The 57,671-nt window shown below is 62.5% G+C and carries 43 protein-coding genes and 5 tRNA genes (1 of these 48 running past the window's edge); 41 read left to right on the top strand and 7 right to left on the bottom strand.

Annotated features, from left to right (window positions below; translation table 11 throughout):
* The 21 genes from hemW to pyrE form a co-directional block, all read left to right on the top strand.
* Nucleotides 1-59, top strand: the 3' end of a protein-coding gene (hemW, locus tag B2994_RS05920; protein ID WP_291527442.1) for a radical SAM family heme chaperone HemW. The gene continues 1,132 nt to the left of window position 1, outside the view; 59 of the gene's 1,191 nt are visible here — the last part of the coding sequence; the start codon falls outside the window, past its left edge; it ends in the stop codon at nucleotides 57-59.
* A 159-nt stretch (nucleotides 60-218) separates the two neighbouring features.
* Nucleotides 219-4,790: a glutamate synthase large subunit gene (gene gltB / locus B2994_RS05915; protein ID WP_291527441.1), complete on the top strand. Its 4,572-nt coding sequence runs from the start codon at nucleotides 219-221 to the stop codon at nucleotides 4,788-4,790.
* A 1-nt stretch (nucleotide 4,791) separates the two neighbouring features.
* Nucleotides 4,792-6,324, top strand: coding sequence for a glutamate synthase subunit beta (locus B2994_RS05910; protein ID WP_291527440.1), 1,533 nt, complete (start codon nucleotides 4,792-4,794; stop codon nucleotides 6,322-6,324).
* A gap of 122 nt (nucleotides 6,325-6,446) precedes the next feature.
* On the top strand, nucleotides 6,447-6,920 hold the full coding sequence (locus B2994_RS05905) for a tripartite tricarboxylate transporter TctB family protein (RefSeq protein WP_291527439.1): 474 nt from the start codon (nucleotides 6,447-6,449) through the stop codon (nucleotides 6,918-6,920).
* 86 nt (nucleotides 6,921-7,006) lie between these two features.
* Nucleotides 7,007-8,254: a glycogen synthase gene (glgA, locus tag B2994_RS05900; protein ID WP_291527438.1), complete on the top strand. Its 1,248-nt coding sequence runs from the start codon at nucleotides 7,007-7,009 to the stop codon at nucleotides 8,252-8,254.
* Entirely contained in the window at nucleotides 8,241-9,101 is an 861-nt protein-coding gene (locus B2994_RS05895) for an ABC transporter ATP-binding protein (protein WP_414630651.1), read from the top strand. Before glgA ends, B2994_RS05895 begins: the two co-directional genes overlap by 14 nt.
* 224 nt (nucleotides 9,102-9,325) lie before the next feature.
* A complete protein-coding gene (locus tag B2994_RS05890) occupies nucleotides 9,326-9,901 on the top strand; it encodes a TetR/AcrR family transcriptional regulator (RefSeq protein WP_291527436.1) in 576 nt (191 codons plus the stop codon).
* A gap of 80 nt (nucleotides 9,902-9,981) precedes the next feature.
* The gene (locus B2994_RS05885; protein WP_291527435.1) at nucleotides 9,982-11,733 is read left to right on the top strand and encodes an ABC transporter ATP-binding protein; all 1,752 of its coding nucleotides are present in this window, start codon (nucleotides 9,982-9,984) and stop codon (nucleotides 11,731-11,733) included.
* Entirely contained in the window at nucleotides 11,733-13,649 is a 1,917-nt protein-coding gene (locus tag B2994_RS05880; protein ID WP_291527434.1) for an ABC transporter ATP-binding protein, read from the top strand. Before B2994_RS05885 ends, B2994_RS05880 begins: the two co-directional genes overlap by 1 nt.
* A 131-nt stretch (nucleotides 13,650-13,780) precedes the next feature.
* Nucleotides 13,781-14,857: a tRNA (adenine-N1)-methyltransferase gene (locus B2994_RS05875; RefSeq protein WP_414630654.1), complete on the top strand. Its 1,077-nt coding sequence runs from the start codon at nucleotides 13,781-13,783 to the stop codon at nucleotides 14,855-14,857.
* Between the two features lie 109 nt (nucleotides 14,858-14,966).
* The gene (locus tag B2994_RS05870) at nucleotides 14,967-15,524 is read left to right on the top strand and encodes a SixA phosphatase family protein (RefSeq protein ID WP_291527433.1); all 558 of its coding nucleotides are present in this window, start codon (nucleotides 14,967-14,969) and stop codon (nucleotides 15,522-15,524) included.
* Between the two features lie 146 nt (nucleotides 15,525-15,670).
* Complete coding sequence (gene metE / locus B2994_RS05865) at nucleotides 15,671-17,971, top strand: 5-methyltetrahydropteroyltriglutamate--homocysteine S-methyltransferase (protein WP_291527432.1); 2,301 nt, start codon at nucleotides 15,671-15,673, stop codon at nucleotides 17,969-17,971.
* Between the two features lie 114 nt (nucleotides 17,972-18,085).
* The gene (metF, locus tag B2994_RS05860; RefSeq protein WP_291527431.1) at nucleotides 18,086-18,925 is read left to right on the top strand and encodes a methylenetetrahydrofolate reductase [NAD(P)H]; all 840 of its coding nucleotides are present in this window, start codon (nucleotides 18,086-18,088) and stop codon (nucleotides 18,923-18,925) included.
* A gap of 26 nt (nucleotides 18,926-18,951) precedes the next feature.
* The gene (locus B2994_RS05855; RefSeq protein ID WP_291527430.1) at nucleotides 18,952-22,134 is read left to right on the top strand and encodes a bifunctional [glutamine synthetase] adenylyltransferase/[glutamine synthetase]-adenylyl-L-tyrosine phosphorylase; all 3,183 of its coding nucleotides are present in this window, start codon (nucleotides 18,952-18,954) and stop codon (nucleotides 22,132-22,134) included.
* 158 nt (nucleotides 22,135-22,292) lie between these two features.
* Nucleotides 22,293-23,279, top strand: a complete 987-nt coding sequence (pyrB, locus tag B2994_RS05850; protein WP_291527429.1) for an aspartate carbamoyltransferase — start codon at nucleotides 22,293-22,295, stop codon at nucleotides 23,277-23,279.
* Nucleotides 23,279-23,701: an aspartate carbamoyltransferase regulatory subunit gene (locus B2994_RS05845; RefSeq protein WP_291527428.1), complete on the top strand. Its 423-nt coding sequence runs from the start codon at nucleotides 23,279-23,281 to the stop codon at nucleotides 23,699-23,701. The genes pyrB and B2994_RS05845 overlap by 1 nt, the downstream gene beginning before the upstream one ends.
* A 46-nt stretch (nucleotides 23,702-23,747) precedes the next feature.
* Nucleotides 23,748-25,223, top strand: coding sequence for a dihydroorotase (locus B2994_RS05840; protein WP_291527427.1), 1,476 nt, complete (start codon nucleotides 23,748-23,750; stop codon nucleotides 25,221-25,223).
* An 81-nt stretch (nucleotides 25,224-25,304) separates the two neighbouring features.
* Nucleotides 25,305-26,270, top strand: coding sequence for an orotidine-5'-phosphate decarboxylase (gene pyrF / locus B2994_RS05835; protein WP_291527426.1), 966 nt, complete (start codon nucleotides 25,305-25,307; stop codon nucleotides 26,268-26,270).
* Between the two features lie 73 nt (nucleotides 26,271-26,343).
* Nucleotides 26,344-27,159, top strand: coding sequence for a dihydroorotate dehydrogenase electron transfer subunit (locus B2994_RS05830; RefSeq protein ID WP_291527425.1), 816 nt, complete (start codon nucleotides 26,344-26,346; stop codon nucleotides 27,157-27,159).
* Nucleotide 27,160: 1 nt separating this feature from the next.
* The gene (locus B2994_RS05825; protein ID WP_291527424.1) at nucleotides 27,161-28,141 is read left to right on the top strand and encodes a dihydroorotate dehydrogenase; all 981 of its coding nucleotides are present in this window, start codon (nucleotides 27,161-27,163) and stop codon (nucleotides 28,139-28,141) included.
* 64 nt (nucleotides 28,142-28,205) lie between these two features.
* Nucleotides 28,206-28,901: an orotate phosphoribosyltransferase gene (gene pyrE, locus B2994_RS05820; protein WP_291527423.1), complete on the top strand. Its 696-nt coding sequence runs from the start codon at nucleotides 28,206-28,208 to the stop codon at nucleotides 28,899-28,901.
* Between the two features lie 144 nt (nucleotides 28,902-29,045).
* On the opposite strand, the gene B2994_RS05815 is transcribed toward pyrE, so the two are convergent.
* Together B2994_RS05815 and B2994_RS05810 are read right to left on the bottom strand one after the other, a co-directional pair.
* Nucleotides 29,046-29,969 carry a LysR family transcriptional regulator gene (locus B2994_RS05815; RefSeq protein ID WP_291527422.1) on the bottom strand — a complete coding sequence of 308 codons (924 nt, stop codon included), beginning with the start codon at nucleotides 29,967-29,969 and terminating at the stop codon, nucleotides 29,046-29,048.
* Nucleotides 29,970-30,011: 42 nt separating this feature from the next.
* Nucleotides 30,012-30,617 carry a TetR/AcrR family transcriptional regulator gene (locus B2994_RS05810; RefSeq protein WP_291527421.1) on the bottom strand — a complete coding sequence of 202 codons (606 nt, stop codon included), beginning with the start codon at nucleotides 30,615-30,617 and terminating at the stop codon, nucleotides 30,012-30,014.
* A 172-nt stretch (nucleotides 30,618-30,789) separates the two neighbouring features.
* Here B2994_RS05810 and B2994_RS05805 point away from each other — a divergent pair, with 172 nt between their 5' ends.
* Both B2994_RS05805 and B2994_RS05800 read left to right on the top strand, forming a co-directional pair.
* The gene (locus B2994_RS05805) at nucleotides 30,790-31,539 is read left to right on the top strand and encodes a carboxymuconolactone decarboxylase family protein (protein WP_291527420.1); all 750 of its coding nucleotides are present in this window, start codon (nucleotides 30,790-30,792) and stop codon (nucleotides 31,537-31,539) included.
* Between the two features lie 139 nt (nucleotides 31,540-31,678).
* Nucleotides 31,679-33,280 carry an ABC-F family ATP-binding cassette domain-containing protein gene (locus B2994_RS05800; protein WP_291527419.1) on the top strand — a complete coding sequence of 534 codons (1,602 nt, stop codon included), beginning with the start codon at nucleotides 31,679-31,681 and terminating at the stop codon, nucleotides 33,278-33,280.
* Between the two features lie 3 nt (nucleotides 33,281-33,283).
* Here B2994_RS05800 and B2994_RS05795 read toward each other — a convergent pair whose 3' ends face one another.
* Nucleotides 33,284-34,225, bottom strand: coding sequence for an alpha/beta hydrolase (locus tag B2994_RS05795; RefSeq protein ID WP_291527418.1), 942 nt, complete (start codon nucleotides 34,223-34,225; stop codon nucleotides 33,284-33,286).
* A 197-nt stretch (nucleotides 34,226-34,422) separates the two neighbouring features.
* On the opposite strand from B2994_RS05795, the gene uvrA reads away from it, so the two are divergent.
* From uvrA to B2994_RS05745, 10 genes are all read left to right on the top strand, one after another.
* Complete coding sequence (uvrA, locus tag B2994_RS05790) at nucleotides 34,423-37,386, top strand: excinuclease ABC subunit UvrA (RefSeq protein ID WP_291527489.1); 2,964 nt, start codon at nucleotides 34,423-34,425, stop codon at nucleotides 37,384-37,386.
* Entirely contained in the window at nucleotides 37,386-39,692 is a 2,307-nt protein-coding gene (uvrC, locus tag B2994_RS05785; RefSeq protein ID WP_414630650.1) for an excinuclease ABC subunit UvrC, read from the top strand. The genes uvrA and uvrC overlap by 1 nt, the downstream gene beginning before the upstream one ends.
* Before the next feature lie 25 nt (nucleotides 39,693-39,717).
* Nucleotides 39,718-40,689, top strand: a complete 972-nt coding sequence (locus tag B2994_RS05780; RefSeq protein WP_291527416.1) for a shikimate dehydrogenase family protein — start codon at nucleotides 39,718-39,720, stop codon at nucleotides 40,687-40,689.
* Between the two features lie 14 nt (nucleotides 40,690-40,703).
* The gene (rapZ, locus tag B2994_RS05775) at nucleotides 40,704-41,651 is read left to right on the top strand and encodes an RNase adapter RapZ (protein WP_291527488.1); all 948 of its coding nucleotides are present in this window, start codon (nucleotides 40,704-40,706) and stop codon (nucleotides 41,649-41,651) included.
* A gap of 121 nt (nucleotides 41,652-41,772) precedes the next feature.
* Nucleotides 41,773-42,720, top strand: a complete 948-nt coding sequence (whiA, locus tag B2994_RS05770) for a DNA-binding protein WhiA (RefSeq protein WP_291527415.1) — start codon at nucleotides 41,773-41,775, stop codon at nucleotides 42,718-42,720.
* Between the two features lie 122 nt (nucleotides 42,721-42,842).
* A complete protein-coding gene (locus B2994_RS05765) occupies nucleotides 42,843-44,048 on the top strand; it encodes a phosphoglycerate kinase (RefSeq protein ID WP_291527414.1) in 1,206 nt (401 codons plus the stop codon).
* Nucleotides 44,049-44,178: 130 nt separating this feature from the next.
* On the top strand, nucleotides 44,179-44,973 hold the full coding sequence (gene tpiA, locus B2994_RS05760) for a triose-phosphate isomerase (protein WP_291527413.1): 795 nt from the start codon (nucleotides 44,179-44,181) through the stop codon (nucleotides 44,971-44,973).
* A gap of 87 nt (nucleotides 44,974-45,060) precedes the next feature.
* The gene (gene secG / locus B2994_RS05755) at nucleotides 45,061-45,309 is read left to right on the top strand and encodes a preprotein translocase subunit SecG (protein ID WP_291527412.1); all 249 of its coding nucleotides are present in this window, start codon (nucleotides 45,061-45,063) and stop codon (nucleotides 45,307-45,309) included.
* A gap of 112 nt (nucleotides 45,310-45,421) precedes the next feature.
* Entirely contained in the window at nucleotides 45,422-46,282 is an 861-nt protein-coding gene (locus B2994_RS05750; RefSeq protein ID WP_291527411.1) for an HAD family hydrolase, read from the top strand.
* 115 nt (nucleotides 46,283-46,397) lie between these two features.
* Complete coding sequence (locus B2994_RS05745; protein ID WP_414630649.1) at nucleotides 46,398-47,870, top strand: aminotransferase class I/II-fold pyridoxal phosphate-dependent enzyme; 1,473 nt, start codon at nucleotides 46,398-46,400, stop codon at nucleotides 47,868-47,870.
* A gap of 197 nt (nucleotides 47,871-48,067) precedes the next feature.
* Here the strand turns inward: B2994_RS05745 and tal are convergent, their stop codons facing one another.
* Nucleotides 48,068-49,171: a transaldolase gene (gene tal, locus B2994_RS05740; RefSeq protein WP_291527409.1), complete on the bottom strand. Its 1,104-nt coding sequence runs from the start codon at nucleotides 49,169-49,171 to the stop codon at nucleotides 48,068-48,070.
* Nucleotides 49,172-49,268: 97 nt separating this feature from the next.
* Nucleotides 49,269-51,377 (bottom strand): transketolase, encoded by a 2,109-nt coding sequence (tkt, locus tag B2994_RS05735; RefSeq protein ID WP_291527408.1) that lies wholly within the window; start codon nucleotides 51,375-51,377, stop codon nucleotides 49,269-49,271.
* 306 nt (nucleotides 51,378-51,683) lie between these two features.
* On the opposite strand from tkt, the gene hrcA reads away from it, so the two are divergent.
* Entirely contained in the window at nucleotides 51,684-52,799 is a 1,116-nt protein-coding gene (gene hrcA, locus B2994_RS05730; protein ID WP_291527407.1) for a heat-inducible transcriptional repressor HrcA, read from the top strand.
* A gap of 50 nt (nucleotides 52,800-52,849) precedes the next feature.
* Complete coding sequence (dnaJ, locus tag B2994_RS05725; protein ID WP_291527406.1) at nucleotides 52,850-53,995, top strand: molecular chaperone DnaJ; 1,146 nt, start codon at nucleotides 52,850-52,852, stop codon at nucleotides 53,993-53,995.
* Between the two features lie 41 nt (nucleotides 53,996-54,036).
* Here the strand turns inward: dnaJ and B2994_RS05720 are convergent, their stop codons facing one another.
* Nucleotides 54,037-54,831: a fructosamine kinase family protein gene (locus B2994_RS05720; protein WP_291527405.1), complete on the bottom strand. Its 795-nt coding sequence runs from the start codon at nucleotides 54,829-54,831 to the stop codon at nucleotides 54,037-54,039.
* A gap of 188 nt (nucleotides 54,832-55,019) precedes the next feature.
* Between B2994_RS05720 and B2994_RS05715 the strand changes: the two genes are divergently transcribed.
* Nucleotides 55,020-55,943 (top strand): undecaprenyl-diphosphate phosphatase, encoded by a 924-nt coding sequence (locus tag B2994_RS05715; RefSeq protein ID WP_291527404.1) that lies wholly within the window; start codon nucleotides 55,020-55,022, stop codon nucleotides 55,941-55,943.
* Nucleotides 55,944-56,072: 129 nt separating this feature from the next.
* On the opposite strand, the gene B2994_RS05710 is transcribed toward B2994_RS05715, so the two are convergent.
* A complete protein-coding gene (locus B2994_RS05710) occupies nucleotides 56,073-56,855 on the bottom strand; it encodes a PAC2 family protein (RefSeq protein ID WP_291527487.1) in 783 nt (260 codons plus the stop codon).
* 204 nt (nucleotides 56,856-57,059) lie between these two features.
* On the opposite strand from B2994_RS05710, the gene B2994_RS05705 reads away from it, so the two are divergent.
* From B2994_RS05705 to B2994_RS05685, 5 genes are all read left to right on the top strand, one after another.
* Nucleotides 57,060-57,132: transfer RNA gene (locus B2994_RS05705), tRNA-Gly, on the top strand.
* 28 nt (nucleotides 57,133-57,160) lie between these two features.
* Nucleotides 57,161-57,231, top strand: a tRNA-Cys gene (locus B2994_RS05700).
* A 42-nt stretch (nucleotides 57,232-57,273) separates the two neighbouring features.
* A tRNA-Val gene (locus B2994_RS05695) sits at nucleotides 57,274-57,345 on the top strand.
* A gap of 48 nt (nucleotides 57,346-57,393) precedes the next feature.
* Nucleotides 57,394-57,466: transfer RNA gene (locus B2994_RS05690), tRNA-Val, on the top strand.
* A gap of 33 nt (nucleotides 57,467-57,499) precedes the next feature.
* Nucleotides 57,500-57,575, top strand: a tRNA-Gly gene (locus B2994_RS05685).
* The last annotated feature ends 96 nt before the right edge of the window (nucleotides 57,576-57,671 follow it).

Below are 57,671 nucleotides of genomic sequence, written 5' to 3'. Positions count from 1 at the left end.
GGGGGCGTCTGCTGAACGATCTGGTGATTGAGCGGATATTCGATGCCTTGGGCCTGTGAGCCGCACTTCCCGCGGTAAAAACCGGTCTTGACTTTTGGGGTTATTCGGTATATGGACAGTGAAACAAAGCTGACATGCGCCGGCGCTACCCTAAGAAAGCTTTTACCAAAGAACCGCAAGGCCAACCGGCCTCGCCAAAACAGCTGAAGGTGGTTTCGGTGACTTTCCACGCCCCGCTTGATCTGACGATCCACGATTCCCAAGGGTTGTATAACTCAACCAGTGAACACGACGCCTGTGGCGTCGGTATGGTCACTACGTTGAACAAGCGGCCCGAACGCAGAATCATCGACAATGCCATCGAGGTGCTGGTCAACCTGAACCATCGAGGCGCAGTCGGAGCCGAGGAGAACACCGGCGACGGCGCCGGCATTCTGATGAGCATGCCCGATGAGTTCATGCGGGCCGTCATCGATGCGGAGCTGCCACCGGCGGGGCACTACGCGGCAGGCATCGCATTCCTTGATCGCGACATTGCCGCTTCCGGCCGCCAGGAGCAGGCCATTGCTAATATCGTGCGCGAGGAGGGGCTTGAGGTCCTTGCCTGGCGCGTGGTACCCACCAACCCCGATGGGCTGGGCTTGCAGGCCTTGGCCACCATGCCGAGCTTCAAGACCTTGGTGGTCGCGTCCCCCGACGGCGAGCTGGCCGGCGTGGATCTGGACCGCAAGACCTTCCGCATCCGCAAGCGCGTCGAGCATGAAGTCGGCGTGTATTTCGCCTCGCTGTCGGCCCGTACCATCACCTACAAGGGCATGCTGACCACCATGCAGCTCACGCCGTTCTTCAAGGATCTGAGCGATGAGCGCATGAAAACCGTCATCGCCATCGTGCATTCCCGCTTCTCCACCAACACCTTCCCGAGCTGGCCGCTGGCCCAGCCGTTCCGCCTGCTGGCCCATAACGGTGAGATCAACACCATTCAGGGCAACCGTAATTGGCTGTCGGCCCGCGAGGGCCGGTTGAGCTCCAAGCTGCTTGGCGAATTCAAGTCGCTGCTGCCCATCACCACGCCGGGATATTCGGATTCCGGAACCTTCGACGAATGTCTCGAGCTGCTGCATCTGGCCGGTCGCTCGCTGCCCCACGCCATCTGCATGATGCTGCCCCCCGCATGGGAGAAGAACACGTCCCTCGATCCCGATGTCAGGGCGTTCTACGAGTACAACAACACCCTGATCGAGCCGTGGGACGGCCCCGCCGACATCATCTTCACCGACGGCACCCAGGTCGGCGCGCTGCTGGACCGCAACGGCTTCCGTCCCGGCCGCTGGCAGCTCGACTCCGACGGATACCTGGTGCTGGCCTCCGAAGCCGGCGTGCTGCCGAAGATCGAGCAGAGGAACATCGTAGCCAAAGGCCGTCTGGAGCCGGGCAAGATGTTTCTGGTCGACACCGCCGAAGGTCGCGTGATCCCCGACGACGAGATCAAGCACCAGCTGGCGTCCCAGCATCCGTATCGCCAGTGGGTCGAAGGCAACTCCGTCGAGCTGTCCGACCTGCCGCAGCGCGAGCATGTGAGTCATTCCGGGCAATCGGTGCAGCGTCGCCAGCGTGCGTTCGGCTACACCGAAGAGGATCTGAAGATGCTGCTCGCACCGATGGCCAATACCGGCAAGGAACCGCTCGGTTCCATGGGCAACGACAACCCGCTGCCGGTGCTTTCCAAGCGCAGCCGCATGCTCTTCGACTACTTCCATCAGAAGTTCGCGCAGGTCACCAATCCTCCGCTGGACTGGGAGCGCGAGGAAATCGTCACCTCCCTGGAATCCGCGATCGGCCCGGAGCCGAACCTCCTCGAGGACACCGAACTGCACGCCAAGAAGATCCTCATTCCGCAGCCCGTCATCAACTCCGATGAAATGGCACAGCTCAAGCGGCTCGACAAGGCGAAGGTGCTTGGCGGCTATTACAAGTCGTACGTCGTCAAGGGTCTGTATCAGGTGGCCGGTGGCGGCAAGGCGCTGGAGGCCCGCCTCGAGGAGATCTTCGGCGAAATCGACGAGGCCATCGCCAACGGCAGCAACTTCATCGTGCTGTCCGACCGTGAGTCCAACCACACCTGGGGGCCGATCCCCTCGCTGCTGCTGACCTCCGCGGTGCAGCACCACCTGCTGCGTCGCCATACGCGCACGCAGATCTCCATGGCCGTCGAGGCCGGCGATGTGCGCGAGGTCCACCATGTCGCCCTGCTGATCGCCTACGGCGCCGCCTGCGTGAACCCGTACCTCGCCTTCGAGTCGGTCGAGGATCTGGCCCGTACCGGATATCTCAAGGTCGATGCGCCCACCGCCGTGAAGAACCTCACCAAGGCCCTGTCGATCGGCGTGCTCAAGATCATGTCGAAGATGGGCGTCTCCACGATTATGAGCTACCGTGGCGCGCAGCTCTTCGAGGCCGTCGGACTGAACAAGCAGATCGTCGACAAGTACTTCACCGGCACCGTCTCCCAGGTTGGCGGCGTGGGATTGGACGAGCTCGCCGAAGAGGTGGCGATCCGTCACCGTGTGGCGTATCCGAACCAGTGGACCGCCACCCCGCATATGAACCTCGAAACCGGCGGCGAATACAAGTGGCGGCGCACCGGTGAGGACCATCTCAACGATCCCGAGGCGATTTTCCTGCTGCAGCAGTCGACCCAACGCGGTGACTACCAGATGTTCAAGAAGTACTCGCACCACATCAACGACACCTCGAACCGTCTGATGACTCTGCGTGGCCTGATGAAGTTCAAGCATGACCGCAAGCCGATCGACATCAGCGAGGTCGAGCCGGCCAGCGAGATCGTCAAGAGCTTCTCCACCGGTGCCATGAGCTATGGCTCCATCTCCCGAGAGGCGCATGAGACGCTTGCCATCGCCATGAACACGCTGGGCGCGCGTTCCAACTCCGGCGAAGGCGGCGAGGAGGACGATCGCATCAACGACCCGCTGCGTTACAGTCGTATCAAGCAGATCGCCTCCGCCCGTTTCGGCGTCACCTCCAATTATCTGGTCCATGCCACGGATCTGCAGATCAAGCTCGCCCAGGGCGCCAAGCCCGGTGAGGGAGGCCATCTGCCCGGTGCCAAGGTGCCGCCGTGGATCGCCAAGGTCCGTCACGCCACTCCGGGCGTGGAGCTCATTTCCCCGCCGCCGCATCACGACATCTATTCGATCGAGGATCTCAAGCAGCTGATCAACGATGCGAAGATGGCGAATCCGAAGGCCCGGGTGCATGTCAAGCTGGTCTCTGAGTTCGGCGTCGGAACGATCGCGGCGGGTGTGGCCAAGTGCCATGCCGACGTGGTGCTGATCTCCGGCTATGATGGCGGCACCGGCGCTGCGCCGTTGAACGCCATTCGTCACGCCGGCACCCCATGGGAGATCGGTTTGGCGGAAACTCAGCAGACCTTGATTCTCAACGGTTTGCGTTCCCGCATCGTCGTGCAGTGCGATGGCGAGCTCAAGACGGGCCGTGACGTGGTGATCGCCGCGCTGCTTGGCGCCGAGGAATTCGGCTTCGCCACTGCCGCGCTGATCGTCGAAGGCTGTGTGATGATGCGCGCGTGCCAGAAGAACACCTGTCCGCAGGGCATCGCCACCCAGGACCCCGAGCTGCGCGCACGCTTCAAGGGCAAGCCCGAATATGTGATCAACTTCTTCATGTACATCGCGGAGGAGGTTCGCGAGATCCTCGCCGAGCTCGGCTTCCGCACGCTGAAGGAGGCCGTGGGCCATGTCGAGTGTCTCGACCAGGACGAGGCGATCAAGCGCTGGAAGGCCGACGGCGTCGATCTGACCAACGTGCTGATGCAGCCAGGTCCGATCCCCGGGACCATCCTGCACAACACCGAGACCCAGGACCACGAGCTCGGCAAGGCGTTGGACAACGACATCATCAAGATGGCCCAACCCGCGCTTGAGCGCAAGGAGCCGGTGCTCATCGAGCTGCCGATCCGAAATGTGAACCGCACGGTCGGCACGATGGTCGGCTATGAGATCACCCGCCGCTATGGTGAGGAGGGTCTGCCGGACAACACCATCGACATGACGCTTCACGGCTCCGGAGGCCAGTCCATCGGTGCGTTCATCCCCAAGGGCGAAACCATGCGCATTTACGGTGAAGTCAACGACTATGCAGGCAAGGGGCTGTCCGGTGGCCGCATCATCGTCCGCGCGGAGGACGGTGTGAGCTTCGACCCGCATGAGAACGTCATCGCGGGCAACGTCACCGGTTTCGGCGCGACATCCGGAGAGATGTTCGTGGCCGGACGTTCCGGCGAACGCTTTGCGGTGCGCAATTCCGGTGCCACGTTTGTGGTGGAGGGCGTCGGCGATCACGGTTGCGAATACATGACCGGCGGCACCGTGGTGGTGCTTGGCTCGACCGGCCGCAACTTCGGCGCGGGCTTCTCCGGCGGCAACGCCTATGTGCTCGATCTGGACATGAACAAGGTCAACCCCGCCGCCGCGCATGACGGCTCTCTGCTGTTCAAGCCGCTTGAGGGCGAGGACGAGCAGCTGGTTCATGAACTGGTCAAGAGGCATGCCGAGGAGACCGGTTCGGCCTTTGCCAAGGAGCTTCTGGGCGACTGGGCCGATGCCGTCACACGCTTCACCCATGTGGTGCCAGCGCATTATGTCGCCATGCTGAACGCCATGGCGCAGGCCGAAGCCAACAACATCGACTTCTCCGCGCCCGGCGTGTGGGAGAAGACGTACGAACAAGTCATGGAAGGAGCCCACTGAAATGGGAGATCCCAGAGGATTCCTGAAGGTCCGCACCCGTCACGAGCTTGCCGAGCGGCCGGTATCCGAGCGCATTAAGGACTGGTTCGACGTTCATGCCGAGTCAGGCCTGCAGCCTTGGACCACCGAGCAAGCCGCCCGCTGCATGGATTGCGGCACCCCGTTCTGCATGTCCGGCTGTCCGCTGGGCAACCTGATCCCCGAATTCAATGATCTGGTTCGTCAGGAGAAGTGGGAGGACGCTTACAATCGCCTGTCCACCACGTCGAACTTTCCGGAGTTCACCGGGCGTATCTGCCCGGCGCTGTGCGAGGCCTCCTGCGTGCTCGGCATTCACCAGCCACCGACCATGATCAAGAACGATGAGGTGACCATCATCGACCAGGCGTGGGAGCTCGGCTACGTCAAGCCTCTGCCACCGCAGCGCCTCACCGACCAGACCGTGGCCGTGGTTGGTTCCGGACCTTCCGGCTTGGCCTGCGCCCAGCAGCTCACCCGCGCCGGGCATACCGTGGTGGTCTACGAACGCGATGACGCCATCGGCGGCCTGATGCGCTACGGCATTCCGAACTTCAAACTCGACAAGCACCTGATCGATCGCCGCATTGAGCAGATGGAGGCCGAGGGCACCCGGTTCCGCACCGGTGTCGAAATCGGCAAGGACATCAGCTGGGATGATTTGCGAGATCGGTATGACGCCGTGGTCGTGGCCATCGGCTCGACCGTGCCGCGCGATATGAAGATCCCCGGCCGCGACTTGAAGGGCATTCACTTCGCCATGGAGTTCCTGCCCGACGCCACGCGTCGCGTCTACGGCGTCAAGCCGGTGCATGACATCACCGCCAAGGATAAGCACGTCATCGTGATCGGTGGAGGCGACACCGGCTCCGACTGCCTGGGCACCGCGATCCGTCAGGGGGCCAAGGACGTCACCGTGCTGCAGATCATGCCGAAGGAGCCGACGTCCCGTCCGGACAACGCTCCCTGGCCGACCTTCGCCCGCCTGTACCAGAAGACCTCGTCGATGGCCGAGGGCGGCGAATACCTGTACAGCACCGATTCGGTCAACTTTGTCGGTTCCGAGGAGGAACGGGCCCGCGTCCACGTTGAGAACTCCACGGCCTCCGAAGGGTTCGTCGCCGACGAAACCGGCCATGTCACCGGCCTGAAGGTCGTGTCGGTGGCTCCCGGCGAGGATGGCCCGTTCACCCGTCAGCCGGGCACCGAGCGTGTGCTGCCCGCCGATCTGGTGCTGATTTCCGTGGGCTTCCTGCATCCGGACACCACGACGCTGGTCGATCAGCTGCCCGTCGATCTCGATCGTCGCGGCAATGTGGCTCGTGATGACGAGTTCGCCACGTCGCAGGAGGGGGTTTTCGTCTGCGGCGACGCCGGACGAGGCCAGAGCCTGGTGGTGTGGGCCATTTCGGAGGGACGTTCCTGCGCGGCCGCCGTGGACAAGTTCCTCACCGGTGCCACCGAGCTTCCCGCCCCGATCGCGGCGTCCGACCGGCCGATGATGCTGCCTCGCTGAACGGCTGCCGAATTGGATCGCCATTGAGACCCGGACAGGGGTTCGGGTCAATGGCGCCGTTGGATCCTGCGGTATCATCGACCGCAGGATCCATTGTTTATGCCTAGCCGAAGGGAGCAACTATGGCTAACCGCGCTGAACGACGTGCCCAGGCGAAACGCAGCCGCCGCGGCATCCCGTCCCAATACGATCAGACTCGTGGACGCGGCCGTTCCGGCATGATTGACGAATACCAGCTTCAGGAGAAGTCGCGGCGCCTGCAGGAGGGCGTGGACGATTCCGGTCCCTGGAAGCCCACGGCCCATGTGGAGGACATCGCGACGGAAACCGCGTACAACACCAACCCGAACTATCGCAATCCCTCGAAGGGCTTCACCGCGCCGCACGGGGCGAAGGGATGGGCCCGTCTGGTCAGCTGGGTGCTCATCACCGTTTCGATCATCGGGTTCTTCGTGGTGATGTGGTTGCCGGAGCATCCGCTGTGGCTGATCATCACGGTGTCGGCGGTGTTCGTCGTCGGCACGCTCAGCCTGTTCTTCACCGCGGGTGATTCGAAGCGCAATCCGAATCTCGACGCCAACGGCACGGCCGTCTGACCCGTGTTCCCCGTTGCCGTGTCGGTGGAGGCGCAGCCGGTATATTGGTAGGTGGTTGAGAGTCAAACCGGTTCGAAGGAGACGCTATGAAGGTTGACGTGGTGACCAGGGAATATCCGCCGCATGTGTACGGGGGCGCGGGGGTGCACGCCGAGGAATTGTCGAAGGTGCTGGCCGAGCGGATCGACGTGACCGTGCGCGCCTTTGACGGCAGGCGCACTTCGGACGATGTTCCCGTGATCCCCAATGCCGATCGGGCGAAGGGCAGCCTCAAGCTTGTCGGCTATGACGTTCCGGCGGAGCTGTCCGACGCCAATGCCGCCCTGAAGACCTTTGGCGTGGACCTGCAGATCGCCAATGACGTGGATGCCGATTTGGTGCATGCTCATACGTGGTACGCCTGTCTGGCCGGCCGTCTCGCCCAGCAGCTGCACGACATTCCGCTGGTTATCACCGCGCACAGCCTTGAGCCCTTCCGCCCGTGGAAACGCGAGCAGCTCGGCGGCGGCTACAACCTGTCGTCCTGGGCCGAGCGCGATGCGTATGAGCACGCCGACCGCATCATCGCGGTTTCCGGAGGCATGCGAGAGGATATTCTCGCCGCTTATCCGAATGTGGATCCGGCGAAGGTGGTGGTGGTGCACAATGGCATCACCATGAGCGATTTTGACACGCCCGCGCCTGATGACGAGGGGTGGGGGGTGTTCGATCGCTATCACATCGACCGCGACAAGCCCACGCTGCTGTTCGTCGGCCGTATCACCCGCCAGAAGGGCCTGCCGTATCTGCTGAAGGCCCTGCATCTCATCGACAAGGGCATCCAGGTCGTGCTGTGCGCCGGCGCGCCGGACACCCCGGAGATCGCCGAGGAGGTCAAAACCGCATTCGCCCGCCTGGATGCGGAGCGGGGCAATATCATCTGGATCGAGGAGATGCTGCCGCGTCCGGAACTGAACGCGCTTGAACATGGCTGCGACGCCTTCATCTGCCCGAGCATCTACGAGCCGCTGGGCATCGTCAACCTCGAGGCCATGGCGTGCGGTCTGCCCGTGGTGGCGTCGGCGACGGGCGGCATTCCCGAAGTGGTGGTGGATGGCGAAACCGGCTATCTGGTCCCAATCGACCAGCTGCATGACGGCACCGGCACCCCCACGGATCCCGATAAGTTCGTGCACGACATGGCTGCGGCCATCGACAAGGTGTTTGAGGATCCCGACCGTGCCAAGCGCATGGGCCATGCGGGTTACGAGCGTGCCCGCGACCATTTCAGCTGGGAGTCCATCGCCGATCGCACCGTCGCCGTGTATCAGTCCGTGCTGGATGAGCGGAAGTGATATGGCCGAATCTGCATTAGTGCTTCGCGGCGTGGAGTTCCGCCGTCAGCGTCGCGTGATCCTCACCGACGTCAATCTGGATGTCAAGCGCGGGGAGAAATGGATCCTCTTCGGACCCAACGGCATCGGCAAATCCTCGTTGGTGCGGATGATGGCCACTCGCGGGCATCCTTCCGAGGGCAGCGTCGAGATCCTCGGCAATCGGTTGGGCAAGGTGAACGTCTTTTCGTATCGCCAGCGCATCGGACTGAGCTCGGCAGAACTCGCCCGTGCGTTTCCGGGGGACGAGGATCCGCTCGACGCGGTGGTCACCGCCACCAAGGCGGTGACCGGGCGCTGGAAGGACACGTATAGCGCCGAGGAATACGCCAGGGCGCGCGCGTTGATGGCGCAGTTCGGCATTGGTTACCTTGAGGGCAAGCAGATGTTCAAGCTCTCCGAGGGCGAGCGGACCCGGGTGCTGATTTGCCGGGCCCTGATGGCCGATCCCGATCTGCTGATCCTGGATGAACCCACCACGGGGCTTGATCTCGGCGGGCGGGAGCTCGCGCTGCGGGCGCTGAGTGAGATAGGGGAGCGGGATGCCGGGCGCACGGTGATTCTCGTCACCCATCGTCTGGAAGAGATCCCCCCGGGCTTTGACCATGTGGCCATCATGGGCCGTGTCAGCGGCAATGAGGCGGATGCGTATGCCGATAACGTGGCCGGTCATGATCCGGCGCCGGGCACGATCGTCTATGCCGGTGATTTGGAGCACGGCTTTACCTCCGAACGGCTCAGCGCCATTTTCGGGCTCGATCTGACGGTGGCGCATGATGGGGGACGTTGGATGGCGTTCGCGGGGTAGGTGCCATGCCGCCCAGGCGTGCGTCGTCCCCGGGGGAGAATCGGGTGGATGTGTGATGCGGTGCTGAGCCGTCACACATCCCTTTTTTCTTTCGGAGTAAATGAGTGAGTACTCACTCATTTGTGGTATGGTGATGCGCCGTGACCAATGAATCCGCGAAGGCAAGAAAACCGAGAGCCCGGGCAATGTCGAGCGACCGGCGTCGCGAAGCCATATTGGAAGCGGTGAGCCGGCAAGTGGTCGACAGCGAGATGACCATGACCACCAAGGAGCTTGCCCAGGCGGCCGGTGTGGCGGAAGGCACCTTGTTCAGGGTGTTCGATTCCAAGGAGGAGCTGCTGATCGCGGCGTTCTCGCATCGGCTCGAACAAATGGCACGCAATGACGACGCCGACGGCCGGCTGGCGGCCCTTCATGAACTGCCGAGCCTGCGGGAGCGCCTTGACGTCTATATCGCGCTGGCCACCGACCTCATATCGTCCTGGGTCCACATGATGGTCATCTTCAGACGTTTTCTGCGCGGATCGGAGGGTCAGCGCGCCAAGGGCGCGGTCGAAGCGCATAAGTCGGAGATCACACGCGTCAAAAACACCTACCAGGAACGACTGTCGTACCTGACGCGATGTTGCCATGACCTGATCGGTCCCGACGCCGACCAGTTGCGCATGCCGGTTGACACCGTGGTGGCCTTTGTGCAGAGCGTGGTGATGTCCATGGCGATGGCCCGCGAATTCCACGATTTCGGTATCACGGCCGATGACGCCTCAAGCATCGTCATGGATGGCGTGCTGCGCCACTAGGCCGTCATCGTCGGATTCGCCGTCGATGCATATCGAGATGCATATCACAGAAAGGAGTATGGAATCGGATGTTTCGGATTATGAAAGAATATCTGCGCCCGTACAAGGGCGAGGTCGCGGCTCTGGTCGTCTTCCAGATCGTCCAGGCGCTGCTGAGCCTGTATCTGCCGAATTTGAACGCCGACATCATCAACAAGGGCGTCGCGTCCGGCAACCGCGATGAGATCTACCGTTACGGGGCCGCCATGCTGGGCCTCTCGGCGCTCCAGGTTGCGGCCGCCGTCGTGGCGGCGTATTTTTCGGCGCGGCTTGCCATGCGCATCGGGTACGAAGTGCGACGTGACTACTTCGCGGCAGTCGAGGGCTTCTCCCTGCAGGAGGTGGAGCGGTTCTCCGCAGGATCGCTGATCACCCGCGCGACCAACGACGTCCAGCAGATCCAGATGATGTTCTTCCAGGGCTTCATGATCATCTTGCAGGCGCCGATCACGTTTCTCGGGGGCATTGTGCTCGCGCTGAAGCAGGATGTGCCGCTCACCGGCTCGCTGGTCGTCATTCTTCCGGTGATCGCCGTGGTGGCGGGTCTGCTCATGAGCCGTATGGGACCGCTGTTCAGCCAGTTGCAGAAGCGGCTCGACAATCTCAACCGCATCGTGCGCGAGCAGATAACCGGCGTGCGCGTCGTGAGGGCGTTCAACCGCGAACACACCGAAGCCGAGCGGTTCAAGGACGGCAACGACAAGCTCTACGCCACCATGCTGGGCGTCGGTCGTCTGATGAGCTTGATGATGCCGCTGATGATGTTCGTCATCAACCTGTCGAATATCGCGATCATGTGGTTCGGCGGCAAGCGCATCGATTCGGGCGGCATGGAGATCGGCTCGCTGCAGGCGTTCATCCAGTACCTCATGATGATTCTCATCGCGCTGATGATGGCGGCCATGATGTCCGTCATGATGCCGCGCGCGTCGGTGTCCGCCGAACGCGTCAACGAAGTGCGCGACACCGTGCCCTCGATCGTCGCGCCGGAACATCCGTATGAACCGTCCGACGCACACGGCGAGATCAGTTTCGACCATGTCAGCTTCCGCTATCCGGGCGCAGACGATCCGGTGCTGGACGACGTGAGTTTCACCGTCAAACCCGGTCAGACCACCGCCATCATCGGCGCCACCGGATCTGGCAAATCCACCGTCATCCGTTTGGCGCAGCGCATGTTCGACGTCACCGAAGGGCACGTGCTGGTGGACGGTCACGACGTGAGGGAATACGATCCGCACCGTCTGGCAGAACTGTTCGGCACGGTCCCGCAGAAGGCGCTGCTGTTCAGCGGCACCGTGGCCGGCAACCTCCGATTCGGCAATGGCGACGCCACCGAGGAGCACATGTGGAAGGCCCTGGCAATAGCGCAATCCGACGGATTCATCCGTGAGAATCCCAAGGGGCTTGACGCCGAAGTGGCGCAGGGCGGCACGAACTTCTCGGGTGGCCAGCGCCAGCGTCTGTGCATCGCGAGGGCCGTTATGCGGTCGCCGAAGATCTTCACCTTCGACGACTCCTTCTCGGCGCTTGACTTTGCCACCGATCGCCGGCTGCGCGACGCCCTGAAGCCGATCACCCGCCACTCGTCGGTGATCATCGTGGCCCAGCGCATCTCCACGGTGATGGACGCCGACCAGATTCTCGTCATGGACAACGGCAGGATCGTGGGCAAGGGAACGCACGAGGAACTGATGCGCACGTGCCCGATTTATCAAAACATCGCGGATTCGCAATTGAGGCAAGCCGACGCGGCCATTGCGCAATCCGATGCGAGGAAGGAGGAGGACTGATGCCCAAGGGAGGACAACCGTCATCCGCTCCGATGACCAACAAGCCGAGGGGGCATACCATGCGTCGTCTGGTTGCCTATGTGGTTCGGGACAGGATTCGCACGGCCGTGGTGCTTGTCGCCGCGACGCTGGCGACCATGACGATGGTGCTTGGACCGAAGATCATGGGACAGGCCACGAATGTGTTGTTCGAAGGCGTGATCTCCAAAATGCTGCCGGCGGGGATGACCAAGGAACAGGCCATCACGATGATGAAGACGAACGGCATGGGCTCCATGGTGGACATGGTCTCCACCATGGACATCCATCCGGGATCCGGGGTCGACTTCCCGAAAGTCGCCATGATCCTCGGCATCACCGCTTGCGTGTTCGTCTGCACGGTGCTGCTGCGCTGGCTGCAGGGGTGGACCATGACCCGGCTGGTCACCAACGCCGTGTACCGCATGCGCAGGCAGATCGAGGAGAAAATCGACCGTCTGCCGCTGAACTATTTCGATCGTGTACCCCGCGGCGAGATCATGAGCCGTACCACCAATGACGTGGACAATATCGGCCAGACGCTGCAGCAGGTGCTCGGAGAATTCGTCTTCGCCGTGTTCTCCATCATCGGGACCATCATCATGATGCTCACCATCTCGCCGCTGCTGACGCTGGTGTCACTGATCGTCGTTCCGCTGATGGTGCTGTGCGCCTATGCGATCATCAGGAAGTCCCAGCCGTATTTCTTCCGCCAATGGAGCGCCACCGGCGCGGTGAACAGCCAGGTCGAGGAGATGTTCACCGGCCATCTGGTGATCCGCGCCTTCGGACAGGAGCGCAATGCGACGGAGGAGTTCAATCGTCGCAACAGGGACCTGTACGACTCGTCGTTCAAGGCCCAGTTCCTGGCCGAACTGAACCAGCCCGTCGCCATGTTCTTCAGCAACCTCAATTTTGTCGTCGTTGTGGTGGTGGGCGGTCTGAAGGTGCTGTCCGGCACCATGAGCCTGGGCGACCTGCAGGCCTTCAGCCAGTATTCGCGCCAGTTGTCGCAGCCGATCGGGGAGCTCAGCTCGATGGCCACCATGCTGCAAAGCTCGCTGGCTTCGGCCGAGCGCATCTTCGAATTCCTGGACGCCGAGGAGGAGGAGCCGGACGCCGAGAACGGCGCCGACGTCGAAGACATGCGCGGATTGGTGAAATTCGATCATGTGAAGTTCTCCTACGATCCGGCCGACCCGTTGATCGAGGACCTGTCCCTGACGGCCGAGCCGGGCCAAACCGTCGCCATCGTGGGACCGACCGGCGCCGGCAAGACCACACTGGTCAATCTGCTCATGCGCTTCTACGAGATCCAGGGCGGAACGATCACGATCGACGGCGTGGACACCCGCACCATGTCCCGCCATGATCTGCGCAGCCATTTCGGCATGGTGCTGCAGGACACATGGCTGTTCGACGGCACGATTCGCGACAATCTGCTGTACGGCGTGCGCGAGGGGCGGCAGCTTTCGGACGATCGGATGATCGCCGGCGCCCGCGCCACGCATGTGGATGAATTCGTTCGCCGCCTGCCCAGGGGCTACGACACCGAACTCAGGGACGAATCCTCTGAACTGAGCCAGGGCGAACGCCAGCTGATGACCATCTGCCGCGCGTTCCTGTCGGATCCGGACATCCTGATTCTCGACGAGGCGACCTCATCGGTGGACACGAGAACCGAAGTGCTGGTCCAGCAGGCCATGAATCAGCTGCGCAAGGGCCGCACCAGCTTCGTGATCGCACACCGTCTGTCGACCATCCGCGACGCGGATCTGATTCTGGTGGTCAATCACGGAACAATCGTCGAACAGGGCACCCATGACGAGCTGCTGGCCAGGAACGGCGCATACGCCGATCTGTACAACAGCCAGTTCTCGCAGGGCGATGAGGAATAGGCGGGCGGCCGGACGGTCCGCCTGATATCGGGCGGCCGGTGCGCACCCCGTGCCGGGGATCGCGCCGGCCGCTACACTGGTTGATGTTTTCGGCAAGATACCGACCATTCGAGCAAGGAGCAGTGATAGACATGCGACGCGGGCCGTTATGCGCAGGGGAGAAGGTCCAGTTCACGGATCGCCGGGGGAACATGATCACCGACCAGCTGGTCGCGGGCGGCTCCACGCAAACCGCGCACGGTCTGATCCTGCATGACGACGTGATCGGGCGCACGGAGGGCGTGGTCGTGACCACGGTGCACGCCAAGCGCGAGGCGCAGATCAATGCGGCGAATCCGGGCAGGGACGCCGGCAAGCCATGGAAGTCCGCCCGGGCGATCGGCGGCTGGGATTATGCCGTGATGCGCCCGCGCCTGGCCGACTATGTGCTGTCCATGCCTCGGGGCGCGCAGATCATGTACCCCAAGGACATCGCCCAGGTCCTGTCGCTTGGCGACATTCGCCGCGACATGCGCGTGCTTGAATCCGGCGCCGGATCGGGGGCCATGAGCCTGCATCTGCTGGATGCCGTGGGGCCTCGGGGGAATCTCACCACCATCGAGCTGCGCCCGCGGTTCGCCCATGTCGCCGAAGCCAACGTCACCGTGTATTTCGGAGAGCGACCCGCGTGGTGGGATCTGAAAACCGGTGATTTCGACTCGGTGGCCGCCGCCCTGCCCGCCCATTGGTACGATCGCGTCATGCTCGACATGCTCGACCCGTGGAACCGTCTTCCCGAGACTCATCGCGTGCTGGCTCCCGGCGGCGTGCTCGTCGCCTATGTGACCACCACCACGCAGCTGAGCCGCCTCGCCGAGGCGCTGCGGGACGCCGACCAGTGGACCGAACCCCAGGTGAGCGAGCTGCTGGAACGCGCGTGGAAGGTGCAGGGGCTCGCCGTGCGCCCCGATCACACGATGGTGGGGCACACCGGGTTCCTGTTGACGTCCCGCGCCATGGCCGACGGGGTGGCGCCGCTGCGCAAGCGTGAGCGCGCCACCAAAGACACCTATACGGATGTCGATTCCGCCGACGCCGAGTCCCGGGATCTGGCCGAACTGGAGTTGCGCGACATTTCGGACCGCAAGCTCGGCAAGGTGATTCGCGACCTGGATCGTCAGGTGGGCAATCTCGCCCCGCCCTCCGGCCGTGAGGAGGGTGTTGCCTGACCGCTGTCCGGGAACGCCGTTCGTCGTCGGGAGGGTCGTTCGGCCTCGGAGGCCCGATGACGAGTACAATTGCCAGAAAGCATTGCGTTGTCCGGCGAAGGGGTTTGCCATGAGCGTCAACTTCAAGAAATTGGCCAAGAAAATCGCGCGAGGCAAATACGTTCTCATTGTGATGCGGCATGCCAAGGCGGAGCCGTACGACGCCGGCAACGACCGTAATCGGAAGCTCACCGACAAAGGGGCCAAGCAGGCGAAAATCGTGGGCCGTGGACTCACCGAGCTGGGACTGGTCCCGGATGTCGCGTCGGTGTCCGGCGCCGTCCGCGCGCAGCAGACCATGGAGCGGTTGCTCAAGTCCTTCGGCGACAAGCCGACCATCAACAACCGGCAGAGTCTGTATGACGGCGGCGTGCAGTCGGTGCTGGACGAGTTGGCGCATACGCACGGGAAAACACATGTGCTCATGATCCTCGGGCATGAACCCACGTTGTCGATCAGCTGCCAGTGGCTGGCGTCGTCGAATTCCGATCCCGGATTGCTCGATCTGCTGTCACTGGGTCTGTCAACCGCTTCCGTGGCGATTTTCACCTGCGACAAGCCCTTCGACGAGTGGCAGGTCCACTGCGCCGAGCTGGTGGCGGTGCTCGGGGTCAAGGATTTCGACTAGCACGGGTTCCGGCGGAAGCGTCGCAGCGGCGGCTGCCGCATGGTTATAAGCTTGATCTATAGCGACATCTTAACTGGCCTGATGGCTTGATATTCAGGCATTTTGATAGGCTGTTCAGGTTAAGACCGTGTGTTTCTGGAGGATTCATGTCTGCATTGACGTCCGTTTCCGGCTTTCCGCGTATTGGGCAGAACCGTGAACTGAAGAAGATCATCGAAGGCTACTGGAAGGGCGCGAACGACATAGACGCCGTCCGCTCCACCGCGAAGGGCCTTCGCGCCAAGCACTGGAAGCTTCAGCAGGCGGCCGGCATCGATCTGATCCCCAGCAACGATTTCAGCTACTACGATCAGATGCTCGACACCGCCATCCTGCTGAATGTGATTCCGCAGCGCTACCAGCGCCTGTCCCTCGACGCCGAGGGCACGCTGTTCGCCATGGCCCGTGGCTATCAGGGCGAGGCCGGCGACGTGACCGCGCTGCCGATGAAGAAGTGGTTCACCACCAACTACCACTACCTGGTGCCCGAATTCGACGCCGCCACCGAGATCAAGCTCAACTCCACCAAGGCCTTCGACGAGTTCAGCGAGGCCAAGGAACTCGGCGTCCTCACCAAGCCGGTGTTCATCGGCCCCTACACCTTCCTCAAGCTGGCCCGCACCAGCGAGGCCCAGGAGCTTGAAATCGACAAGGGACTCGGCCAGGCTGTCGCCGCCGTGTACGCCGAAGTGCTGGCCAGATTCATCGAGCTTGGCGCCGAATGGGTGCAGTTCGACGAGCCGTACCTGGTGCTCGACAAGGAGCCGGGCGACGTCGAACTCTTCAAGTCGCTGTATTCCAAGATCCTGCCCGCCCGCAACGGCAAGATCAAGGTGCTGCTCAACACCTACTTCGGCCATATCGCCGACGTGTACGAAACCGTGAACCTGCTTGGATTCGACGGCATCGGCCTTGACCTCAACGAAGGCCGCGACGAGAACCTGCAGGCGGTTGACACCTACGGCGTGGCCGACGGCACCACCCTGTTTGCAGGCGTGGTCAACGGCCGCAACATCTGGCGCAACAACTATGCCCTGAGCCTCGGCATCATCGACGCCCTGAAGGAGAAGACCGCGAACGTGGCCGTCTCCACCGCCAGCTCCCTGCTCCACGTGCCGTTCAGCACCGAGGGCGAAACCGGCATCGCCCCGGAGAACCTGAAGCATTTCGCCTTCGCCGTCGAAAAGCTCGGCGAACTCAGCGAGATCGCGGCTCTCGCCGATCTGGACGACGAGGCACTCAAGTCCGATAAGGCCCTTGCGGCGAACCAGGCGCTGTTCGACGGCACCCGCGTGACTCCCGACCAGGCGGTGGCCGATCGCATCAACAAGCTCACCGACGCCGATTACGTGCGCACCCCGCTGCGCGCGGAACGCCAGAAGCTGCAACGCGAGGCGTTGGGACTGCCGCTGCTGCCCACCACCACCATCGGCTCCTTCCCGCAGACCAAGGAGATCCGCGCCGAGCGCGCCAAGCTGCGCAAGGGTGAAATCACCAAGGAAGCCTACGACGAGTTCATCAAGACCCAGATCGACGAATGCATCAGGCACCAGGAGGAGATCGGCCTCGACGTGCTCGTTCACGGTGAGTTCGAGCGCAACGACATGGTCGAGTACTTCGGGCAGAACCTCAACGGCTTCCTGTTCACCAAGAACGCCTGGGTGCAGTCCTACGGCACCCGCTGCGTGAAGCCCCCGATCGTATGGGGCGATGTGTCCCGCGCCAAGCCGATCACCGTCGAATGGTCCGCCTATGCGCAGTCCAGGACCAAGCACGTCATGAAGGGCATGCTCACCGGCCCGGTGACCATCCTCAACTGGTCTTGGCCGCGCGAGGACATCACCCATGAGCAGCAGACCAAGCAACTTGCCCTCGCCATCCGCGACGAAGTACTCGACCTCGAGGCGGCGGGCATCAAGGTCATCCAGATCGATGAGGCCGCGCTGCGCGAAAAGCTGCCGCTGCGCAAGTCCGACTGGCATGCCAAGTACCTCGACTGGGCCATTCCCGCCTTCCGTCTGGTGCATTCCGCGGTGAAGCCGACCACGCAGATCCACACCCACATGTGCTATTCGGAGTTCAACGACATCATTCGCGACATTGATGCCATGGATGCGGACGTGATCTCCTTCGAGGCGTCCCGCGGCGATTTGGTGGTGCTGGACGCCATCCACGAAGCCAGGTTCGAAACCGAAGCCGGTCCGGGCGTCTACGACATCCATTCGCCGCGCATCCCCTCCGAGCAGGAGATCGAGGGACGCATTGGCGAGATTCTCGACAAGATGGCCGTGGAGAAGGTGTGGATCAACCCGGACTGCGGTTTGAAGACCCGCGGGCAGGCCGAAACCTGGCCCAGCCTGGAGCATATGGTCGCCGCCGCCAAGGCCGTGCGCGCCAAGCTCTCCTGAGCTCGGGGCGGCCAGCACGCCGCCCGACCGGAACCATCAATGTGCAGTGAAGGATCTCCAAGGCGATTGCCGGGAGATCCTTCGTCGAATTATCCAGACGAAAAAGGAAACCGCATGACCACCCTGTTCTCTTTGGAAGTGTTTCCGCCCAGGCGCAACGCCCCGGTCGGAACCATCTACGATACGCTTGACGGGCTTGAAGGACTCAACCCGGCGTTCATCTCGGTGACGTACGGAACCGGCAAATCATCCGACCGCACCGCCACCGCGCGCATCTGCAACACCATTCACGCCGAATATCACATTCCGGCGGTGGCCCATCTGACCGCCCAGTACCTTGACCGCCAGGCCGTGGACGAGGCGCTGGCCATGTTCGACGAGGCCAAGGTGGCCGGCGTGCTGGCCCTGCGAGGGGATCCCGTTCCGGACCGCACGCCCGCGGGGGTGTTCCAGCACGCCAGCGACCTGGTCGCCTACGTGCGCGAGCAGCGTCCCGAGCTGAAAATCTACGGCGCATGCTATCCGGAGAAGCATCCGCAGGCGGCCAGCTTCGAACAGGACGTCGAGTTCCTCAAGCGCAAGGTCGATGCGGGCGCCAGCCATCTGATCTCCCAGTTGTTCTACTGCAATGACGATTTTTACCGCTTCCTCGACATGGCCCGCTCCGCCGGCATCACCGTGCCGATCGAGGCGGGCATTATGCCGGTGACAAATGCGGCTTCGGTGCGCCGCATGGCCCGTCTATGCGGTTCCCGCGTGCCGTCTCGCGTGGAAACGCTGCTTGAGCGATGGGGCGACGACCCGGCAAAGCTCACCAAGGCCGGCGAACTGTACGCTTCCGAGCAGATCAGCGATTTGGTGGCGCATGGCGTGGACGGGATCCATCTGTATTCGATGAACAAGCCGGCGGCTACCAGAAGAATCTGGAATAATGTGCGGCCGTTGTTCGGCTGACCGCTTAATCGAGTAGATTGGAATCCATGGCTACTGTTACCCCCAACACCGTCAGTACACGGGAGCTGATCCACGCGGGTCTCCTCGACATCGAGGAGGCCAAGCGACTTATCGAAGCGCTTCATGAAGCCGGGATGGGAGCCAAGCAACTTGACGTGCTGCTGTCCTCGCTGCAATGCGCCTACGATCCTGACGCGGCCCTGCGCAACCTGCATGACATCCTTGTGTCGCTGCCGTCGCGCCGCATCAGCTTCAGCGAGCTGGCGCCTACCGAGGACGATCAGCGCCGTCTGGTCTGTGTGCTCGGGGCCTCCGACGAAATCGGCAAACTGATGCGCATCCGGCCGGGTCTGGTAGCCGCCGCGGCCGCGGATCCCTGCCGAAGCAACCAGTTGTCCGCCGCGGAACGCAGGTCGAATATCCTTGAAGCCGTCGGGGCCGACCCAACTGCCGTCGCGCCCGTCGCCGGTCTTGGCCTGGCCGACGCCACCACCGCGCTTCGGCGCAGCTATCGCAGGCATCTGTCGGCGATCATGGCCAGCGACGTCACCGCCGAGGACCCCCTGTACGTGCAGCCGGTGATCAGCCGCATGCTGTCGGATCTGGCCGACGCCGCGCTTGAAGGCGCACTGGCGATCGCGCGGCATGAGGTCGAGGGAAGCGAGCACGTTCGCTTCGCCATCATCGGCATGGGCAAGCTGGGTGCCCAGGAACTCAACTATGTCTCCGATGTGGATCTGATCTACGTGGTCGAGCCGGCCGACGACGGCATCGACCATCAGCGCCTGATCCGTGTGGGCACCAAGATGGGAACCCTGCTGCAGCGCGTCTGCATGTCCGTGATCATGGGCTGCGCCGAACCGGCGTTGTGGCAGATCGACGGGGGATTGCGGCCCGAGGGCAAGGACGGCCCACTGGTGCGCACCCTGGACTCCCACAGGCATTATTACGAGAAGTGGGCGGAAAACTGGGAATTCCAGGCCCTGCTGAAGGCCCGTCGGGTGGCCGGCGACCCCGACCTCGGGCACAGCTATGTCGATATGACCCGTCCGTTCGTCTGGAGCGCTTCGCAGCGCAAGAACTTCGTCTACGACTGTCAGCAGATGCGCAAGCGGGTTGAGGATCTGATCCCGTCCCCCCTGAAGGACCGCGAAATCAAACTCGGGCGGGGTGGCCTGCGCGATGTGGAGTTCACCGTGCAGATGCTCCAGCTGGTCCATGGCCGAACCGACGAGTCGCTGCGCACCGCGTCCACGTTGGATTCGCTGCAGGCGCTATCCGATGGCGGGTACGTCTCGCGCAGGCAGGCCGCGAAGCTCTCGCATGACTACCGGTTCGAGCGGGTGCTTGAACATCGTCAGCAGATGTGGGCGTTGAAGCGCACGCACCTGTTTCCGGATTTGGGGCAGGGCAGCGTCGGCGGCATAGAGCGCAAGCGTCAGATCAGCAAGGACGAACTGGGCAGGAACGCCGAGCTGCGCCGCCTCAGCCGCGCCATGAAGCTGCATCCGGAAGAGCTTGTCGAACAGTTCGATGCGATACGCCGCGAGGTGCGCCGTCTGCATCAGGACATCTACTTCCGTCCCATGCTTCCGATTGCGGCGCGATTGGATCCCGACGAGGTGACGCTCAGCTCCGAAGCCGCCAAAACGCGTTTCGTCTCCATCGGTTTCGCGGATCCGGACAGTGCCATGCGCCATGTGACGGCGCTGACCAGCGGTGTGAGCCGCGCGGCCAAGATCAATCGCATCATTCTGCCGGCTGTGCTTGAATGGCTGGGAAACGGGCAAAATCCCGACATGGGACTGCTGAACTGGCGCAAACTCGAGGAGAATTTCGGCTCCGAAAGCGAATATCTGGGCTTCCTGCGCGATTCGCCGTCCGCCGCCCAGCGGCTGTGCCACGTGCTGTCGAACTCCCGTTTTCTGGGCGACGCGCTGACCAAATCGGTTGAGTCGATCACCTGGCTGGGCAGCGATGACGACCTCAAGGCCAGAAGCCGCGAGAATCTCGATGTGCAGTGCCGCGCCACCTTGGAGCGGAACGCCGGCAGCATCAATGATTTCGCCACGTCGATCCGCGCCATGCGCCGGCATGAGATCGAACGCATCGGACTGGGATGGATGAGCGGCGTCATCGACGACGCCACCAGCCTCAAGGGCATGACCGACGTGTATGACGCGCTGATTCAGGCATCGCTGGATTGGTCGGTCGCCCATCAACTGCGTGAGCAGGGTCTGGACGCGGCCCCGGCCGCCATCGCGGTGATTGCCATGGGACGTTATGGCGGCGGCGAAGTGAACTTCAGCTCGGATGCCGACGCCATACTGATCTATCGATCGATGAACGGCGCCGAAGATCACGAAGCCGGGCGGTTCTCCAAATCCGTGGTTGACGACTTGCGCCAAATCCTCTCCGGTCCGACCACCGTGGAGCGCAAGATCGAATTGGATCTGGATTTGAGGCCCGAGGGCAAGAACGGTCCCATTATCCGCTCCTTCGCGTCATGCCGCGAGTATTACACGACGTGGGCCAGCACCTGGGAGCGCCAGGCGCTGTTGCGCGCCCGTCATGCCGCCGGGGACGCGGCGCTCGGCCACGACTTCCTCACCGAAATCGCCGATCCGCTGCGCTACAGCGAGGAGCCGCTGTCCTCCGCGCAGCTTGCGGACATCCGCAAGCTCAAGGCCCGCATGGAGGCCGAGCGCCTGCCCCGCGGCGTGCGTCGAGATCGGCATCTCAAACTCGGCAAGGGCGGGCTCTCCGACGTGGAGTGGACCGTCCAGCTGCTTCAGCTGCAGCATGCCGGCAGGCATGCGCAACTGCGGGTGGGCGGAACGCTGAGCGCCTTGTCGCAATTGGTCGCATTGGGATTCGTCGACGTGGGCGACGCCAAGATTCTCGAAGCCGCGTGGCGTCTGTGCACGGCGGTCCGCAATGGCAACTATCTATGGTCGGGCCGTGCCAACCAGGCTGATATCCTGCCCGACGACATATACACGCTGGGCGGTATCGCGGTGTATCTGGGCCAGTCGGCTCATCGCGGCCAGCAGTTCGACAACGAGCTCCTGGGCGTCATGCGCAAATGCCGCGAAGTGGTGGAACGCCTGTTCTATGGTCTGTCGAACACCAAACCCACCGTACCGAAAGCCCCCGTGCGCGTCCTGTCGGTGCGCCCCGGACGTCGGCATACCCGGTTCAGCCGGTAAGCCCGCCGTCGCGAACGTCGCGGACGCCGCGCGGGGCGCCCGCCGTCCCATCCGACTCGCGCAGTCAGGTGAACGGAAGGTGTCTTCCTCGTGGCGTACCCTTGACAAGGTCACATCGAGTGGCCACCTTTTCGAACACAACTTTAGAAAGGTGAGCCGTGTCAGAACAGCCTGAGGTCCCTCTCAAGGGGCGGAGCCTGGTAACGCTCGACGATTTTTCCACCCATCAGATTGAGGACTTGCTCCACAAGGCCGAATACATTGACGCGCACCGTCGTGAAGTGGCGCATACCTGTGACGGTCGGGTGCTCGCTACGTTGTTCTATGAGCCTTCCACGCGCACGCGTCTGAGTTTCGAAACCGCCATGCTGCGGCTCGGCGGCTCGGTGATCGGCTTCGCAGGCTCCCAGCTCAGCTCGGCGACCAAAGGCGAGTCCATCGCGGATACGCTGAAGGTCGTGTCCAACTACGCCGACATCGTCGCCATGCGTCATCCCAAGGAAGGCGCTGCCTTGGTGGCGTCGCGCGCCGCCTCCGTCCCCGTGATCAACGCCGGCGACGGCGGCCACATGCATCCCACCCAGACGCTGGCGGATCTGGCGACCATGCAATCCAGGTTCGGACGCATCACCCATCTCACGATCGGACTGTGCGGCGATCTGACCTTCGGTCGCACCGTGCATTCTCTGATCGAAACGCTGTGCCGCTTCGGCAATGTGGATTTTGTGCTGATCAGCCCCGAGGAGCTCAAGACCCCCCAGTATGTGATCGACCGCATCAAATCCGCGCCGAGCTGCTCCTACGTCGAAGTCCGTGATCTGGCCGGCGTCATCGGTGATCTTGACGTGCTCTATATGACCCGCGTGCAGAAGGAGCGCTTCTTCAACGAGGACGACTACCTGCGCCTGCGCGACACGTACATTCTCGATGAGAGCAAGCTGTCCGCCGCCAAGCCCCATATGGCCGTGCTGCACCCATTGCCGCGTGTCAACGAGATCGCCGTGGAGGTTGACGACGATCCGCGGGCCGCATATTTCGAACAGGTCAAGAACGGCATGCTGATGCGCATGGCGCTGGTGAGCTCGCTGTTGGACGACGACCTGCCCGGTTACGAGCCGCTGAGCGGCAAGGAGGTCAAGGCCTGATGGAAGTCACCAGCATTGTGAACGGCATCATCATCGACCATGTGCCCGCGGGCACAGCGCTGAAGGTGCTGGCTTATCTGGACATCGATCCCTCCACCGCCAAGCTGGCGCTCATCATGAACGCGTCAAGCCATCTGTACGGTTCCAAGGACATCATCAAGATCGAGGATCCCCAGCCGGATCTCAATCTCGACGTGCTGGGCTTCGTGGCCCGGTCGGCCACCATCGACGTGGTGCGCGGCGGCAAGATCGTCAAGAAAATCAAGCCGAACCTTCCCGAGCACATGGTTGACGTCATCACCTGCGTCAATCCCCGTTGCGTCACCCGGACCGAACGCGGCATCCACCAGATGTTCCACCTGTCCCACAGCGAGCGTCAGGAATACCGTTGCGATTACTGCGACGAGGAAGCCAAGTTGTAGCCGGTTCCGCTGTACCGAATCCATGATTCCCCTCCAAGGAGGCTGTATGCTGACGCTTCGCAATATCCGAGTCTGGAATACCGGTGAAGTGATTGATCTGGTGGTGCCGACGTCCGAGGCGACGATCCGCGAGACGGATGCCGACGCCGATCAGGTGGTGGACGCCTCCCGCCTGACCCTCGCCCCGGGGTTTGAGGACCCTCACGTCCATTTCCGCGATCCGGGGCAGACCTATAAGGAGTCGATGCTCTCCGGATGCGAGGCCGCGGCGTCGGGCGGCTATACCAATGTGCTGATCATGCCGAACACGCTGCCGGCCATGGACGGTGAGCCCGTGGAGGACGGTCAGCCCGGCGCGCGGGAAGTGCTTGACGCCGGATACTCCAATGTCATCGACTATCTGCAGCACTATGCGAGCATTCATCGGGTCACGCTGCCGGTTCGGTACGATCTCTGCGTTTGCGCCTCGAAAGGTCGCGCCGGCCGCCAGGCGTCGGACCGCGATGCCTGGCGTGCATATCTGCCCGGCGCCGGTGACGAAGGCAGGGACGCATCGGCCCTCGCCCATCCGGTGACGGCCATCAGCGACGACGGGGCTGCGGTGCCCGCCGGCATCCTCGATGATGTGCTTGCCAACGCCGACGCGACGGGCCTGTATCTGATCGAGCATTGCGAGCACCACGATACCGGCGCCGTCAACGACGGGCCGGTGTCACGTCGTCTCGGGGTGCCCGGCATCCCCGAAGACACCGAGCTGAAGATCGTGGAGCGCGACATCGAGGCGGCGCGCCGAACCGGCGTGCATATCCACTTCCAGCATGTCAGTACGGCCTGTTCGTTCGACGCCATCCGCAAGGCCAAGGCCGAGGGACTGCCGATCACCTGCGAGACGGCGCCGCATTATCTGGCGCTCAGCGACGAGGCCCTGCTCACCTACGGCACCCTTGCCAAAATGAACCCGCCGCTGAGAAGCGAGGCGGATCGGCGGGCCACCATCGCCGCCATCGCCGACGGTACCGTCGATCTGCTGGCAACCGACCACGCGCCGCACACCATGGATGAAAAGGCCTTGGGATTCCTTGAGGCTCCGAACGGCATCATCGGCCTGGAATGCTCCTATGGCGTGTGCCACAAGGTGCTGGTCGACGGCGGGTTCATCTCGGACGAGCGGCTGATCGAACTCATGTCCGTCGCGCCGGCCCGGCTGCTGGGGCATGCGCCCACGGACGTCGGCGATCTGGTCGAGCGGTATTCCGAGCCGGCCCCCAATGACGCGGCGTCGAATGGCAGCGGCCATGCCGTCTCCGGCGCAGGGCGCAACCGCCTGCTGGATCTGTCCCGGCTCGGCGACGACGCCGGCGACGTCGATCTGGTGGTGCTCGGCACCGATGCCCCCTGGACGGTGGATCCCGAGCGCTTCCATTCCAAGGCGCGCAACACCCCGTTCGGCGGATGGCATGTCACGGGCCGCCCGATGGCCACCATCATCGCGGGCAGTCTGGCGTTCACCCGACTGTCATAGCGTTCGCGGCCCCGGCGGCCGGACACGTCACCGGACGCATCAATTCACCAGCTCGACAACCAACCAGTACAGGAGTATCTCATGGATCGACTTATCGACGCGATCAACGCCAAACAGAATCCGGCCATCGTCGGTTTGGACCCCACCGAAGCGCTGGTTCCCCCGCAGGTGGTGGCCAGCTTCGCCGACGAGATCCGCGATGAGGTCGAGGACCCGGCCGAAGCGCCGGCCGCGCAGTTGGCGGTGGCGTTCTACGAGTTCAACCGCACGATCATCGATGCGGTATGCGACATCGTGCCCGCGGTCAAACCGCAAAGCGCCATGTACGAGGCGCTGGGCACCAACGGCGTCGACGTGTATGCCATGACCTGCGAATACGCGGCCGAGCGCGGGCTCTATGTGCTGGGGGACGTCAAGCGCGGTGACATCGGCTCCACTGCGGCCGCCTACGCCCACCGTCTCAGCGGCGTGTCCCTCGCCGGCTCCGATGAGCGCTTCGACCCGTGGCATGAGGACGCCGTCACCGTCAACCCGTATCTGGGCACCGATGGCATCACCCCGTTCGTCGAGGCGGCCCGGGACAACGACAAGGACATCTTCGTGCTGGTCCGCACGTCCAATCCCTCGTCCAGCGAACTGCAGATGCTTGATCTCGTCGGCGGCGGCAAGCTCTATGAGCGGGTCGCCGACCTCGTCGAGCGGTGGGGGGAGGGCACCCTGGGAGAGCGCGGATATTCCCGTGTCGGCGCCGTGGTGGGCGCGACCCATCCTCAGGAGGGCAGGGCGCTGCGCCGGCGCATGCCGCACACCTTCTTCCTGGTGCCCGGCTACGGAGCCCAGGGAGGCACCGCGGCGGACGTGGCGGGCATGTTCGACGCGAACGGATCCGGCGCGGCGATCAGCTCCACGCGCGGGATCATCGGGGCGTGGAGGAAATCCGGCCGGTACAGCGAATCCATGAGCGCGCACGACGCCCTGGACCTCGTCGCTCGGGCGGCGCGGCAGGCGGCGATCGCGATGCGCGACGATCTGCGGGCCGTGCTGTAGCACGGTTCCCCGCCGCCGTTTCCCTTTTTCCATCATTACGTCAGCAGAACAAGGACAGGAGAGCATCAAGGAAATGCCGACTTTTTCACGCACGGCCAGGATCGTCGACGAGGCGACGGCCGCAGGGTTTTTCCCTCCGCGTCATCCCGTTGAGATCACCGATATCGGCGAATTGACGGACGGCGTTGTACGCCTGAGCTTCCGGGACCCCTATATCGCGGCCCACGCGAAGCCGGCTCAGTTCGTCGATCTGTTCGTCAGGGACCCGATGCATCTGATGCCGCGGCCATTCGGCGTCAGCGAGGTCGACGGCGATGACGTCAGCGTCATCTTCGCGGTGATCGGCGAAGGCACCCGGGAACTCGCCGCGATGCGTGTCGGCGACACGCTGGATGTGCTGGGACCGCTGGGACGGCCCTTCAAGGTCAAGGAAGCCGGCCATTACGTGCTGGTCGGCGGCGGTCTCGGCGTGCCCCCGCTGATCTACGCGGCCCAGTGCCTGTCCGGGCGGGACGACGCGACCACCACCGCGGTGTTCGGCTACCGAAACGACCATTTCGCGGACGACTATGTGAGCCGTTACGCGGACGCCACGCTGAGCATCGACGAGTCCCGGGGCAATGTGATCACGCTGCTGGACGCCCACGCCGGTGAATTTGCCGCCGATGGCAATACGACGATCCTGTCGTGCGGCCCGCTGCCGATGATGAAGGCCGTGGCCGGCTGGGCTGTGGAGCGCGATCTGCCCTGCCAGCTGAGCATGGAACAGCGCATGGGATGCGGATACGGCACCTGCGTGCTTTGCACCGTCGATACAGTGGACGGCCGTCTGAAAGTGTGCAGCGACGGCCCGGTGTTTACCCGTGAGCAACTTGGATGGGGGGAATGACATGACGACAGCGGCAACAGCGGCAGCGACCGACCGATGCGAGGACCGGCAGGCGAACCTGTACGAGCCATATGAGTGGCGTCATCCGACGGTGGTGGCGGGTGTGCCGTGGAAGAATCCGGTGGGTACGGCGTCCGGCACGTTCCAATATGCCGCCGTGCGCTGGTTCTATGATGTGAGCCAGCTCGGCGCCGTCAGCACCAAAGGCGTGTCCCCGGTTCCATGGGAGGGCAACCCGGGTGTGCGCACCGCCGAGGGGCCCGCCAGCAACATCAATGCGGTCGGTTTGCAGAACCCCGGCGTCGACCACTATCTCGAGGACGATCTTCCCAAGCTGAAGGCGATCAACGCCAACGTCGTGACCAATGTCTGCGGACACAGCGATGACGACTATGCCGAAGTGGTCGCCAAACTGGCCTCGTCGCCGGCCGATATGCTGGAGATCAACGTCAGCTGCCCAAACGTGAGCCATGGCGGCATGAGCGTGGGGACCGATCCGCAGGCGCTGTATCGGCTTGTCTCCCGGCTGCGTTCACTGACCGACAAGCCGATGATCGTCAAGCTCACGCCCAACGTCACCGACATCACGGCTCCCGCCCAGGCGGCGGTGGAGGCCGGGGCCGACGCGCTCAGCCTGATCAACACGGTCGTCGGCATGCGCATCAACACGCGCACCGGCAAGCCGATCATCGATCATGTGACCGGCGGCGTCTCCGGTCCGGCCGTGTTGCCGATCGGCCTGGCCAAGGTATGGCAGGTCCGCACGGCGCTGCCGGATGTGCCGATCATCGGCATCGGCGGCATCGATTCGGGCGAAAAGGCGTTGGAATACCTGTATGCCGGCGCGAATGCGGTGGAAGTGGGCGCGGCCGCCCTGTTCGATCCGATCGCCCCGTTGCGCATCGCCCGCGAACTCGACGCGCTGCTTGACCAGCGGCCCGACCTGGCCGGCAAGCTGGCGGCGGGCCAATCATGGCGGTAACCGTGGCCTCGTCCCATGCATCCATTGGCAACGATCACCAACACAATCGAAGGAGCATTTCGTTATGAGCGGCAATCTGGACATTCGCTTCACCCAGTTCCTCTTGGAGTCCAAGGCGCTGAAATTCGGCGACTTCACCTTGAAATCCGGCCGCAGGTCGCCGTATTTCATCAACGCCGGCGCATTCGACGACGGCCGTAAGATCGCCACGCTCGGCGCGTTCTATGCCGAAAAAATCGCCGAGGAAATCGCCTCCGGCAATCTGCCCCACGACATCGACACGATTTTCGGACCCGCCTACAAGGGCATCCCGCTGGCCGTCTCCACGGCGATCGCGCTCACCGGCGCCCATGATCTCCAGGTCGGATACACCTTCGACCGCAAGGAGAGGAAGGACCATGGCGACGGCGGCGTGATGGTGGGCACCCAGTTGTCCGACGGCATGAAGGTGCTGTTGGTCGACGATGTGATGACCGCCGGCACCGCGGTGCGTGAGGTCATTCCCAAGTTGAAGGCCGAAGCCAACGTCGAGATCGTCGGCCTGGTGCTTTCGGTCGATCGCATGGAGAAGACCAGGGGTTCCGACGTGTCGGCGGTGAAGGCCGTCGAGGCCGAATTCGGATTCCCGGTGTTTGCGATCGCCAATGTGCGCGAGATCTTCGAGGCCGGCCGGCATATCGCCGCCGCCGACGGTATGCCGTATGTGACCGAGGCGATCAAGGCCGCAGCCGACGCCTACCTCGACCGATACGGCGCGTGAATCCCATGGCCCCTGCCCCCAATGGCGTGAGACGGTTGGCGGCGCATTGACGGCAGACAGTTGAGGCTCCCGCCCGCTGCGATAATACAGGGGCGGGAGCCTCAACTCGCAGGTGGTGCGAACGCCTGGCGTCGGTTGAATGAGCTAGTCGATCAGCGTGTATCCGTGCGCCGACACCACGGACTTGAGCCTGTCGAGATAGTTCTCCGCCGCGGATGAGAGTTTGGCGCGTTCGTTGGTGATCCACCCCACGAGCATGGTCTCATCGGATTCCAACGGCACGGTGACGATTTTCTCATTGTTGAGATCGCCGTTGTCGATGCCCGTGCACACCGTGTAGCCGTTGAGGCCGATGATGAAGTTGAGGATGGTGGCGCGGTCGGTGACGTTGATTTGCTTGGGGGAGTAGTCCGGCCAGACCGCCTCCTCGTAGAAGTAGAAGCTCCCCTCCTCGCCCTGCTCGTATTGGATGAAGGGGTACGGCTTGAGATCCTCCATGGTGAGCGACTTCTTGGACGCCAGCGGGTTGGTGCGCGCCAGGAAGACGTGCAGCGGCGCACGGAACAGCGGATGGAACTCGAGGTGCTTTTCGCGCAGCAGTTTGCCGATGACGTCCTTGTTGAAATCGGACAGGTAGATGATGCCCAGGTCGGACTGCATGTTGGCGGTTTGGTTGATGATGTCGCGGGTCCTGGTTTCGCGGATGGTGAATTCGTATTCGTCGGACTTGATGGAGTTGATCATTTCCACGAAGGCCTCGACGGCGAACATGTAGTGCTGCGTGGACACCGTGCACAGCTGCTTGCGCGGCTTGGCGTGCTTGTACCGTTCCTCGAGGAGGTCCGCCTGGTCGAGCACCTGGCGGGCATAGGTGAGGAATTCCGCCCCGTCCACCGTCAGTGCGATGCCCTGCGAGTGGCGGGTGAAGATCTCGATGCCCAGTTCGTTCTCCAGCTCCTTCACCGAGGAGCTCAACGCCGGCTGGGACACGTACAGCTCATGCGATGCCTCGTTCATCGACCCGCATTCGACGATCTTGACGATGTAGCGCAGTTGAAGAATAGTCATAGCTCGTAGTTATACCACCGCGTCGGTATTGGGCCGGGGCGCCTATCGAAGCAGCGCGACCGGGCTGAGCCTCTTGTTCAGCTCGATGTATTTGGTGATGGCTTCCGGAGTTTCCAGAAAGCCGCGGCGAATCCACAGCCAGATGATCGAGGTGACGGACGATACGACGATTTCGTAGCCGTAGGTGGCCGGAAGCCCTCCCAGCGTCGGTTTGACCCTCATTCTGGCCGCGTTGTCCTCCAGCATTTTCTTGAGGATGGTTTTCGTCTCGTCGTACATGCGCATGTCCTGGCCGGATTGCGAGATCGCATCGAAGAACGCCGCGTCGTTCTTGACGTATTGCAGCGCGCGCAGTATCGCCTGGGGGGCGATGACGTCCAACGTGCTCACATGCCTGTCGGGCTGCGTCGCGTGGGAGGCGATTGCGGGCGGGGTCAGAATGTCGCGCAGGTCCATCGTCGCATTGTCGATGAGCTGCTGCCTGAGGTCGAACTTGTCCATGTAGTGCATGTAGAAGGTGCCTCGGTTGATGCCCGCGGTGCGCGCGATGTCGCTGACTGTCATGGCGTCGAAGCCCTTTTCCCTCAGCAGGGCGGTGAACGCCTCTTTGATCTTCGCCTCGGTTCCGGTGTTGCGCTTGCGGGCCATATCGACTCCTTGAAAGTTGACTCGGGGGAACAGCCTACTAGGAGTTCTTTATTACGTCAACATGGTGTCTATTGTGTGGGTCGGGGCGGACGCCCGGACCGCCGGGAATCCTCCGGGCCGTTACGAGCCATTGCTAGGATGGCAACCATCGGCAGACAAGGAGGACCAACCAATGTTCGGCAAAAAGAGGGGCTTGTTCTCGGATTCACGCATGCCGCTCGGCGATTCCGACCCGCAATTCGTGGAATTGTTCTCGCGATTCGCCTACGACGAGGTGATTCGCGAGCCGAAGGCGAACCATCCCGATCTCACCGACCCGGTGCGGTCTATGGCGATTCTCGCCGCCCTGATGGGGGAGTCCGCCGTCGACGAATTCGAAGTCATGCTGCCCGTCGCCCTGGAAAGCGGCGTCACCCCGGTGCAGGTCAAGGAAATCGTCTACCAGGGCACGGCCTATCTTGGCATGGGGCGGGTGCTTCCATTCCTTCACACGGTCAACGACTATCTGCAGGACAAGGACGTGCCCATGCCGCTCGAGCCCCAAGGCACCGTGACCCCGGAAACGCGCCTCGAGGCGGGGGAGACCAAACAGGCGGAACTATTCGGAGAGAAGATGCGGAATCGTGCGCGGTCCGGTCCGGAGGACACGCGGCACATCGACCGCTGGCTGGCGGACAACTGCTTCGGCGACTACTACACGCGCAAGGGACTGGACGCACGGTGGCGTGAGATGATCACGTTCTGCTTCCTCGTCTCCCAGGGCGGATGCGACCCCCAGGCCACCGCCCATGCCGCGGCCAATATGCGCGTCGGCAACGAGAAGGGATTCCTCATCGCCGTGGTCTCGCAGATACTGCCGTACATCGGCTATCCGCGCTCGCTGAACGCCATCGCCTGTATCCGCGCCGCCTGCGAGGCATAGGGGCTACGCCGTGCACGTCCGCGAAAACCGCCCGTGTCGGTACTGGGCGCGCGGTACGGAAGTTCCATCTAAGTCTGCGTCATCTGTCACAATAATCGGCTGGCATAGTTTGCGACCACGTGGAAAGAGCGGATGACATATGGCTATTGAGGCGCAGGGATTGGAAATTCAGATCGGCGCTCGCACCCTCTTGCACGCCACGGATTTTCATGTGTCCAAAGGTGACAAAATCGGTCTGGTCGGACGCAACGGCGCCGGCAAGACCACGCTCACCCGCGTGATCACCGGGGACATGCTGCCCACGGCCGGCAAGGTGCGGGTTTCCGGCAAGCTCGGATACCTGCCTCAGGACACCCACGCCGCGGACCCGTCCCAAACCGCCCTCGACCGCATGATGAGCGCCCGCGACATCGCCACCATCATCGCGCGCCTGCGCAAAGCCGAAAAAGACATGACCGACCCGGATCCGGACGTCATGACCAAAGCCATGAACCGGTACGACAAGGCCATGCAGGACTTCGACAAGGCGGGCGGCTATGCTGCCCAGTCCGAGGCCATCGCCATGGCCAACTCGCTGGGGCTTCCGCAGGAAGTCATGCAGCAGCAGCTGGGCACCCTCTCCGGCGGTCAGCGCCGACGCATCGAACTCGCCCGCATCCTCTTCTCCGACGCCGACACCATGATCCTCGACGAGCCCACCAACCATTTGGACGCAGACTCCATCGAATGGCTGCGCGGCTACCTCAAACGCTTCGAAGGCGGTTTCCTCGTCATCTCGCACTCCACCGAGCTGCTCGACGAAGTCGTCAACAAGGTCTGGCATCTGGACGCCCAATTGGGCCGGATCGACATGTACTCCCTCGGCTGGAAGGCCTATCTGCATCAGCGTGCGGTTGACGAGGAACGCCGCCGCCGCGAGCGCGAAGTCGCCGAAAAGAAAGCCGAACGCCTCATGAAGCAGGGCATTCGCCTGCACGCCAAGGCCACCAAGGCCGTGGCGGCGCAGAACATGATGCGGCGCGCCGAAAAGCTCCTCGAAGGCACCTCCGAGGCCCAGAAAAAGGAGAAAGTGGCGGACATTCGCTTCCCGGAGCCGGCACCCTGCGGCAAAACGCCCATCATGGCCAAGGACATCTCCAAAGCCTACGGCTCGAACATCGTGTTCGCCGGCATCAACCTCGCCATCGACAAAGGCTCCCGCGTGGTCATCCTCGGGTACAACGGCGCGGGCAAAACCACCACGCTGCGCATTTTGGCCGGTGAGGAGCAGCCCGACACCGGCGAGGTCGTCTACGGCCACGGCGCAAAAATCGGCTACTTCGCCCAGGAGCACGACACCCTCGACATGGACGCCACGGTTCTCGAAAACCTCACCCATGTCGCCCCCGAGCTGGACGACACGCATGCCCGATCCATTCTGGGATCCTTCCTGTTTTCGGGAGACGACGCCATGAAGCCCACCCGCGTCCTCTCGGGCGGCGAAAAAACGCGTCTGGCCCTGGCGACGCTGGTGACCTCCCGCGCCAACGTCCTGCTGCTCGACGAGCCCACCAACAACCTCGACCCGGCCTCCCGCGACGAAATCCTCAAGGCCATCGCCAAATACGAGGGTGCCATCATCCTCGTCACCCATGATGAAGGCGCCGTCCAGGCCCTCAACCCCGAACGCGTCCTGCTCATGCCCGACGGCGACGAGGACCTGTGGAACGACGAATACCTCGACCTGGTTGCCGAGGAATAGGCGTCATCGCAGCCAGCGCCTGAAGTAGTCGCACATGGCGGCGTTGGTGCGTCTCGACTCCTCCCAATCGACCTCCATGATGTTGAACACATGGCCGAGCCGACGGTCCTTCGGCCATATCAACGGTTCGACGCGGGCCCGGCGGGATGCGAGGTAGCCAAGCAGATGCCGGGTCTGCGTGTAGAAGGGGTCGGAAAGCCCCGACACCACGAACATGGGTTTGAGCTCCACATCCTTCATGAAGACGGCGAAGCTGCGGTACGGACGCCACGGCGCTTCGGGGTCGCCCCCGCACATCGACTTGAGCAGCGCACGGTCGGCGACGTCCAGCAGCGGGCTGCCCGGACTGGTGCGGTATGTACCCTCCACAACGCCGTTGACAATGCCCACGGCGCGAATGGACAGTCCATGATCCGGCGCGACGCCGAAGATGCGCTGCTCGCGTCCGCTGGAGTCCACGCAGGATATCAGCGCCGCCAGATGTCCTCCTGCGGAATCGCCGGTGAGGAACACGTTGCCCGGATCGAAGCCGCATTCGTCGGCGTGGGCTCCCAGCCAATGCAATGCGGCGAACAGATCCTGCACCTGGTCGCGCAGATTCGCCCCGGGCTGCAGCCGGTATGCGACGTTCGCCACCATGAAGCCCAATTCGGCCAAGCGGCTGCAGTAGAGATGATTGATGCCCAGGTCGCCGTACACCCATCCGCCGCCGTGGATGTCGACGATCAAAGGAGGCCGGAAATGCCCGCCGGCGTTGGCCGGCCTGTAAACAGCCAACGCCTGATGGGGATCGTCGCCACAATAGCGTGTTTCGGGCCCGACGCTCACCCCGTCCGGGACGCGCAATCTGCCGGCGCGCTCGATCCTGCCGCGGTCCACCGCGGCGCGAAAGACCTCTACGGTCGCATCCCTCACCCAATCCGGTACGTCAAGCCCCAATGTCATGCAACGCCTCCTCTGGCCACCACTGTAGCCGTATCCGCCAGTGCCGGCGGCGCGTCGTTGTCGAACACATGTTCGATTATAGATATACGTCGAACGCACTATGGTTGCGAATGACGTCAGGGCACAGGCGAATCGGCATATACATGAACGGAGAAGATGTGGGCACTTCAGAGCAGCGCAGCGTCGCAGGGGAACGGATGACGGACGGCGACTCCTTCCTGGGTCGCGAGATCGGGAAGGCGCCGCTCAGGAAAACCCCGGACGGCGGACTTGTGGCCGACATATCGCATATTCCCAACGATCTGAAAATCACCATCCAGGGCGCTCGCGAGCATAACCTCAAAAACGTCGATCTGGCGATCCCGCGCAACCGCATGGTCGTGTTCACCGGTCTGTCCGGCTCGGGCAAGTCGTCGTTGGCGTTCGACACCCTGTTCGCCGAGGGACAGCGTCGCTACGTCGAATCGCTGTCCGCATACGCACGCCAGTTCCTGGGTCAGATGGACAAGCCGGATGTCGACTTCATCGAAGGCCTGTCGCCGGCCGTCTCCATCGACCAGAAGACCACCAACCGCAATCCGCGTTCGACGGTCGGCACCATTACGGAAATCTACGATTATCTGCGACTGCTGTTCGCCCGCACCGGCATTCCGCACTGCCCGGAATGCGGCGAGCCCGTTGCCTCGCAAACTCCCCAGCAGATTGTCGACACCCTGATGGCGTACCCGGAGCGCACCCGATTCCAGGTCCTCGCACCGGTGGCGAAGGGACGCAAGGGCGAATTCGTCGAGCTGCTTGACCTGCTGCGTTCCGACGGATATTCCAGGGCGCTGATCGACGGCGAGATGCGACAGCTGTCCGAGGAGATCAAGCTTGCCAAGCAAAAGAAACACACCATCGAAGTGGTGGTGGACCGCCTCGTGGTCAAGGACGGCATTCGGCAGCGTCTGACGGATTCCGTCGAAACGGCGTTGAAGCTCGCCAACGGCACGGTGATCGCGGATTTCGTGGACGAACCCGCCGACTCGGCCCGCCGCCGTCAGCCCTTTTCCGAACATCGCAGCTGCCCGAACGGCCATGTGCTCGAATTGGATGAGATCGAGCCCCGCACGTTTTCGTTTAACGCGCCTTATGGCGCATGCCCCGTGTGCACCGGTCTGGGGTTCAAACTCGAGATCGATCCGGAACTGGTGATATCGGATCCGGGCAAATCCCTCGCCGAAGGCGTGATCGAGCCGTGGTCCAGTACAAAAACCGTCTCGCAGTACTACGGCCATGTGCTCGAGGGGCTGGCGGACGAGATGGGGTTCTCCATGACCACCCCGTGGAGGGATCTGCCCGAGGAGGCCAGGCAGGCCATCATGTACGGCCGCGATTTCAAGGTGAAGGTCTCCTATCGCAATCGGTGGGGCCGCTTGCGCGAATACTCCACCGGCTTCGAGGGGGTGGTGCGCACGCTGATGCGCCGTCACGACGAAACCGATTCGCAGAGCATGAAGGAATACTACGAATCGTATATGCGTGAGGTTCCCTGCCAGGAATGCCGGGGCCGGAGGCTCAAGCCCGAGGTGCTGGCGGTGACCGTGGACGGCAAGTCCATCGCCGATGTGTGCGATATGTCGGTGTCGAATGCCCTCGCCTGGGTGAACGGGCTCAAGTTGGAGGGGGCCGCCGCCACAATCGCCGGGGAGGTGCTCAAGGAGATCAGGGCCCGGCTGGGGTTCCTCAATGACGTGGGACTTGACTACCTCACGTTGTCCCGTGCGGCCGCCACGTTGTCGGGCGGCGAGGCGCAGCGCATTCGCCTCGCCACGCAGATAGGGTCCGGGCTCGTCGGCGTGATGTATGTGCTGGATGAGCCCTCCATCGGCTTGCACCAGCGCGACAACGAGCGTCTGATCGGGACCCTGCACCATCTGCGCGACCTGGGCAACACCCTGATTGTGGTCGAGCACGACGAGGAGACCATCAAAGAGGCCGACTGGCTGGTCGACATCGGACCGGGTGCGGGCGAACATGGCGGCGAGGTCATATATTCCGGCCCTGCGGCGCATCTTGTCGACGCGCCCCGATCCATCACCGGCGATTACATTGCCGGGCGCCGTTCCATCAGGGTGCCCAAATCGCGTCGCAAGGTACACGCCACCCGTCAGCTCAGAGTGGTGGGCGCCAGGGAGAACAACCTCAAGAACATCAACGTGAACTTCCCCCTCGGCGTGATGACCGTGGTCACCGGCGTATCGGGATCCGGCAAGTCCACACTGGTCAATTCCATCCTGTATCCGGTGCTTGCCGATAAATTGAACGGCGCGCGGATCGTGCCGGGCAAGCACACCCGCGTGGAAGGCGTTGACCAGTTGCGCAAGGTCATCCATGTCGATCAGAACCCGATAGGGCGTACCCCAAGGTCGAACCCGGCCACCTATACGGGAGTGTGGGACAAGATCCGCGCCCTGTTCGCCAAAACACCTGAGTCCCAGGTGCGTGGATACGGTCCCGGGCGATTCTCGTTCAACGTAAAAGGCGGGCGTTGCGAAGCCTGCCATGGTGACGGCACCATCAAAATCGAAATGAACTTCCTGCCGGATGTGTATGTGGATTGCGAGGTGTGCCACGGCAAACGGTATAACCGGGAAACGCTTGAAGTGACCTACAACGGGAAAACCGTGTCCGACATCCTCGACATGCCGATTGAACAGGCCGCTGACTTCTTCAAGGCGTATCCGTCCATATCCCGATATCTGAAGACGTTGGTGGATGTAGGGCTGGGATACATTCGGCTCGGTCAGCCCGCGCCGACGCTGTCGGGCGGCGAATCCCAGCGGGTCAAGCTCGCCACCGAATTGCAGCGCCGCTCCGACGGGAAAACCGTCTATATTCTTGACGAACCGACCACCGGCCTGCATTTCGAAGATGTCAGCAAGCTGCTCGCAGTGCTTCAGGGCCTGGTCGACAAGGGCAACACCGTCATCGTCATCGAGCACAACCTCGATGTGATCAAAGCCGCCGACTGGATCATCGATCTCGGACCGGAGGGCGGTGACGGCGGCGGCACCGTCGTCGCCCAGGGCACGCCGGAACAGGTCGCGAAGTGTCCGGAAAGCTGGACCGGCAAGTTCCTCAAGGACATGCTCAAACCGACCGGCGGGAAACAGCGGTGATGGGCGCAGGCATGCTTGAACGCCACAGTCCGGATGAATGGCGCAAAACCGCGTCGGCGCTCCTGTCGTCCGCCGCGGACGCCGCGGGGGACGCGGACGCCGACGGGACCTCGGCGGGACTCAACCACAACGGTGCCCCGCTGCTCGGCGATTCAAGGGATGCGTTCCGTCCGAAGGCCTCCGACATCCCGGCCAAGCCCGGCGTCTACAAGTGGCGTGACGGGGAGGGACGCGTCATCTACGTGGGCAAGGCGAAGAACCTGCGCAACCGACTGTCCAACTACTTCCAGCCGCTGCAGCTGCTGCATCCGCGCACCCAAACCATGGTGCTGACCGCCCGGAGCCTCGAGTGGACGGTGGTCGGCACCGAATTGGAATCGCTGACGCTGGAATATACCTGGATCAAGGAATTCGACCCACGGTTCAATGTGCAGTTCAGGGATGACAAAACCTATCCGTATCTGGCGATCAGCGCGGGAGAGCGATTCCCCCGCATTTGGGTGACCCGCAGCCGCAAGCATCGGGACGCGCGGTACTTCGGTCCCTACGCCAAGGTCTGGCAGCTTCGGCAATCATTGGACAAACTGCTGACCAGCTTTCCCGTGCGCACATGTTCCGACAGCGCGTTCCGCAAGGCAGAGCTGACTCACCGGCCGTGTCTGCTGGCGTCGATCGGCAAATGCTCGGCACCTTGCATCGGGAACGTCAGCGCCGCCGACCATCGCCGCATGGCCGAACGCCTTATCGGCGTCATAACCGGCACGCTGGGGTCGTCGTATGTCGCCCAGCTCACGCGCGACATGAAAGAGGCCAGCGCGCAACTCGAGTTCGAGAAGGCCGCCAGACTCCGGGACGAGATCCAGATGCTGCAAACCGTGATGGAGCAAAACGCGGTGGTGTTCGACAGCCAGGTCGACGCCGATGTCTTCGGCTTCGCTTCCGATGAGCTGGAGGCTTCCATCCATGCGTTCTATGTGCGTGCCGGAGCCATCCGCGGGGAGCGCAATTGGGGCGTGGAGCGCGTGGATGATGCGAGTGAGGCGGACCTGATCGCGGATCTCATGGTGCAGGTGTACTCGGATGCCGCACAGGAGCCGCAAGGCCTGCGCAAGACGGATCGCAATGCGGAAACGGTCCGGTTCCAGACCAATCGCGATGCGCTGGGATCGACGCAAACCGTTACCGCGACGGATGCCGCATCCCGCGCGCGGGCCACCAGGGAGCGCAATCTGCATCAGCAACAGACCGGCCGCGCGGACCTGCTGGCGCCGATCGCGCCCATTCCCAGGGAAGTCATCGTACCGGTGGAGCCCAGTCGGCGCGAGGAGCTCGAAACGTGGCTTTCCGACATGCGGGGAGGGACCGTCACCATACGTGTGGCCGAGCGCGGCAGCAAGAAGTCGCTGATGGATCGCGCCACCGACAACGCCAGCCAGGCGTTGCAGCGCAGCAAAATGAGCCGCATCAGCGATATGGGCGCCCGCACCGCCGCGATGAACGACGTGGCCAAGGCCCTGGGGCTCGACCAGGCGCCGTTGCGCATCGAATGCTACGACATTTCCAACACCGTCGGGGGCGCCTATCAGGTGGCGTCCATGGTGGTGTTTGAGGATGCCGTTGCCAAAAAGTCGGAATACCGGCGCTTCGCCATCCGCGGCGTCGATGGCCGGGGCGCAGTTGACGATCTCAGCGCCCTCTACGAAACCCTGACCCGACGGTTCCGGCATGGCAATATCGCCGGCGACTCCGGCGAGAGCATGGAGACGGAGCGGCGTCTCGTCGGCGGCAAGAGCGGGCGGAACACCGAGAAGACATCCGACGGCGCTCAGATCGTCCAGCAGAACGCCGAACGCCACCGGTTCGCGTACAAGCCCAATCTCGTCGTCGTCGACGGGGGCAGGCCGCAGGTCATGGCGGCAGCCAAGGCGCTGGAGGACTGCGGCGTGGACGACGTCGCCCTCTGCGGTCTGGCCAAACGGCTTGAAGAGGTGTGGGTGCCGGACGACGAGTATCCGATCATTCTCAAACGGCAGTCGGAAGGCATGTATCTGCTGCAGCGCGTGCGAGACGAATCGCATCGGTTCGCCATCACATTCCACCGTCAGACAAGGCGCAAGGGGGCTTTGCGCAGCGCGCTTGACGACATTCCCGGTATCGGGGAGGCCTACCAGAAGAAATTGCTGCGACATTTCGGCTCCGTCAGGGCGATGCGTGAGGCCGGCGAGGAGGATTTCACCAAGGTGCCGGGCATCGGCAAGGCAAAGGCCAAGTCCATATTCGAGGCGTTGCATCAGCGCGCCTCGTGATGATTGCGCCGGCGACTCGACTAGCATGGGGGATGTGACCACGATAAACCACCGCTGTGCCGTACTCGGCAAGCCCATAGCCCACTCATTGTCGCCGGTGCTTCACAATGCCGCATATTGCGCATTGGGCCTTGATGACTGGCGTTATGACAAATACGAAGTGGGCCAGGACGATTTGGCCGCGTTTCTCGACGGTCTCGATCCCTCCTGGGCCGGCCTGAGCCTGACCATGCCCCTGAAAAAAACCATCCAACCATACGGCCGGCCCTGCAATCTGTGGGCGCGGGTGCTTGGGGTCGCCAATACGGCGGTATTCGACTGGTCGCAGTCGGAGGGGGGCGGCGTCCCCCGGATCAGTCTGTTCAACACCGACGTGATCGGCATCCAACTGGCGTTCGAGCATGCGTTGCGTCAGGCGGGCATCGTCACCTCCGACCATCGCAGTCAGCGCGCGGTGATTATCGGCAATGGCAATACCGCGGCCTCCGCGGTGGCCGCCTGCACGATGATGCCGCAAATCGGCCATGTGACGGTCGTCGCCCGCCACCCGCAGCGCAATCCAAGTCTGCAGCCGCTGGCGGAGCGTTTCATTCCCGGTGTCCAGGTATGTGACGTCATCGCGATGGACGACGAGGCCGCGGTTGTCGGCGAGCTTTCCCGGGCGGACAGGGTTGTCAGCACGATCCCCGGGCTCGCCGGAGACGGTGTCGCCGCGATGCTCGGCGACGTCCCGTCGCTGAAGGCCGGCGCCAGTCTGCTGGACGTCGTCTACGATCCTCGTCCCACCAAGTTGATGTCCGCATGGCGGGCGCATGGTGGACTCGCCATCGGCGGCGAGGAGATGCTGCTGTATCAGGCATTGGTCCAAGTGCTGTTGATGACCGGCGAGTGGGATGGCGATCCGCCGTCCGACTGGCAGGCCCGTCTTGGGGATGCCGCCACGGATGACGATGCTCTGGAAATCGCCATGCGCAAGGCTTTGGAGGAGGCTCTGTGATGACTGGATCCGCAATGGACGAGACGCCGATCTCGGCGAATGGGGATGCCGGCGCCCCCGCCGTCCCCGATTCCGAACCAAAACCGGCGCAAGACGTCGAGGTTCTGCTGATTACGGGCATGTCCGGGGCCGGACGGTCCCATGCGGCCGACAGCGTGGAGGACATGGGCTGGTATGTGGTTGACAACCTGCCTCCCAAGCTGCTGATTCCGCTGGTTGACATGATGACGACCTCATCGTCCAAGATCCACAAGCTCGCCGCCGTCATCGACGTGCGCTCCCGTGCGTATTTCGACGATCTGTCGCAGGTTCTGGGCCATTTGGACGATCTCGGGGTGAAAACCCGCGTGCTGTTCCTCGACGCCAGTGACGAGGTGCTGATCAAACGCTATGAGTCGGTCCGTCGTCCGCATCCGCTGCAGCGGGGCGGTCGTCTGATAGACGGCATCGGCAAGGAGCGCGCGTTGCTCGCGCATCTCAAGGAAACCGCCGACATCGTCATCGACACTTCGAATCTGTCGATTCACCAACTGTCCACCAAGCTGTACGAGGGGCTGCTGGGCACCGGTCCCACCACCGTGGCCGTGCATATCTTCAGCTTTGGCTTTAAGTACGGCATCCCGCTGGATGCCGATTTCGTCGCCGATGTGCGGTTCCTGCCCAACCCGTTTTGGGTGCCGCAGCTGCGGGCTCTGACGGGCCTGGACAAGCCGGTGAGCGACTACGTGCTCTCCAGCGCCGGGGCTGGCGAGTTTCTCGACGCCTATGAGAGGGCGATTCTCACCGCGATTCAGGGATACGCCCGCGAGGACAAGCATTTCGTCACCATCGCCATCGGCTGCACCGGGGGGCAGCATCGTTCCGTCGCGATGAGCGCGGAACTGGCGCGACGGCTGCGTGTCCACGGATTGAACGTCACCGTTTCGGCTCGTGAGCTTCACCGTCATCGGTCCATGATCTGAAAGTCGGCCGGCGCGTTTGTCCAACCGATTCGATATCACAGTAAGCCGGTGGTTTTGCGAGAGAGTTTCGCGAAACGCCCCGGTATGAGAGAGAACTCATTAAGTTGTAGGAGGTTGGCTCTTGGCACTGCTCGATGACGTCAAAAGCGAACTTGCCGCGATCGACAGCGAATTGCCTGCAGCGAAGAAGGCGCAGGCCGCCGCGATGATCCGTTTCGGCGGCGGACTTCACCTGATTCAGAAGCACATTGTTGTTGAGGCGCAGTTTGATTCACTTGATGCAGCGAAGTGGTTACAGGACACGATCAAGGACGTGTTTGGGCACGAGTCCGACCTGATCCAGGTTTCCCGCCAGACCCCCGGAGGTGCCGTGCAGCGCTATTCGGTGCGTGTACTGCGCGCGGGCGGCGCATTGGCCCTGCAGACGGGTCTGCTTGATCGTCGCAAGCGTCCGGTGCGTGGCCTGCCGGCCGACATCGTGTCCGGCAACATCGCCCAGATCAAGGCTGCGTGGCGCGGCGCGTTCCTGGCCCATGGCGAATTGTCCGATCCGGGCAAGGCGAGCTATCTGGAGATCATTTGCCCCGGGTCCGAGGCGGCGTTGGCGCTGGTGGGCACGGCGCGACGCCTCGGCATCAACGCCAAGGCCCGTCAGGTTCGTTCCTCCGAACGTGTGACCCTGCGTGATCCCGATGCGATCGAGCGCATGCTCATCCTGCTGGGGGCTCCTCGCGCCGCCCGCGAATGGACCGGCAAGCGTTCCGACGGTGAATCTCGCGGCAAGGCGAACCGACTGGCCAATTTCGACGACGCCAATATGCGGCGCAGCGCCAAGGCGGCCATCGAGGCGAGCGAGAAAGTCACCAAGGCGTTCGAGATTCTTGGCGATGACATCCCCGACAATCTTCGCGCCGCCGGTCAGTTGCGACTCGATCATCGTGACGCCAGTCTTGAGGAACTCGGCCGTCTCGCCGACCCGCCGGTCACCAAGGACGCCATTGCCGGCCGCATTCGCCGGCTGCTGCAACTGGCCGTCAAAGTCGAAAAGCAGCGCGGACAGAACGCCTAGCGCATCAGCCGTTATTTCGAAAAGCCCCGCCCGTGTCGGCGGGGTTTGTTCGTGTTGGCTTGTAATATTTCAAATGGCATAACAAGCCATTCCCTGCATTGTGCAGTACGGAAAGGATATTCATGAAGACACTCAAGGATCTCGGAGATCTTAAGGGCAAGCGCGTTCTGGTCCGCGCCGATTTCAATGTTCCGCTGGACGGCACCACCATTACCGACGACGGCCGCATCAAGGCCGCCCTGCCGACCATCAAGGCGCTGAAGGACGAGGGTGCCAAGGTCATTCTCATGGCCCACCTCGGCCGCCCGAAGGGCAAGGTCGTTCCCGAGCTCTCCCTGGCCCCGGTCGCCGCTCGCCTTGGCGAACTGCTTGGCGTGAACGTGCCGCTGGCCAAGGACACGTATGGCGAGGACGCCCAGGCCAAGGTCGCCGCGATGAATGACGGCGATGTCGTGCTTCTTGAGAACGTGCGTTTCAACCCGGAGGAAACCTCCAAGGACGCCACTGAGCGTTCCGCCTACGCCAAGAAGATCGCCGCCCTCGGCGATGTCTTCGTCTCCGACGGCTTCGGCGTGGTTCACCGCGCCCAGGGCTCCAACTACGACGTTGCCGCCGATCTGCCGGCCGCCGCGGGTCTGCTCGTCGAGAAGGAAGTCAAGGCCCTGTCCAGGGCCACGGTCAACCCGGAGCGTCCGCTGACCGTTGTGCTCGGCGGCTCCAAGGTCTCCGACAAGCTTGGCGTCATCGAGAACCTGCTTGACAAGGCCAACCGTCTGGTCATCGGCGGCGGCATGGTGTTCACCTTCCTCAAGGCCAAGGGCTATGAGGTCGGCACCTCCCTGCTCGAGGAGGATCAGCTCGATACCGTCAAGGGCTACATCGCCACCGCCGAGAAGAACGGCGTTGAGCTGGTGCTGCCCACCGACATCGTGGTGAACCCGACCTTCCCGAAGTCCGATGCCGACGTGAACGCCGAGGTGGTTCCCGCCGACGCCATTCCCGCCGACAAGATGGGTCTTGACATCGGTCCCGATTCCCAGAAGCTGTTCCACGACAAGATCGTCGATTCCAAGACCGTGGTGTGGAACGGCCCGATGGGCGTGTTCGAGGTTTCCGCCTTCGCCGACGGCACCAAGGCCGTGGCCCAGGGCCTGGTGGATGCCACCAAGGGCGGCGCCTTCACCATCGTCGGCGGCGGCGACTCCGCTTCCGCCGTGCGTAACCTCGGCTTCCCCGAGGATGGCTTCTCCCATATCTCCACCGGCGGCGGCGCCTCCCTCGAGTTCCTTGAGGGCAAGGAACTGCCCGGGCTGAAGGTGCTTGACTGATAGTCACGTCATCAATCATCCTGGGCATGGCTTTCGATCTTCAATGATCGACAGTCCGTGCCCAGGATGATTGTTTATGGGCGTTGGACGCATACAGATAGCATACGGTTCGTCATAGCGAGGAGGATCCATGGCGCGTACTCCGTTGGTCGCCGGCAACTGGAAGATGAATTTCGATCATCTCGAAGCCACGTATTTCGTGCAGAAACTTGCATGGATCCTTCGTGATGCGCATTTCGACTTCAGGCGCTGCGAAGTGGCTCTGATGCCGGCGTTCACCGCCCTGCGCAGCGTGCAGGTGCTGGTGGAGGCCGATGATTTGAGGATCCGATACGGCGCCCAGGCGGTGTCCGTGACCTCGCAGGGCGCGTTCACAGGTGATGTCTCCGCCGATATGCTGGCGCAACTTGGGTGCCGGTATGTGATCGTCGGTCATTCCGAGCGCCGCAAGTACCATCCTGAGGATGATGCGAATATCGTCGATCAGGTTCGCGCCGTCCTTGCCGCCGGCATGCAGCCGATTCTTTGCGTGGGGGAGAGCTTCGAAGAACGCAGGCAGGGCATCGAACTAGAGTTCGCCGTTGGCCAGGTTCGCGATGTGACCCGCGACCTATCCGATGAGGACGCCGCCAAGCTCATTGTCGCCTATGAACCGGTATGGGCCATCGGCACCGGCATGGTTGCCACTCCCGATTCCGCGCAGCAGGCGGCTCAGGCCATTCGGCGGGATATTCAGCAGCAGTTTGGCGGCAAGGTCGCCAAAACCATGCGCATTCTGTATGGGGGATCGGTGAATTCCAGCAATGCCCGGCAATTGCTGCAGAGGCCGGATGTGGATGGCTTCCTCGTCGGCGGGGCCTCCCTGGACGTCGAGGAATTCGCCAGGATCTGCCGTCTGACTGAGAAATCGGTGAAGCGCTTCTGAAAACATTCCGTGGCATGCGGAATAATTCGGCATTCTTTCCTTGGCTTGGGGTAGAATGCCAGACAGTATTGAATCGTGGAGGTTATCGTGCTCGCTTTGAAGATCGCGCTTGAGGTCATCGTCGTTATCGCGTCCATTCTGCTTACCCTGCTGATCCTGATGCACAAGGGCAAGGGAGGCGGTCTGTCCGATATGTTCGGCGGCGGCCTGACCCAGAATGCCGGCACCTCCGGTGTGGCCGAGAAGAACCTGAACCGTCTTACCGTGATCGTCGCGCTGATCTGGGTGGCGGTTATCATCGCTCTGGGGCTGCTGGCCAAGTACAATCTCATCTGACTGCAACGTTGTCGCTCAGGCTCATGGCCCACGGCCATGGGCCTTTTCCTATTGGCCATGCACATCGAGCGCCAATGATCATTTCGAACATTTTGAACGCAAAGGACCCAATATGACCGAATCGCAGCCATATCGACTCCTGGTGGCCGATCTTGACGGCACGTTGCTGCATGATGGGGCGACTTTCGAGGAACGTTTTCTCAGCCAGCGTGCCATCGACGTTATGATCAGGGCGCATGATGCCGGCGTGCGGTTCGCGGTCTCCACCGCACGTCCCGTGAGCACCGGCCTGCCCATAGTCGGGAAACTTCCCGTTGACGCCTGCGTGTATCTCAATGGGGCGTTGATCGATTTTGATCCGGCGACCTCCACATATGAGACGCTGACCGCTCCGGGCGCGTTGGATGACGGCAAGACGATCCGCATGGGATTTTCCTCCCGGCGGGCCTGCCAAGTGTGCCGCATGCTGCTTGACCATCTGCCCGCGCTGAAATGCGGCGTCGTCATGGATGACGTGCGCTATACGAATTTCGATGTCGGCGTGTATTGGAAAACCCAGACGTGGCGATACTCGGATTTCACCGACGTGCCCGACGGAACCGCCGACAAGATCATCGTCTTTCCCGATGCCGATCAGTGGGATGCGCTCGGGGCGCTGATTCCCGACGACTTGAGTGTCAGCGTCTCCGAGGGCGTGATGTGGATGCTGATGAATCCGCTGGCCAATAAGGAGCATGCGTTGAGCCTGCTGTGCGAACATCTGCGTATTCCGCTGGCCAATACCGTGGCCTTCGGTGACGATCTCATCGACATCGCCATGCTGCGCCGGGCCGGCAGAGGCGTCGCGGTGGCCAACGCCAATCCGAAGGTATTGAACATCGCCGACGAGATTTGCCCGTCCAACAACGAGGACGGCGTCGCCGAATGGATCGTTTCGCATATACCCGACATGGTTCGCAGTAGTTCAAATTAATATATTGAACTTTGTCCCGCCGTGCTCCTATGCTTTGAACCAGTGGTTGCAAAGAAATTGAACTGGAGATGGTCGGATGGCGAACGAACGGTTTTCACAACGTCTCAGGCAGATCATGGCCGAAAGGGATCTCAAACAGATTGATCTGGTCCATGCGGCAAGCGCCTGGGGTGTTCACGTGGGGAGGTCACATATCAGCCAATATGTCAGCGGCAAAACGGTTCCGCGGCACGAAATAGCGGCTTTTCTCGCCAACTATCTGAATGTCGACGAGCACTGGCTTCTCGATGACGATCCGTCGGACGTCGGGAACGTCGACACTGACCAAGCATCAAACCAACAGTTCAATTCAACACAGGAGCAGAGCGTGGTACGCACATTCGGCAAATCACATAAACTCGACAATGTCCTCTATGACGTTCGTGGACCGGTGGCCGAGGAGGCCGCCCGCATGGAGGCGGCGGGCACGCACATCCTGAAATTGAACATCGGCAACCCGGCTCCCTTTGGCTTCCGCACGCCTGATGAGGTTGTGTATGATATGGCCCAGCAGCTCACCGAGACGGAGGGATACTCGCCGTCCAAAGGGTTGTTCTCGGCCCGCAAGGCGATTATGCAGTATGCGCAGATCAAGAACATTCCCAATGTCAGCATTGACGATATCTACACCGGCAATGGTGTCTCCGAACTGATCAATCTGTCGATGTCCGCGTTGCTGGACAACGGCGACGAGGTGCTGATTCCCTCTCCCGACTATCCGCTGTGGACCGCCTGCGTGAATCTCGCCGGCGGCACCGCCGTGCATTACCTCTGCGATGAGCAGGCCGAATGGTATCCGGATTTGGATGACATGCGCTCGAAAATCACCGATCGCACCAAGGCCATTGTGATCATCAATCCGAACAATCCCACGGGTGCGCTGTATCCCAAGGAACTGCTTGAGCAAATCGTCGAGATAGCTCGCGAGCACCAACTCATCATCTTCTCCGACGAGATCTATGATCGCCTGGTGATGGATGGCTTGGAGCATGTCTCCATCGCCTCGCTGGCCCCCGACCTGTTCTGCGTGACGTTCTCCGGCCTGTCGAAGTCCCATATGATCGCCGGCTACCGCGTGGGCTGGATGGTTCTTTCCGGTAACAAGCGCATCGCCAAGGATTATATCGAGGGCCTCAACATGCTGGCCAATATGCGCATGTGCTCGAATGTGCCCGCCCAATCGATTGTGCAGACGGCTCTCGGCGGGCATCAGAGCGTGAGGGACTACATCGTTCCCGGCGGGCGCGTGCACGATCAGCGTGACTTCGTCTACGAGGCGTTGAACGACATCCCGGGCATCACCGCGGTCAAGCCCAAGGCGGCGTTCTATATCTTCCCGAAGATTGACGTGCAGAAGTTCAACATCCATTCGGATGAGCAGTTCGCGCTTGATCTGCTGCACGACAAGCATATTCTCATCAGCCATGGCGGCGCGTTCAACTGGGGCAAGCCCGACCACTTCCGCGTGGTGTATCTGCCTCGCATGGGCATGCTGCGGGAGACCATGGGTCAGATCGCCGACTTCTTCTCCACCTATCATCAGATCTGACGGTCGTTAAACCCGTCGTTAAACCCGATGGAGGGGCGGATGGCGGCGTTTTTTCCGGCCATGGGCAGGTAACCTGTCATCCGCCCTCCCGACGGACGGAGCCCTGGATCATATGCGATTCCAGGGCCCCGCAGGCGTGCGCGGCGTCGTGACGTGTTGCCCCGCCACTATGCCGTCACTTATATATTTGTGCGAATTCAGCCGTTGACGCGATCGATGCCGGACTGCACGTCGGCGATCACGGAATCCCAAGAGGCGATGAACTTGGCAACGCCATCAGCCTCAAGCTGGTCGGTGACATCCTTGATGTTGATGCCCAGCTTGGCGAGCTCGTCCATGATCTTGTGAGATTCCTCGTAGGTGCCCTCGATGGACGGAGCGCCATCGCCGTGATCGGCCAGGGCGTTCAGGGTCTTCTCCGGCATGGTGTTGACGACGAACGGGGCGACCAGCTCGTCGACGTACTTGCAATCGGAGTAGGCGGCGTTCTTGGTGCCGGTGGAGGCCCACAGCGGACGCTGCTTCTTGGCGCCCTTGGCCTCCAGAGCCTTCCACTCCTCGGACTCGGCGAACTTCTTCTCGAAGAGTTCGTACGCGAGGCGAGCGTTGGCGACGGCGGCCTTGCCCTCGAGGGCCTTGGCCTCATCGGAGCCGTTGGCTTCCAGCAGCTTGTCCACGGCGGTATCCACGCGGGACACGAAGAAGGAGGCGACGGAGCCGATGTGCTTGAGGTCGTGGCCGTTGGCGTCGGCCTGCTTGATGCCCTCGATGAAGGCGTCGATGACCTGCTCATAGCGTTCGAGGGAGAAGATCAGCGTGACGTTGACGGAGATGCCTTTGGCGAGCGTGGCGGTGATAGCCGGCAGACCTTCGAGAGTCGCCGGGATCTTGATCATGGCGTTCGGGCGGTTGACCTTTTCCCACAGCTCCACGGCCTGCTTTTCGGTGGCTTCGGTCTCATGGGCGAGGCGGGGATCGACCTCGATGGAGACGCGGCCGTCGACGAAATCGGTCTTCTCTGCGATTTCACGGAAGATGTCGGTGGCGTTGCGCACATCGGTGGTGGTGAGCTCGCGGATGGCGGTTTCGACATCGACCTTGCCGAGCTCCTTGAGCTGGGCGTCGTACGGGCCGACCTGGCTCAGGGCCTTCTGGAAGATGGACGGGTTGGTGGTCACACCGACAACGTTCTTGTTGGCGATGAGATCCTGCAGGGAGCCGGACTCGATACGGGTGCGGGACAGGTCGTCCAGCCAGATCGAGACGCCGGAGTCGGACGTACGCTGAGTTGCTTCAGTCATTGATTATCTCCTTATATTCCTGTATGGGAACAAATCCTGTTGTGTGGTTGGACCGGGATGGGAGGGGCGGTCCGTCTCCTCCCATCCCGGTGGTCGGTCACTTGGAGGCTGCCACTTCCGCGATGGAGGCCTTGGCGGCTTCGACCACGTGCTCGGCGGTGATGCCGAGATCCTTCAGGTTCTGAGAGCCGTCGCCCTGCAGGCCGAACTGCTCGATGGACACGGGCTTGCCATAGGAGCCGAGGTACTTGTACCACGGCATGGCCACGCCGGCCTCGACGGAGACGCGAGCCTGGACGCCGGCGGGAAGCACGGCCTCCTTGTACTCGGCGTCCTGCTCCTCGAACCATTCCATGGACGGAACGGACACGACGCGGGCCTTGACGCCTTCGCCGGCCAGGGTCGTGGCGGCGGAGACGGCCAGCTGGACTTCGGAGCCGGAAGCCATGAGGATCACATCCGGGGTGCCCTCGGTGTCGACGAGCACGTAGGCGCCCTTCTTGACGCCGTCCTTGGCCCTGGCCGCGGTCTCGGCCAGCACCGGCACGCCCTGGCGTGTCAACACCATGGCCGACGGCAGCGTGTTCTTCTTTTCGAAGAAGTAGCGGTACGCCTCGGCGGTTTCGTAGGCGTCGGCCGGTCGAATCACTTCGAGCTGCGGCATGGCTCGGAAGGCCGCGAGGTGCTCGATCGGCTGATGGGTCGGGCCGTCCTCGCCCACGGCCACGGAGTCGTGGGACCAGATGTAGAGGTTCGGGATCTGCATCAGGGCCGCCAGACGAACGGCGGAGCGTTCGTAGTCGGAGAACATGAAGAAGGTGCCGCCGTACGGACGGGTGTGGGAGCCGAGGAGGATGCCGTTGGTGATGCAGCCCATCGTGAACTCACGCACGCCGAAGTGCAGCTGACGGCCGAACTCGTTGCATACCGGCCACTGCTTGGTGGAGCACTCGGCGGGGGCGAAGGTGGCGGCTCCCTTGAGGTCGGTCTTGTTGGAGCCACCGAGGTCGGCGGAGCCGCCCCACAGTTCGGGCATTACGGCGGCGATGGCGTTGAGCACGGAGCCGGAGGCGCCGCGGGTGGCGACACCCTTGCCCACCTCGAAGGTGGCCTCGAGATCGTCGATGGCCTTGTCGAAGCCCTCGGGCAGCTTGCCTTCCTTGAGACGGTCGTACAGGGCGGCCTTGTCCGGGTTGGCCTTGCGCCAGGCGTCGAACTTCTCGTCCCAGGCCTTGTGGGCCTCGAGGCCACGCTCGGCGACCTTGCGGGCGTGGGCGAGGGCCTCTTCGTCAACGTGGAAGGACTCTTCGGGATCATAGCCGAGCACCTTCTTGAGGCCGGCGACGGCCTCGGCGCCCAGCTTGGAGCCGTGGGAGGACGGATCGTTGGTCTTGCCCGGGGTCGGCCATGCGATGAGGGTGTGGACCTTGATGATCTTCGGCTGATCGGGGGCGGCGGCCTCGGCCTTGGCGATCACGTCGGCCAGGCCCTCGACGTCCTCCTTGTAGGAGCCGTCTGGCTGGATGAAGCTGAATTCGTCGGTGTACCAGCCGTAGGCCTGGAAGCGCTTGAGCACGTCCTCGGCCAGCACCAGGTTGGTGTCGCCTTCGATCTGGATGCGGTTGGCGTCGAAGATCACGGTGAGATTGCCGAGCTTCTGGTTGGCTGCCAGCGAGGCGGCTTCGCCGGAGATGCCCTCTTCGATGTCGCCTTCGCCGCAGATGGCCCAGATCTTGTGGTAGAAGGGGGATTCTTCCTTCGGGGTGTTCGGGTCAAGCAGTCCGCGCTGGAAACGCTCGCCGTAGGCGAAGCCGATGGCGGAGGCGAAGCCCTGGCCCAGCGGGCCGGTGGTCATTTCGATGCCCGGGGTCAGACCGTACTCGGGGTGGCCCGGCGTGCGGGTGTCGGCGCCGCCGCGGAAGTGCTTGAGATCGTCCAGGGTCAGACCGTAGCCGGAGAAATACAGCTGGACGTACTGAGTCAGCGATGCGTGGCCGCCGGAAAGAATGAAGCGATCGCGGCCCTCCCACTTGGGATCGTTCGGATCGTGCTTGATGAAGTGCTGGTACAGGGTGTAGGCAATGGGTGCCAGCGAGACGGGGGAACCGGGGTGTCCGGAGCCAGCCTTCTCGACCGCATCAGCCGAGAGGACTTTGGCCATTTTGATGGCGCGCTCGTCCAGTTCGGTTTCCTTGAATTCGGTCATAATTGCTAATTTCCTTCCAATAATTCGGGCCGCATGGCTTGATGTAATCGTGCCGTGGTTTGCCTTCACATTGCCCTTTCATGCTAAACGCCAAGCACGACACAAACGCGCATTTTTGGAGTGTTTTGTGCGAATTTGTTCTTTCTACTTTCCGTGAGCGTTAACAATCCCACAGCGTTGTCCGCTAATCGCTCAGCTGACAACGAAAGAGGACGGTTCGATTAGCAGTCGACACGGAGGAGTGCTAATACAATACGTACATGCACCAACAGCGATGAACCAACCACAATGCAAAAGGAGGCGCGTATGACCAATACCAGACGGATGCTCGTGCTGCGCGCCGTCGTGGAGGATTACATTCGCTCGCAGGAGCCCGTGGGTTCGTCCTCCGTCACCCGCGACCACAAACTCGGAGTCAGCTCCGCCACCGTGCGCAACGATATGGCCGCACTGGAGGATGAGGGGTATCTCATTCAGCCGCACACCTCGGCCGGCCGCGTTCCCACCGAAAAGGGATATCGGTATTTCGTTGACAAGCTCGCCACCGTCATGCCGTTGTCCGCGGCCCAGCGGAGGGGAATCGACGCATTCCTCTCCGGTTCGGTCAGTCTGGAGGACACATTGCAGCGGGCCGCCCGACTGCTGTCGAAAATCACGGGGCAGGTCGCCGTGGTGGCGTCGCCTTCGCTGGCCCGGTCCTCACTGCGCAGACTGGAGTTGGTGCGTCTCGCCCCGAGCGCGTTGCTGGTCGTCGTCATCGCCGACACCGGACGGGTCGCGCAGCGGACGGTCGCCTTGGACGAGGACACGTCGACCGACGACATCGCCGGCCTCGGCGCGGTCGTCAACGAGGAGTGCCAGGGCGCCGCTCTGACTCAGGTCGGCGAATACCTCCTGACCCTGGGGCGAAGTCCGCGATTCCTCGCGATGGATCCGCTGATCCAGTCGCTGGCGCAGGTGTTCTCCGACATGGCCACGCAGGAGCAGTCCAGCAGTCTCTACATGGCCGGCGCGTCGAAGCTCGCTCAACAGCCCACCGTCCGCATTGCCGATCTCGCCCCGCTGTTCGACGCCTTGGAGGAGCAGGTGGTGTTGATGAAGCTGATGAGCTCGCTCAGCGAAGTCGCCCAATCGCATGGCGTTTCCGTGGCAATCGGCTCCGAAACGCACACGCCCGGGCTGCTGCACGCCTCCGTGGTCACCTCCGGCTATGGCCGGAGCGCCGCCCGGCATGCAGGGGGAACGGATGAGGCCGGTCGCGACGAGGCGAATGAGCCGATCGCCTTCGTCGGGTCGATCGGTCCGACCCATATGGACTATGCCACAACCATGGCCGCCGTCAGCGCTGTGGCACGATACCTCACCGGATTCATGAACCGTGAAGAGTACGGCGATCGGCAGAATCGTCAATCGGCGGGCTGACCGCCATCTGTGGCACAATGTCAGCGAGTCAACGAACAGAAAGAGAACCAGTGGCAGACTATTACGAGGTTCTGGGCGTGGAACGCACGGCCAGTGATGAGGAGATCAAAAAGGCTTACCGCAAGATGAGCCGTAAATACCATCCCGACATCGCCGGACCGGAATTCGAGGACAAGTTCAAAGAGGTCAACGCGGCCTACGAGGTGCTGTCGGATCCGAAGAAGCGCCAGATGTACGATCAGGGCGTTGATCCCAATAATCCGCAGGCCTCCGCCGGATTCGGCGGCGCCTCGCCATTCGGTGACATGGGGGACATTTTCGGCCAGTTCTTCGGTGGCGGTTTCGGCGGCTCGTCCCAGGGACCCATTCCCCGTACGCAGCCCGGCCGCGATGCGCTGGCCAGCGTGACCATCGATTTGAAGACCGCCGTGTTCGGCGGCGTGGCCCACACCGACATCACCACCTTCTCGCTGTGTCAGGATTGCGGCGGCTCCGGAGCTCAGTCCGGTTCCCAGCCGGTCACCTGTCCGGACTGCCATGGCCAGGGATTCAGGCAGAAGGTCGTGCGCACCATGCTCGGCCAGATGATGACCTCCGCACCATGCGAGCGGTGCGAGGGTCATGGCACGATCATCGAAAAGCCGTGCCCCGGCTGCATGGGCCATGGTCGTGTGCGCACCAAGCGCTCGGTGGGCGTGAACATTCCCGCAGGCATCCGCGACGAATCACGTCTGCGTCTGGCCTCCCAGGGTGAAGTGGGCGAAGGTGGCGGCGCCGCAGGCGACCTGTATATCGACGTGCGGATCAAGGCCGACAAGCAGTACACGCGCGACGGCGACGATCTGCACTGCTGGATCCAGGTACCCATGAGCTGGGCGGTGCTGGGACACGAACTGACCATCGACACCTTTGACGGGCCGCAAACCATCGAGATTCCCGCGGGGTGCCAGCCGGAAGACACGGTTGCGGTCAAGGGCCTCGGCGTCACCAAGCTGCGCACTCAGGAGCGCGGCGACTTGGTGGCCCATATCGCGGTGCATATCCCCACCAAGCTGAACGACCGCGAACGTGATCTGATCAATCAGTTCGGCCAGCTGCACGACGCCAACGCCGATCATGTGTCGCAAAGCTCGAAGCCCCGCAATCCATCCGGCCGCAAAGGCTTCTTCTCCAAGCTCAAGGATGCGTTGAGCTGAGGCCTCCGAGGCCGCCAGACAGGAACGCCGAAGGTTTCAGCTCACCCCAACAGACTGCGGCACATGTCGCGGTATTCGCTGACATAGCCGCCGCCGAAGAACACGCAGTGGCCGGCGATGGGGTAGAGCTGCCAGAGGGTGATGCGGTCGCCGAATCCCTTTCTGAGCGGATGGACGGATTCGTACCCCTCGTAGATGCTGTTCAGATAGCTCATGCCGAACAGGTGCAGCATGGCGAGATCCTCCTCGCGATGACCGCCGTGCGCCGCGGGGTCGATGAGAACGGCTTCGGTCTCGCCGCCGTCGCCGCGCGTCCACATCACATTGCCGCTCCACAAATCACCATGGACGCGGGCGGGTTTGTCGTCGGCCGCCGAGCCGAGGATGTCCGGCATGGCGTCGATCACGCGTTGCGTCAGTTCCATGTCGGATTGGTTCAACGCCCCGCGGCGAATTCCCAGTTGGACCATGGGGACGAGCCGCCCCTCGGCGTAATAGGTGATCGGATCGTCCCAGTCGCCGGTGTCCATGGGAACCGGATCCTGCAGCGGTCCGAAGTAGCAGGTGCCGGTGTACCCGTCCGGCGCGGAACCGAAATGGGCGGCGCCTGTGTCATGCATGCGCGCCAGCGAGGCGCCGAATCGGTATGCCGCCGCCGCCGTGGGGGAGATTGCGTCGACGCGTTCTATGTCGAGGTATCCGTCGCCCCATCCATACACATCCACCACGCGCGGTCCTCCCTGGGCCTGTGCCGCCCCCAACCAGGCAAGCCCCTTGCCTTCGCATTCGAAGAATCCACGAGGCGCGAATGCGCGCTGTTTGCGATAGACGGCCATTGCTCTGCTCCTTCGGACGGCCAGCCGGTTGATGCCGCGAAACCGCGCGTTCGCGGAGGATCGTCAGCCGCTGCCCCACCTGTACTGTATATCGGTTTGTGATTGTATCGTGTTTCTCCCGCGCATTGTTCCCCGTGTATCGCTAGTCTTAGACGCGGATACATTCCATCAGGCTAGAAGTAGGGGTTATGAATTTCTTCCAGGCAATCATTATGGGTCTCGTGCAGGCGCTGACCGAGTATCTGCCGGTTTCGTCCAGCGCCCATATTCGCATTATCGGCGATCTGATGATCGGCTCCGATCCGGGGGCCGCGTTCACCGCGATCATACAGATCGGCACCGAGCTGGCGGTGCTGCTGTACTTCCGCCATGACATCATCCGCATTCTCGGCGCATGGTTCGGCTCGCTGTTCGGCAAGGAGGGCAAGGATCTCAGGTCCCGCCTTGGCGCACACAACCGCGACACCCAACTGGGCTGGTTCATCATCATCGGCACACTGCCGATCCTTGTCGCCGGACTGCTGTTCAAGGACATGATCGAAACCACCTTGCGCAACCTGTGGATCACCGTCACCGTGCTCATTGTGTTCGGCGTGCTGCTGTGGTTCTTCGACTCGCGCGCCAAGCAGATCAAAACCATGAACCAGATGACCGTCAAGGACGCCGTGGTATTCGGCATCGGCCAGATGCTCGCGCTGATTCCCGGCGTCTCCCGCTCCGGAGGCACCATCACCTTTGGCCGCGCCATGGGCTACACGCGTGAGGCGGCGGTGCGGGTCGCCTTTCTGATGGCCATCCCCGCCGTGTTCGGCGCGGGCATCCTTGAAACCGTGTCGGCCATTCGGGACGTCAGCGCCTGCTCCGCCAACCCCGACCCCGCCTCCGCCGCATGTGTCGGCGCCGGCGCCTTCCCGGGGTGGGGCGTCACCATCGCGGCCGGCGTGGTGAGCTTTGTGGTCGGCTACATCGTCATCATCGGTTTTCTGAAGTTCGTCTCCACGTTCTCCTACAAGGCGTTCGCCATCTACCGCATTGTCATCGCGGTGATCGTCGCCATATTGCTCATCACAGGCGTGCTGCCGCCTTTGGAGGCCTCCGCCGCCGTGGCCTAGCGTGTGCAGCGGTGAAGAAATCAAGCTGAGGGGGCTGACGGAACGGACTTCCGTCAGCCCCCTTTGTCCGTCGTGCGAACCGGAGGATCCCGGCGGTCCGAACCCAATCGACCCTTCGGTCGGGATTGGCTAATCGCCGTCTATGTCGCGCAGGAACGCCTCCGCCTCCTGGGCGATGTCGGTTGACGACTCTTCCGCCTTGGCGTCCGCCTCGAGCTCCAGATGATGCACGTAATCCGCCAGATCGTCGTTGCAGCGGGTCAGCAGGGTGGCCTGCGCCTTCCACTGGGCGGCGCGTCGAGGCAGGTCGCCCTCCCCGAGGTCCACGCCAATCAGCTTCGAAAGGCGTCTCAGCAATGTCAGGGTGGCCTGCGCGCATTCCTCGCCATTCAGGTATTGCGGAATCGACACCCACATCGACGTGGTGTCGAAGTCATGGTCGCGAGCCACCTGATCCAGCACCGTGGGGATGCCTATGGGGCCGGTGTAGGCGTCTGCGCCATCCGTCATGGTCTCATATCCATCGGTGGTAACGTCGACGGGCAGCGGACGGGTGTGCGGACAATCCGCGAACATGGATCCTATGGCGACGATTGAGTCCACATCGCATTCCTCGGCGATGCGCAGGCTGCGATGGCAGAATTCCAGCCATCGGTAGTTCGGCTCGGGCCCCATCTCCACCAGAAGGTCGTGGTCGTCGTCCACCGTGATCCGATAGAAGGTCGTCTCCGGCCATACGATGCTTCGGCGCCCATTGGCGGCGCAGAGCATGGGGCGCGACGTCTGGTAGTCGTAAAAACCGGCGCAGCAGATCTTGCCCACCTCATGGGACTCATAGGTGCTGATGAGATGTCGGATCAGGTTCGTGGCTGCCTGGCAGGCATCGTTCCATCCCGCGAAAGCGCTGATCATCACGCGGGTGGGTTTCGTCATCGGTTCTTCTTCGCTCACATGTCCAGAGTAACTGCCGTGCCGCGCGGATGGACGTCAGTAAGCTTTGGGCGTGAGAATGGCGTGATTCCACCGCGACACGCTGATATTTGCAAATGACACGGATGTGAGTATAGTAATCACTCGTGCTCAGGCAGCAAGGAAAACCTTGAGGCTTGAAGACATGCGGACATAGCTTAGTTGGTAAAGCGCAACCTTGCCAAGGTTGAGACCGCGGGTTCGAGTCCCGTTGTCCGCTCTAGGTCCGACGAGTTGACAGACCTTACGGTGGGTTAGCCAAGCGGTTAGGCAGCGGCCTGCAAAGCCGTATAGACGAGTTCGACTCTCGTACCCACCTCTCAGAAGGCCGGAGTAATCCGGTCGGCTGAGACGCAGACCCGGGCGGTTGGCGCAGAGGTAGCGCACTTCCCTGACACGGAAGGGGTCACAAGTTCGAATCTTGTATCGCCCACTCAAGCCGGAGCAATCCGGCTTCATAATTGAATAACCGATGCATTTCGGGCGATTGGCGCAGCGGCTAGCGCACTTCGTTCACACCGAAGGGGTCGTAGGTTCGATTCCTACATCGCCCACTGGATGTCCGCTTCTCACGGCGGAGGTCCTTTGCGGACATAGCTTAGTTGGTAAAGCGCAACCTTGCCAAGGTTGAGACCGCGGGTTCGAGTCCCGTTGTCCGCTCCATTCAAACCCCGCTCAATGAGCGGGGTTTTGTTTTCTCTACTTCCTGCCTCCATATGGTGGTCTTTTCGGCTACATACCAAGCAGCAGCGAAAAGCC

It is taken from the genome of Bifidobacterium sp. UBA744 (genome assembly GCA_002298605.1).
Taxonomy (GTDB): domain Bacteria; phylum Actinomycetota; class Actinomycetes; order Actinomycetales; family Bifidobacteriaceae; genus Bifidobacterium.
The sequence above is the reverse complement of the archived record's forward strand: the minus strand, read 5'-3'. Positions and strand labels throughout refer to the sequence as shown.

Coding starts and splice junctions, on each gene's coding strand:
- B2994_RS05910 (WP_291527440.1), top strand. CDS start 4,792: ATGGGAGATCCCAGAGGATTCCTGAAGGTCCGCACCCGTCACGAGCTT.
- B2994_RS05905 (WP_291527439.1), top strand. CDS start 6,447: ATGGCTAACCGCGCTGAACGACGTGCCCAGGCGAAACGCAGCCGCCGC.
- glgA (WP_291527438.1), top strand. CDS start 7,007: ATGAAGGTTGACGTGGTGACCAGGGAATATCCGCCGCATGTGTACGGG.
- B2994_RS05895 (WP_414630651.1), top strand. CDS start 8,241: ATGAGCGGAAGTGATATGGCCGAATCTGCATTAGTGCTTCGCGGCGTG.
- B2994_RS05885 (WP_291527435.1), top strand. CDS start 9,982: ATGAAAGAATATCTGCGCCCGTACAAGGGCGAGGTCGCGGCTCTGGTC.
- B2994_RS05880 (WP_291527434.1), top strand. CDS start 11,733: ATGCCCAAGGGAGGACAACCGTCATCCGCTCCGATGACCAACAAGCCG.
- B2994_RS05875 (WP_414630654.1), top strand. CDS start 13,781: ATGCGACGCGGGCCGTTATGCGCAGGGGAGAAGGTCCAGTTCACGGAT.
- B2994_RS05870 (WP_291527433.1), top strand. CDS start 14,967: ATGAGCGTCAACTTCAAGAAATTGGCCAAGAAAATCGCGCGAGGCAAA.
- metE (WP_291527432.1), top strand. CDS start 15,671: ATGTCTGCATTGACGTCCGTTTCCGGCTTTCCGCGTATTGGGCAGAAC.
- metF (WP_291527431.1), top strand. CDS start 18,086: ATGACCACCCTGTTCTCTTTGGAAGTGTTTCCGCCCAGGCGCAACGCC.
- B2994_RS05855 (WP_291527430.1), top strand. CDS start 18,952: ATGGCTACTGTTACCCCCAACACCGTCAGTACACGGGAGCTGATCCAC.
- B2994_RS05845 (WP_291527428.1), top strand. CDS start 23,279: ATGGAAGTCACCAGCATTGTGAACGGCATCATCATCGACCATGTGCCC.
- B2994_RS05840 (WP_291527427.1), top strand. CDS start 23,748: ATGCTGACGCTTCGCAATATCCGAGTCTGGAATACCGGTGAAGTGATT.
- pyrF (WP_291527426.1), top strand. CDS start 25,305: ATGGATCGACTTATCGACGCGATCAACGCCAAACAGAATCCGGCCATC.
- B2994_RS05830 (WP_291527425.1), top strand. CDS start 26,344: ATGCCGACTTTTTCACGCACGGCCAGGATCGTCGACGAGGCGACGGCC.
- B2994_RS05825 (WP_291527424.1), top strand. CDS start 27,161: ATGACGACAGCGGCAACAGCGGCAGCGACCGACCGATGCGAGGACCGG.
- pyrE (WP_291527423.1), top strand. CDS start 28,206: ATGAGCGGCAATCTGGACATTCGCTTCACCCAGTTCCTCTTGGAGTCC.
- B2994_RS05815 (WP_291527422.1), bottom strand. CDS start 29,969: ATGACTATTCTTCAACTGCGCTACATCGTCAAGATCGTCGAATGCGGG.
- B2994_RS05810 (WP_291527421.1), bottom strand. CDS start 30,617: ATGGCCCGCAAGCGCAACACCGGAACCGAGGCGAAGATCAAAGAGGCG.
- B2994_RS05805 (WP_291527420.1), top strand. CDS start 30,790: ATGTTCGGCAAAAAGAGGGGCTTGTTCTCGGATTCACGCATGCCGCTC.
- B2994_RS05800 (WP_291527419.1), top strand. CDS start 31,679: ATGGCTATTGAGGCGCAGGGATTGGAAATTCAGATCGGCGCTCGCACC.
- B2994_RS05795 (WP_291527418.1), bottom strand. CDS start 34,225: ATGACATTGGGGCTTGACGTACCGGATTGGGTGAGGGATGCGACCGTA.
- uvrA (WP_291527489.1), top strand. CDS start 34,423: ATGACGGACGGCGACTCCTTCCTGGGTCGCGAGATCGGGAAGGCGCCG.
- uvrC (WP_414630650.1), top strand. CDS start 37,386: ATGGGCGCAGGCATGCTTGAACGCCACAGTCCGGATGAATGGCGCAAA.
- B2994_RS05780 (WP_291527416.1), top strand. CDS start 39,718: ATGGGGGATGTGACCACGATAAACCACCGCTGTGCCGTACTCGGCAAG.
- rapZ (WP_291527488.1), top strand. CDS start 40,704: ATGGACGAGACGCCGATCTCGGCGAATGGGGATGCCGGCGCCCCCGCC.
- B2994_RS05765 (WP_291527414.1), top strand. CDS start 42,843: ATGAAGACACTCAAGGATCTCGGAGATCTTAAGGGCAAGCGCGTTCTG.
- tpiA (WP_291527413.1), top strand. CDS start 44,179: ATGGCGCGTACTCCGTTGGTCGCCGGCAACTGGAAGATGAATTTCGAT.
- B2994_RS05750 (WP_291527411.1), top strand. CDS start 45,422: ATGACCGAATCGCAGCCATATCGACTCCTGGTGGCCGATCTTGACGGC.
- B2994_RS05745 (WP_414630649.1), top strand. CDS start 46,398: ATGGCCGAAAGGGATCTCAAACAGATTGATCTGGTCCATGCGGCAAGC.
- tal (WP_291527409.1), bottom strand. CDS start 49,171: ATGACTGAAGCAACTCAGCGTACGTCCGACTCCGGCGTCTCGATCTGG.
- tkt (WP_291527408.1), bottom strand. CDS start 51,377: ATGACCGAATTCAAGGAAACCGAACTGGACGAGCGCGCCATCAAAATG.
- hrcA (WP_291527407.1), top strand. CDS start 51,684: ATGACCAATACCAGACGGATGCTCGTGCTGCGCGCCGTCGTGGAGGAT.
- B2994_RS05720 (WP_291527405.1), bottom strand. CDS start 54,831: ATGGCCGTCTATCGCAAACAGCGCGCATTCGCGCCTCGTGGATTCTTC.
- B2994_RS05715 (WP_291527404.1), top strand. CDS start 55,020: ATGAATTTCTTCCAGGCAATCATTATGGGTCTCGTGCAGGCGCTGACC.
- B2994_RS05710 (WP_291527487.1), bottom strand. CDS start 56,855: ATGATCAGCGCTTTCGCGGGATGGAACGATGCCTGCCAGGCAGCCACG.